Annotated in this window: 32 protein-coding genes and 1 riboswitch; of the genes, 13 read left to right on the top strand and 19 right to left on the bottom strand. The window is 64.1% G+C overall.

The window, feature by feature from the left end; translation table 11 throughout:
* Nucleotides 1-166 (top strand): anhydro-N-acetylmuramic acid kinase (locus tag ACM14_RS30895; RefSeq protein ID WP_175403297.1); only part of this gene is annotated, 166 nt, incomplete at its 5' end.
* A gap of 197 nt (nt 167-363) precedes the next feature.
* On the opposite strand, the gene ACM14_RS23320 is transcribed toward ACM14_RS30895, so the two are convergent.
* From ACM14_RS23320 to rplM, 7 genes are all read right to left on the bottom strand, one after another.
* Nucleotides 364-1,662 (bottom strand): NCS2 family permease, encoded by a 1,299-nt coding sequence (locus ACM14_RS23320; RefSeq protein ID WP_012207705.1) that lies wholly within the window; start codon nt 1,660-1,662, stop codon nt 364-366.
* A gap of 176 nt (nt 1,663-1,838) precedes the next feature.
* Nucleotides 1,839-4,265 (bottom strand): xanthine dehydrogenase molybdopterin binding subunit, encoded by a 2,427-nt coding sequence (gene xdhB / locus ACM14_RS23315; RefSeq protein WP_065347434.1) that lies wholly within the window; start codon nt 4,263-4,265, stop codon nt 1,839-1,841.
* Between the two features lies 1 nt (nt 4,266).
* The gene (gene xdhA / locus ACM14_RS23310) at nt 4,267-5,880 is read right to left on the bottom strand and encodes a xanthine dehydrogenase small subunit (protein WP_065347433.1); all 1,614 of its coding nucleotides are present in this window, start codon (nt 5,878-5,880) and stop codon (nt 4,267-4,269) included.
* Between the two features lie 279 nt (nt 5,881-6,159).
* A complete protein-coding gene (gene mdtD / locus ACM14_RS23305; RefSeq protein ID WP_013800450.1) occupies nt 6,160-7,602 on the bottom strand; it encodes a multidrug transporter subunit MdtD in 1,443 nt (480 codons plus the stop codon).
* A gap of 116 nt (nt 7,603-7,718) precedes the next feature.
* Nucleotides 7,719-8,093 (bottom strand): iron-sulfur cluster insertion protein ErpA, encoded by a 375-nt coding sequence (gene erpA / locus ACM14_RS23300; RefSeq protein WP_013800449.1) that lies wholly within the window; start codon nt 8,091-8,093, stop codon nt 7,719-7,721.
* Nucleotides 8,094-8,307: 214 nt separating this feature from the next.
* Nucleotides 8,308-8,700, bottom strand: a complete 393-nt coding sequence (gene rpsI / locus ACM14_RS23295; RefSeq protein ID WP_012207710.1) for a 30S ribosomal protein S9 — start codon at nt 8,698-8,700, stop codon at nt 8,308-8,310.
* 10 nt (nt 8,701-8,710) lie between these two features.
* A complete protein-coding gene (gene rplM / locus ACM14_RS23290; RefSeq protein WP_012207711.1) occupies nt 8,711-9,139 on the bottom strand; it encodes a 50S ribosomal protein L13 in 429 nt (142 codons plus the stop codon).
* 248 nt (nt 9,140-9,387) lie between these two features.
* On the opposite strand from rplM, the gene ACM14_RS23285 reads away from it, so the two are divergent.
* Nucleotides 9,388-10,260: a 23S rRNA (adenine(2030)-N(6))-methyltransferase RlmJ gene (locus ACM14_RS23285; RefSeq protein ID WP_063328516.1), complete on the top strand. Its 873-nt coding sequence runs from the start codon at nt 9,388-9,390 to the stop codon at nt 10,258-10,260.
* A 7-nt stretch (nt 10,261-10,267) separates the two neighbouring features.
* Here the strand turns inward: ACM14_RS23285 and ACM14_RS23280 are convergent, their stop codons facing one another.
* The 11 genes from ACM14_RS23280 to ACM14_RS23230 all read right to left on the bottom strand — a co-directional run bounded on the left by ACM14_RS23280 (nt 10,268) and on the right by ACM14_RS23230 (nt 24,329).
* Nucleotides 10,268-11,185 (bottom strand): septal ring lytic transglycosylase RlpA family protein, encoded by a 918-nt coding sequence (locus ACM14_RS23280; RefSeq protein WP_065347432.1) that lies wholly within the window; start codon nt 11,183-11,185, stop codon nt 10,268-10,270.
* A gap of 78 nt (nt 11,186-11,263) precedes the next feature.
* Nucleotides 11,264-12,091 (bottom strand): methylenetetrahydrofolate reductase [NAD(P)H], encoded by an 828-nt coding sequence (gene metF, locus ACM14_RS23275; protein ID WP_034397320.1) that lies wholly within the window; start codon nt 12,089-12,091, stop codon nt 11,264-11,266.
* A 22-nt stretch (nt 12,092-12,113) separates the two neighbouring features.
* The gene (locus tag ACM14_RS23270) at nt 12,114-13,301 is read right to left on the bottom strand and encodes a TlyA family RNA methyltransferase (RefSeq protein ID WP_063328518.1); all 1,188 of its coding nucleotides are present in this window, start codon (nt 13,299-13,301) and stop codon (nt 12,114-12,116) included.
* A gap of 157 nt (nt 13,302-13,458) precedes the next feature.
* Nucleotides 13,459-14,889: an adenosylhomocysteinase gene (ahcY, locus tag ACM14_RS23265; protein WP_013800445.1), complete on the bottom strand. Its 1,431-nt coding sequence runs from the start codon at nt 14,887-14,889 to the stop codon at nt 13,459-13,461.
* Between the two features lie 70 nt (nt 14,890-14,959).
* Nucleotides 14,960-15,044, bottom strand: a riboswitch (S-adenosyl-L-homocysteine riboswitch).
* A 7-nt stretch (nt 15,045-15,051) separates the two neighbouring features.
* On the bottom strand, nt 15,052-15,795 hold the full coding sequence (locus ACM14_RS23260) for a response regulator (protein ID WP_065347431.1): 744 nt from the start codon (nt 15,793-15,795) through the stop codon (nt 15,052-15,054).
* A gap of 26 nt (nt 15,796-15,821) precedes the next feature.
* Complete coding sequence (locus tag ACM14_RS23255) at nt 15,822-18,527, bottom strand: sensor histidine kinase KdpD (RefSeq protein ID WP_065347430.1); 2,706 nt, start codon at nt 18,525-18,527, stop codon at nt 15,822-15,824.
* A 34-nt stretch (nt 18,528-18,561) separates the two neighbouring features.
* Nucleotides 18,562-19,425: a TorF family putative porin gene (locus ACM14_RS23250; protein ID WP_065347429.1), complete on the bottom strand. Its 864-nt coding sequence runs from the start codon at nt 19,423-19,425 to the stop codon at nt 18,562-18,564.
* A gap of 83 nt (nt 19,426-19,508) precedes the next feature.
* Nucleotides 19,509-21,593, bottom strand: coding sequence for a potassium-transporting ATPase subunit KdpB (kdpB, locus tag ACM14_RS23245; protein ID WP_065347428.1), 2,085 nt, complete (start codon nt 21,591-21,593; stop codon nt 19,509-19,511).
* 3 nt (nt 21,594-21,596) lie between these two features.
* Entirely contained in the window at nt 21,597-22,331 is a 735-nt protein-coding gene (kdpC, locus tag ACM14_RS23240; RefSeq protein ID WP_065347427.1) for a K(+)-transporting ATPase subunit C, read from the bottom strand.
* Nucleotides 22,332-22,409: 78 nt separating this feature from the next.
* Nucleotides 22,410-24,116, bottom strand: coding sequence for a potassium-transporting ATPase subunit KdpA (kdpA, locus tag ACM14_RS23235; protein ID WP_065347426.1), 1,707 nt, complete (start codon nt 24,114-24,116; stop codon nt 22,410-22,412).
* 114 nt (nt 24,117-24,230) lie between these two features.
* Complete coding sequence (locus tag ACM14_RS23230; RefSeq protein WP_013800438.1) at nt 24,231-24,329, bottom strand: potassium-transporting ATPase subunit F; 99 nt, start codon at nt 24,327-24,329, stop codon at nt 24,231-24,233.
* A 288-nt stretch (nt 24,330-24,617) separates the two neighbouring features.
* Here ACM14_RS23230 and ACM14_RS23225 point away from each other — a divergent pair, with 288 nt between their 5' ends.
* Entirely contained in the window at nt 24,618-26,243 is a 1,626-nt protein-coding gene (locus ACM14_RS23225) for a peptide chain release factor 3 (RefSeq protein ID WP_065347425.1), read from the top strand.
* A gap of 238 nt (nt 26,244-26,481) precedes the next feature.
* Here the strand turns inward: ACM14_RS23225 and ACM14_RS23220 are convergent, their stop codons facing one another.
* The gene (locus ACM14_RS23220) at nt 26,482-29,019 is read right to left on the bottom strand and encodes a hypothetical protein (RefSeq protein ID WP_065347424.1); all 2,538 of its coding nucleotides are present in this window, start codon (nt 29,017-29,019) and stop codon (nt 26,482-26,484) included.
* A gap of 448 nt (nt 29,020-29,467) precedes the next feature.
* On the opposite strand from ACM14_RS23220, the gene ACM14_RS30890 reads away from it, so the two are divergent.
* The 10 genes from ACM14_RS30890 to ACM14_RS23175 form a co-directional block, all read left to right on the top strand.
* The gene (locus ACM14_RS30890; protein ID WP_084027431.1) at nt 29,468-29,821 is read left to right on the top strand and encodes an EamA family transporter; all 354 of its coding nucleotides are present in this window, start codon (nt 29,468-29,470) and stop codon (nt 29,819-29,821) included.
* 13 nt (nt 29,822-29,834) lie between these two features.
* Nucleotides 29,835-30,830, top strand: a complete 996-nt coding sequence (locus tag ACM14_RS30885) for a glycosyltransferase family 2 protein (protein ID WP_084027430.1) — start codon at nt 29,835-29,837, stop codon at nt 30,828-30,830.
* 9 nt (nt 30,831-30,839) lie between these two features.
* The gene (locus ACM14_RS23210) at nt 30,840-31,934 is read left to right on the top strand and encodes an acyltransferase (RefSeq protein ID WP_065347423.1); all 1,095 of its coding nucleotides are present in this window, start codon (nt 30,840-30,842) and stop codon (nt 31,932-31,934) included.
* 243 nt (nt 31,935-32,177) lie between these two features.
* Entirely contained in the window at nt 32,178-33,992 is a 1,815-nt protein-coding gene (locus ACM14_RS23205) for a hypothetical protein (protein WP_065347436.1), read from the top strand.
* 86 nt (nt 33,993-34,078) lie between these two features.
* On the top strand, nt 34,079-34,876 hold the full coding sequence (locus tag ACM14_RS23200) for an HAD-IIB family hydrolase (protein ID WP_043820300.1): 798 nt from the start codon (nt 34,079-34,081) through the stop codon (nt 34,874-34,876).
* 640 nt (nt 34,877-35,516) lie between these two features.
* Nucleotides 35,517-36,104, top strand: coding sequence for a fimbrial protein (locus tag ACM14_RS23195; RefSeq protein ID WP_013800427.1), 588 nt, complete (start codon nt 35,517-35,519; stop codon nt 36,102-36,104).
* Nucleotides 36,105-36,217: 113 nt separating this feature from the next.
* Nucleotides 36,218-36,979 (top strand): molecular chaperone, encoded by a 762-nt coding sequence (locus ACM14_RS23190; protein WP_065347422.1) that lies wholly within the window; start codon nt 36,218-36,220, stop codon nt 36,977-36,979.
* 274 nt (nt 36,980-37,253) lie between these two features.
* A complete protein-coding gene (locus tag ACM14_RS23185; protein WP_065347421.1) occupies nt 37,254-40,346 on the top strand; it encodes a fimbria/pilus outer membrane usher protein in 3,093 nt (1,030 codons plus the stop codon).
* A gap of 660 nt (nt 40,347-41,006) precedes the next feature.
* Nucleotides 41,007-42,029, top strand: a complete 1,023-nt coding sequence (locus tag ACM14_RS23180) for a fimbrial protein (protein WP_084027429.1) — start codon at nt 41,007-41,009, stop codon at nt 42,027-42,029.
* Between the two features lie 197 nt (nt 42,030-42,226).
* On the top strand, nt 42,227-44,315 hold a 2,089-nt coding region (locus ACM14_RS23175), incomplete at its 3' end, for a proline dehydrogenase family protein (RefSeq protein WP_175403298.1).

Below are 44,315 nucleotides of genomic sequence, written 5' to 3'. Positions count from 1 at the left end.
CGTGGCCGTGGACACCACGGCCGCGCGCGGCCTGCCGCCTCAGCAGGTGGAGGCCGCCGCCTTTGCCTGGCTGGCGCGCCAGGCCCTGCTGGGTTTGCCGGGCAACCTGCCCGCCGTGACGGGCGCACGCGGCCCGCGCATCCTGGGCGCCATCCACCCCGCATAAAAAAACCATGCAAGGCATCCGCCAAGCATGGGCCCACCAAACATCTTGCCTGAGCCCAAAGCCTATGAAACTGGCGCGGCCCAAAAGCAGGGACGCCGAGCAAGAGCCGCCTCGCGGCGAGGGCGTCGTCCCCCTCCCGCGAAGCGAGAGAGGGCGCCGTGCATACGGGGGAAGGCGCGTAAGCGCCTCAGGGGGTGCTATCCGCCTATATAGACGAACTTGAAGAGGAAGACGCCGCCGATCAGCCACACCATCCAGTGCACTTCCTTGGCGCGGCCCGTGAACAGCTTGAGCACGGCATAGGTGATGAAGCCGAAGGCCAAGCCATTGGCCACCGAGTAGGTGAAGGGCATGAGCAGGGCCGTGACGGCAGCGGGGATGGCCTCGGTGGTCTCACCCCATTCGATCTCGGTCAGCTCCTTGAGCATCAGGCAGGCCACGAAGAACAGCGCAGGCGCCGTGGCGTAGCCGGGCACCACGCCGGCCAGCGGCGACAGGAACAGGCAGCACAGGAAGAGCACGGCCACGGTCAGCGCCGTCAGGCCCGTGCGGCCGCCCGCCTGCACGCCGGCCGCGCTTTCCACATAGGCCGTGGTGCTGGAGGTGCCCAGCAGCGAGCCCGCGAAGATGGCGCCGCTGTCGGCCAGCAGCGAGCGGTTGAAGCGGCCCATGCGGCTGGGCACCAGCAGGCCGGCGCGCTTGGCCACGCCCATCAGCGTGCCCGTGGCATCGAACAGCTCGACCAGGAAGAACACCAGCACCACGTTGAGGATGCCGCCCGTCAGCGCGGACTTGATGTCCAGCTGCAGGAAGGTGGGCGCAATGGAGGGTGGCGCCGAGAACACGCCGTGGAACTCGTTGCCTGCGAAGAAGAACGAGGCCACGGTGACCGCGACGATGCCGATCAGGATGGCGCCCGGCACCTTCAGGCGGTCCAGCACCACGATGATCAGAAAGCCCAGCGAAGCCAGGATGACTTCGGGCTTGTGCAGATCGCCCAGGGTCACGAAGGTGGCCGGCGATGCCGCGACGATGCCCGCGCTCTTGAGCGCGATCAGCGCCAGGAACAGGCCAATGCCCACGGTGATCGCTATGCGTATGGACTGCGGTATGCCCTTGATGATCAGCTCCCGCAGGCCGAACAGCGTCACCAGCAGGAACAGGCAGCCCGAGACAAAGACCGCGCCCAGCGCGGCCTGCCAGGTGAAGCCCATGTGCAGCACCACCACGTAGGCGAAATAGGCGTTCAAGCCCATGCCCGGCGCCAGCGCGATGGGATAGTTGGCGTACAGCGCCATGATGGTCGTGCCCAGCGCCGCGATCAGGCAGGTGGCCACGAAGACGGCCCCCTTGGGCATCCCCGCATCCCCCAGGATCGAGGGATTGACGAAGATGATGTAGGCCATCGTCAGAAAGGTCGTCAGGCCCGCGACCAGCTCGGTTCTTACATTGGTGCCGTGCTCACTGAGCTTGAACACCCGTTCCATCCAGTTCATCGCATTGTCTCCGTGTTGTTTTCGCATGCGGGGCGCAACGGTTGTGAAAGCGCCCAGGGTTGAGCACCGGCTGTCCAGGCCGGCACAAGGCATGGCACCCTGCCGGGCAGCCATGGACCTGGTGGCGCGCATCGCTGCGCGCAGATTCAGGGAATGAGGGGGCGGCGCCGGTCCGCTCAGCTCCCGGCGGCCTGCACGGCCTCGATGGCGCGCAGGATGGATTCCGGCGTGGCCGGCGATTGCAGCGGCGGGTTGCTGCGGTGCCCGCCCGCGGCCGAGACGGCGTCGCGGATGGCGAAGAACACCGAGAACGGCAGCAGCAGCGGCGGCTCGCCCACGGCCTTGCTGCGGTGGATGGAGTCCTCGAAGTTGTCGCCCTCGAACAGCCGCACGTTGAACACGGGCGGGCAGTCATTGGCCGTCGGGATCTTGTAGGTGCTGGGCGCGTGCGTGGTGAGCTTGCCGCTTTGCGGGTGCCAGACCAGCTCTTCCGTGGTCAGCCAGCCCATGCCCTGGATGAAGGCGCCCTCGACCTGGCCCACGTCCACGGCCGGGTTCAGCGAGCGGCCCACGTCGTGCAGCACGTCGGCGCGCAGCAGCTTGAACTCGCCGGTCAGCGTGTCCACCACCACCTCGCTCACGGCCGCGCCGTAGGCGTAGTAGAAGAAGGGCCGGCCCTGCATGGTGTCCTTGTTCCACGACAGGCCGGGCGTGGCATAGAAGCCGTCGGACCACAGCTGCACGCGCTCGATGTAGGCCTCGCCCACCACGGCCTTGAAATCCAGCACCTTGCCGTTGACGTGGACCTGATCGTTGGCAAAGCGCACGTCCTGCGCGCGGCCGCCATGGCGCTCGGCGGCGCAGGCGGCCAGGCGTTCGCGGATCTGGCGCGCCGCATCCTGCGCGGCCTTGCCGTTGAGGTCGGCCCCCGTCGATGCCGCCGTGGCCGAGGTGTTGGCCACCTTGGTGGTGTCGGTGGCCGTGACGCGCACGCGCCCGAAGCCCACGCCCAGCTCGTGCGCCACGACCTGGGCCACCTTGGTGTTCAGGCCCTGGCCCATCTCGGTGCCGCCGTGGTTCACGAGGATGGAGCCGTCGTTGTAGACATGGACCAGGGCGCCGGCCTGGTTGAAGTGCTTGACGTTGAAGGAGATGCCGAACTTGAGCGGCGTCAGCGACAGGCCGCGCTTGAGCACGGGGCTGGCCGCGTTGAACTCGGCGATGGCATCGCGGCGCGCGCGGTAGTCGCTGCAGGTCTCCAGCTCGGCCACCAGCTCGTGGATCACGTTGTCGGTCACGACCTGGCTATAGGGCGTGACATTGCGCTCGGTCTTGCCATAGAAGTTGACGCGGCGCACATCGAGCGCATCGCGTCCCAGCTCGCGCGCCACCGTCTCCATGATGTTCTCGATGGCGATCGCGCCCTGCGGGCCGCCGAAGCCGCGGAACGCCGTATTGCTCTGGGTATTGGTCTTGCCGGAGTAGCCGTGCATGGACACATCGGGCAGCCAGTACGTGTTGTCGAAGTGGCACAGCGCGCGCGTCATCACGGGGCCGGACAGGTCGGCCGAGTGGCCGGCGCGCGAGACCATGGAGATCTCGGCGCCGAGGATGCGGCCCTCGTCGTCGTAGCCCACCTCGTACTCGTACCAGAAGCAGTGGCGGCGGCCCGTGATCATGAAGTCGTCATCGCGGTCCAGGCGCAGCTTGACGGGGCGGCGCAGCCGCGTCGCGGCCACCGAGGCCACGCAGGCGAACAGGGCCGACTGCGACTCCTTGCCGCCGAAGCCGCCGCCCATGCGGCGGCACTCCACATGCACGGCGTGCGAGGCCACGCCCAGCGCATGCGCCACCAGATGCTGCATCTCGCTGGGGTGCTGGGTGGAGCAGTACAGGTGGACGGCGCCGTCCTCCTTGGGAATGGCGTAGCTGATCTGGCCTTCCAGGTAGAACTGCTCCTGGCCGCCCACGTAGAACGATGACTTCAGGCGGTGCGGCGCCTCGTCCATGGCGCGGCGAGCGCCGCCTTCATTCGTGCTGCGCGCCAGGTGCATGGGCGGCAGCACGTACTGGCCCAGCTCATGCGCCTGCTGGGGCGTGAGCACGGGCGGCTCGGCCGTGATGTCGGCTGCCGCCTTGGCCTGGGCCGCAGCCAGGCGCGCAGCCTCGCGGCTTTCGGCGATCACGGCGAACAGCGGCTGGCCCAGGTAGCGGATCTCGCCGCTGCACAGGATGGGGTCGTCGTGGATGATGGAGCCGCAGTCGTTGACGCCGGGAATGTCCTCGCCCGTGAGCACGGCCACCACGCCGGGCATGGCGCGGATGGCATCCAGCCTGAGCGCATTGAGCCGGCCATTGGCCACGGGCGACAGGCCCAGCGCACAGTGCAGCGTGCCGTCCAGCTCGGGCAGGTCGTCGATGTAGGCGGCCTCGCCGGCCACATGCAGATGGGCCGATTCATGCGGGCGGCTGATGCCCACGCGCTGGCCCTGGGTGTGGGCACCGGCCTCGGCACGCTCGTCCACGCGGAAGGCGGTGTTCTTCAGGTAATGCGCAAAGGCCTCGGACGAGTGCAGCAGGGAGGGATCGATGGGGCGGTTCATTTCAGGCTCCTTGGTGCACTGCGTGGGGCATCACGCTCCAGACGCTGGTGGCCTGCAGCGGCAGCGGTTGCTGCGGACGTGTCTCCAGCCACAGGCGCTGCAGCAGGTTCTGCGCCACCTTGAGCCGGTAGTCGGCGCTGGCGCGCATGTCGGACATGGGCTTGAAGTCCTGGGCCAGCGCGGCCTGGGCGGCCTTCACTGCGGCCTGGTCCCAGGGCTGGCCCACGATGGCCGCCTCCGCCAGGGCCGCACGCTTGACCACGGCGGCCATGCCGCCAAAGGCCAGGCGGGCGGACTTCACCACCTCGCCATCGAGCTCGATGGCCAGCCCCGCGCACAGCGCCGAGATGTCGCAGTCAAAGCGCTTGCTGATCTTGTAGGCCCGGGTCTGGCGCCGTGCAGCGTCCAGCGGCACGGCCAGTGCCTGCACGAACTCGCCCGGCTCCAGCTGGTTCTTCATGTAGTCCAGATAGAAGTCATGCAGCGGCATGCGGCGCACGCGTGCGCCCTTGCGCAGCTCGATCTGCGCGTCCAGCGCCATCAGCACGGGCGGCGAGTCGCCAATGGGCGAGCCATTGGCCACGTTGCCACCCATGGTGCCCGCATGCCGGATGGGCACGGAGGCAAAGCGCAGCCACACGTCGGTCAGCCCCTCGAAGCGCTGCGACAGCGCCGACCAGGCCGATTCCAGCGAGGCACCGGCGCCGATGTACAGCTCGCCGCCTTCCAGGCTGCCCGCGCCGCGGCGTTCCTCGACGCGCTTCATCTCGGCCACGTCGCCCACATAGACGATGTCGCCCAGGTCGCGGAACTGCTTGGTCACCCACAGACCCACATCGGTGGAGCCTGCCAGCAGGCGCGCGCGGGGCTTGGCCTCGCACACGGCGGCCAGCTCGTCCAGCGTGCGCGGAGCGTGGAAGCTGTCCACACGGCCGCCCTGGGCGGCGTTGGGCGCGGTGTAGTCCAAGCCGGCATCCTGCGCGCGCAGGCCCTGCAGTGCCTGCACCACGGGGTCGGTGGCCATGCGCGTGGCGGGCAGGTCGAACATGCGCTGGCCTGCGTCCAGGATGGGACGGTAGCCCGTGCAGCGGCACAGATTGCCCGACAGCTCGTCGGCCAGTTGCTGGCGCGAGGGGCGCGTGCCGGCCTGCTGGTGGTGCTCGTAGGCCGACCACAGCGACATCACGAAGCCCGGCGTGCAAAAGCCGCACTGCGAGCCGTGACAGTCCACCAGCGCCTGCTGCACGGGGTGCAGTTCGGCACCGCCTGCGGGCTTGCCGGTGGCACAGCCCTGCTTGCCGGCGCACTGGCCCTTGACGTCCTCCACCGTGAAGAGCGCCTTGCCGTGCAGCGTGGGCAGGAACTGGATGCAGGCATTGACCGTCTGCAGCTGCAGGCCGCCCACCGCGTCGGGCGCGCCGTCTTCGGCCAGCTCGGCGATGACCACCGTGCAGGCGCCGCAGTCACCTTCGTTGCAGCCCTCCTTGGTGCCGGTGCAGCGCGCGTCGCCGCGCAGCCAGTCGAGCACCGAGCGCGTGGGATGCGGCCCCTGTACCTCGACGATCTGGCCGCGGTGATAGAAGCGGATGGGTTGGGAACTGGGGCTCTGGCTCATGCTCGTGGGGGCAACTGCTGGTGCGTGGACTGTTCGGATCACGACTTACGCAAATTCCGAGGAAGAAAGCCGCTGGCCCTGTGGCGATAGCGTGTTTGCGTTCTTGCTTGCGTAAGTCCTGCGGATGTACCCGAGATTAAGTCCAGCCCCGCCCAAACGCATAAGACGGCCTCGATATTTCCTATGCGGGCTGCCATATATCCTTGTCAAAAACAAGGGTAAACCCGCAACAAAAGTGTGGATTGCAGCGGTTCAGGGTTCAAAAGCTATGCACAGCCCTCACTCGTGCTCGGCCGGCTCCAGAGGCTTGGGCCGCACATCCTCATCGTCGCCGAGCTGCGAGAAGATCATGGTCGAGGCCAGCGTCACCGCGCCCATGCAGACGAAGGTGGCACGGAAGGCATTGAGGGTGTGCTGCGGCGTGTCGCCGCCGAACCATTCGCTGAAACCGGCCAGCACCGCACCTGCGGCGGCCACGCCCATGCCCATGGCCAGCATCTGCACCATGGACAGCAGGCTGTTGCCGCTGCTGGCGTTGCCGGCATCGAGGTCCTTGAGCGTGACGGTGTTCATGGCCGTGAACTGCATGGAGTTGGTGGCGCCGAAGATCAGCAGCTGGACGATGACCACCCACAGCGGCAGCGCCGTGGAGACCGTTCCGAAGCTGGCAATCATCAGCGACAGCACCAGGGTGTTGCCCATGAGCACGCGGCGGTAGCCGATGCGCTGGATCAGCGTGGTGGTCTGGCGCTTCATGGCCATGCTGGCCAGCACCGTGGGCAGCATCATCATGCCGGCCTGCAGCGGAGAGAAACCCAGGCAGACCTGCAGCACCAGCGGGATCAGGAAGGGCATGCAAGAGCTGCCCAGGCGCGAGAACAGGTTGCCCAGCAGGCCCACGCGCAGGCTGCGCACGGCAAACAGCTCGGGGGCGAACAGCGGGTCGGGCCGGCGCAGCGCGTGCAGCCAGTAGGCGGCCAGGCTGGCCAGGCCGAAGATCAGCAGCACGAAGACCATGGCGCCGTGGATGCCCTTGCCCGACATGCTGTCCAGCGCCAGCGACACGGCCACCATGCCGAATGCCAGCAGCGCATAGCCCACGCCGTCGAAGCGCTTGACGGCGAAGCGGTCGCCCACGGGCATGAAGCGCAGCGTGGCGGCCAGGCCGATCAGGCCCACGGGCACGTTGACCAGGAAGATCCAGTGCCAGCTCACGTACTCCACCATCCAGCCGCCCAGCGTGGGGCCGATCAGCGGCCCGACCAGGCCGGGGATGGCCACGAAGCTCATGGCCTTGAGGAACTGCTCGCGCGGAAAGGCGCGCAGCACGGCCAGCCGGCCCACGGGCATGAGCAGCGCCCCGCCCATGCCCTGCAGCACGCGCGCAGCCACCATCAGCTGCAGGTTGGGCGCAATCGCGCACATCACCGAGCCCAGCACGAACAGCGCAATCGCCCACAGGTAGACGCGCCGCGTGCCGAAGCGGTCGGCCATCCAGCCCGAGGCCGGGATCAGCATGGCCATGGTCAGCGAGTAGGCGACGATGACCGACTGCATGCGCAGCGGGCTCTCGCCCAGGGCCTCGGCCATGGTGGGCAGCGCGGTGTTGACGATGGTGCCGTCCAGCGTCTGCATGAAAAAGCCGATGGCCACAAGCCATAGCAGCACCGAACGCGAGGAGGATGTGGTGGAGGCGGAAGCGCTTTTGTCTTCAGGAATCATGGCAAGGCAGGAAGGGCGCAGGCGTTAAAAAACCGCCTGCGCATTGCTGCGCGGCGGTTGGTGGCGTGTTGTGCGGCGGGCTGCTGCGGGCTTCACTGCAGCGCGGCCGACAAGGCTTACACCGAGAAGCTCGATCCGCAGCCGCAGGTGGTGGAGGCGTTGGGGTTCTTGATCACGAACTGCGCGCCCTGCAGGTCTTCCTTGTAGTCGATCTCGGCACCCACCAGGTACTGGTAGCTCATGGCGTCGATCAGCAGCGACACGCCATTCTTGGTCATGGTCGTGTCGTCGTCGTTGGTGATCTCGTCGAAGGTGAAGCCGTACTGGAAGCCCGAGCAGCCGCCACCTTGCACGAACACGCGCAGCTTCAGGTCAGGGTTGCCTTCCTCGGCGATCAGATCGGCCACCTTGGCAGCTGCGCTGTCGGTGAAGACGATCGGGGTGGGCATTTCGGCGGTGGTGGTTTCGGTGATTTCTGCGACGGCGCTCATGGGGATACTCCGAAGTTCTCAATTGGCCCGAATGGTACAGCAAAGGGCTCGGGAATTCCCGGGGCCGCCGGCTTGACGACAGTGCAAGTGGGGGCATTGGCCACCGACGGCGAAGGTGAATGCGAAGGGTTTGCATCGCCCAGAAAAAAACCGCCGGCAAAGGCGGTTTTTTTCTGGGGAAAGCCCCGGGGGACTTTCCTGCAGTGCCAGCGGATTAACGCTTGGAGAACTGCTTGGCGCGGCGTGCGGAGCGCAGGCCGACCTTCTTACGTTCGACTTCACGAGCGTCACGCGTCACGAAGCCGGCTTGGCTCAGGACGGGCTTGAGCGCTGCGTCATAGTCGATCAGGGCGCGGGTGATGCCGTGGCGGGTAGCGCCGGCCTGGCCGGATTCACCACCACCGTGGACGTTCACTTGAATGTCGAAAGCTTCCAGGTTGCTCGTCAGAGCCAGGGGCTGCTTTGCGATCATGATCGAGGTTTCGCGGCCGAAGTATTCCTGAATGTCCTTGCCATTCACGGTAATCTTGCCGGAGCCCTTCTTCAGGAACACGCGTGCGACGCTGGATTTGCGACGGCCGGTGCCATTGTTCCAATCACCAATCATCTAGGTCTCCTTAGATTTCCAGAGCCTTGGGCTGCTGGGCGGTGTGGGGATGCTCAGCACCGCCGTACACCTTGAGCTTCTTGATCATTGCGTAGCCCAGGGGACCCTTGGGCAGCATGCCCTTGACGGCCTTTTCCAGAGCACGGCCGGGGAACTTGGCCTGCATGTCGCGGAAGTTGGTGGCAGTGATGCCGCCGGGGAAACCAGAGTGGCGGTAGTACACCTTGTCCAGGTTCTTGGTGCCGGTGACCTTGAGCTTGGAGGCGTTGATGATGACGATGAAGTCGCCGGTGTCAACGTGAGGTGTGTAAATGGCTTTGTGCTTGCCGCGCAGACGGAGTGCCACTTCGCTGGCGACACGTCCGAGCACCTTATCGGTGGCGTCAATCACAAACCACTCGTGTTGCACCTCAGCGGGCTTTGCGCTGAATGTAGACATGAGTTTTCTCTTTCAAGAAAGGTTTGGCGGGCCCTTTTCCGCGGTCGGCGCTTCTTCAAAAAGGAAGCCTCTTAGGCGGGGATGTAAACTTCGCCGCGGGACCCTAAAATCGCTGCGAAGCCCTCCATTATACAAAAACGGCAGGCCTTCGCCATCCCCCCCTTGCGCCGCACTGGCTTCAGCGCCGGCCCCCATCCTTCAGCCGCCACGGACAACCACCCGGCAGCGCGGCTGGTTACCATACGCCTATGTTCAGTTACCGCCACGCCTTCCATGCAGGCAACCATGCCGATGTGCTCAAGCACACCGTGCTGATCGCCACCCTGCAATACCTCCTCCAGAAGGATGCCGCCCTCACGGTGCTGGACACGCACGCCGGCGCCGGCCTGTACCGACTGGACGGCGACTACGCCAACAAGAGCGGCGAGTCCGCCGACGGCATCATGCGCCTGGCCCAGGCCAAGGAGGCCGAGCTGGCCCCGGTGCTGCAGGCCTACCTGGCCACGGTGCGCTCCTTCAACCAGGGCGCGCAGCTGCGCAACTACCCGGGCTCGCCCTTCATCATCCAGTCCCTGCTGCGCGTGCAGGAGCGCGACAAGCTCAAGGTCTTCGAGCTGCATCCCACCGACATGCGCTCGCTGGCGGGCAACATTGCCCAGCTCGAAGCGGGCCGCCAGGTGGCCGTGCTGCACGAGGACGGCTTCGAAGGCATCAAGAAATTCCTGCCGCCACCGTCGCGCCGCGCCCTGGTGCTGTGCGACCCCAGCTACGAGCTCAAGAGCGACTACGCCAAGGTGCTGGACATGGCGGCCGACAGCCTCAAGCGCTTTGCCACAGGCACGTATGCGGTCTGGTATCCGATCATCCCGCGCCCCGAGGCGCACGATCTGCCGCGCCGCCTGAAGACCATGACCACCAAGGCCGGCAAGAGCTGGCTGCATGTGGAGCTCACGGTCAAGAGCAACAAGACGTCGGAGCGCGGCGGCCTGCCGGCCAGCGGCATGTTCCTGATCAATCCGCCGTTCAATCTCAAGGAACAGCTCAAGCCGGCCATGCCGCAGCTGGTCAAGCTGCTCGGTCAGGACGAGAACGCGGCCTTCACGCTCGAATCGGGCGGCTGAACACGGTTCAGCGCGAGCTCGACGCCGCAGAGGCCACTGCCGTGGCCGAGGCTGCGGCGGGCGCTGCGGCCTTCGCCACCGGCTTGGCGGCAGGGGCGGCACGGCTGGCCACGGCCGTGCGTGCATTGGGCCTGGGTGCGGGCGCCTTGGCCTGCACACGCGGCCGGACCGGGGCCTTTGCCTGAACCTGGGTCCGCGCCTGCGTTTGTGTTTGTGTCTGTGCCCTGGCCTGCTGAGTCTTCTTGAGGGACTCTGCCTTCCTGGCCGTGACCAGGGTTTCGGGGCATTCTTCCTCGCCTTCGTCGAGCTGCCACAGCTCCACGGGCTTGATGCCCAGGCCGACCATGCCCAGCTCCTGCGCAGCAGCCTGGCTCAGGTCGATCACGCGGCCGGGCGCAAACGGCCCCCGGTCATTGATGCGCACCACCACCGTCCTGCCTGTCGCGGCGCTGCGCACGCAGACACGGCTACCGAAGGCGAAGCTGCGGTGCGCAGCCGTCAGCTCTTCCTTGTCGAAACGTTCGCCGCTGGCCGTCAGCCGGCCATGCAGGCCCGGGCCATACCAGGAGGCCAGGCCTTGCTGGTCGCTGTCGCGAGATGGAACGAGGGCGAAATCGGGATTGGAGGGAGTGTCGGCACTCTCTTCGGGCGAAGCCGGTTCGGAGGGCCTGGCATCCGCGGACCTGCTGGCGGGCGGCGTGGCCCGCGAGGCGCGGCTGCTGCGCTTGCCTGCGGAGGGAACGGCCGCAGGCGTCTGGCCTTCAGCCATGGACTCGGCGCCTGCCGAACCGGCAGAACCGGCCATCAGGGCGCCGGACTCGGCATCGGTTTCGGCCACGGGAGCCGGTGCGCAGCCAGCCAGGGTGGCGGTGATGGCACACATGGCCAGCCAGCGCCAATGCAGGCGTCGAAAACTACGATCCATGGGCAAAAACCTCCAGGGAACGCCTGACCGTTCCCAAGTTCTAGAGGGCCGCCCGGGGCCGGCGCAGTGGCTGCGCGCTCAAAGGCCCAATCGATCGCAGATTTCCAGCGTGGCGACGCTCTGGTTCATCGTATAGAAGTGCAGCCCGGGAGCGCCCTGGCTGCGCAACTGCTCGCATAGACGGGACACGACATCGAGGCCGAAGGCGCGAATGGACGCCGTGTCATCTCCGTAAGCCTGCAGACGCAGGCGGATCCAGCGCGGGATCTCGGCGCCGCAGGCGTCCGAGAAGCGCATCAGCTGCGTAGAGCTGGTGATGGGCATGATGCCGGGAACAACCGGTGCATCAAGCCCCATGCCGCGCGCCGCATCAACGAAACGGCAGTAGGCGTCGGCATTGTAGAAATATTGGGTGATCGCGGAATCCGCGCCAGCGCGCACTTTAGCCGCAAACGCTTCCAGATCGGAATGTGGGGATTTCGCCTGCGGGTGGACCTCGGGATAGGCTGCCACCTCGATGTGGAACCAGTCGCCGAACTCGCGGCGGATGAATTCCACGAGGTCGCTGGCGTACTGGAATTCACCGCCCAGGCCGTAGCCGCTGGGCAGGTCGCCGCGCAGCGCGACGATGCGGCGCACGCCCATGGCCTTGAGCTCCTGCAGCTCGGCACGCACCTTGTCGTGCGTGGCGCCCACGCAGGAGAAATGCGATGCCGCACTGACGCCTTCGCTCTGGATGTCACGCACCATGTTGAAGGTGCCGGCCTGCGTAGAGCCGCCCGCGCCATAGGTGACGGAGCAGAACTGGGGCTTGCGCGCATAGAGGTTCTTGCGCACCTGAACATGCTTGGCCGCGCCTTCGGGCGTCTTGGTCGGGAAGAATTCGAAGCTGATCGGAAAGCTCATGTAAGACTCACTGCTCAGTGTTTCATTCGTTGCGTTTGCGCAGCTTGGCGCGGCCCGGTCCGGGCACGCCGAACTCGGTGCTGGTGTCGATCACACGCTCGTTGCGCTGCTCGCGCAGCACGGTGCGGGACACGCGCTTGGGCGCGGCTTTCACGGCCGAACGGGGCTCGTCGTCGTCCTGCGTTTCAGGCTGTGCAGGCTCCTTCACCACGGCCGCCTGCTGGGCATGCACGAAAAATTCGCGGTTGCCGTCACCGCCTTCGATGGCCGACTCCATCCAGCCCTTGACCTCCAGCCCCAGCTCGCCCAGGCAGGTGCGGATGCGCTGCTCCACCTCGGTGAACAGGGCCGCATCGCGCACGATGCCGCCCTTGCCGACCTGGCCCGGCTGCAGTTCGAACTGCGGCTTGACCAGCATCAGCAGCTGGCCATGCGGCTTGAGCAGGCGCGTGACGGCCGGCAGCACCAGGGTCAGCGAGATGAAGGACAGATCGCCCGTGACGAAGTCGAACTGCGGCGTGATGTCCACGTCGGCAAACTCGGCGCGGCGGCGGCGCTGCGTGGCCACCGTGCCTTCTTCCCGGGCCTTGCCCTTGGCCGCGCGCTCGGCCTTGAAAGCCTCGATCTCTTTTTCCTTGGCGTCGTCGCTGTCGTCGTAGTCTTCATCGACCAGACCGCCGTTGCGCATCCAGGCATAGGGCGCCACGGGCTGGGTGTCGTTGTCGTCGGGATCTTCTTCCCAGCGTTCGGACAGCACTTCCTCGCAGGACTCCTGCAGGCCCTCGGCCGTCACCGCGCGGGCGTTGACGCCCTCGACGCAGATCACACGCACATCCGAGCGCAGCCGGTCATGCAACTGGCCGTGGCCCACGTCCACGCCGATGACCTGGGCGGCGCCCGCCTGCAGCAGGCAGTCGGTGAAGCCGCCCGTGCTCTGGCCCACGTCCAGGCAGCGCAGGCCGTCCACCGACAGCTTGGTGGCCGCCAGCGCGCCTTCCAGCTTCAGCCCACCGCGCGAGATGAACCGGGCCTCGGCCCCGTCCAGCAGCTGCAACTCGGCACCCGCAGGAATCTCGTCGCCGTTCTTGGCAACCTTCTTCCAAGGCGTCAGCGGCGTCATGCGCCATTGCACGCCACCCGCAATCAGCCGCTGCGCCTGCGAGCGCGTGGCCGCATGGCCGGCTTCCACCAAAAATACATCTGCGCGCATAGCGTCGCTCCAGGAAATCTCAGTTGACTAATGCCCGAAACCGGCGCGACCCAACTCAGGGACGCCAAGCAAGGGCCGCCCCGCAGCGAGGGCGTCGTCCCCCTCCTCCGCGAAGCGGATAGAGAGGGGGAAGGCGCGTCAGCGCCTCAGGGGGTGCTTAGTAGCGATAAGTTTCGGGCTTGTAGGGGCCCTGCTTGCTCACGCCGATATAGGCAGCCTGGCCGTCCGTCAGTTCGGTCAGCATGGCGCCGACCTTCTTCAGGTGCAGGCGGGCAACCTTCTCGTCCAGGATCTTGGGCAGCACGTAGACCTTGCCGACCTCGTAGGCATCGGGCTTGGTGAACAGCTCGATCTGGGCGATGGTCTGGTTGGCGAACGAGGCGCTCATCACGAAGCTGGGGTGGCCGGTGGCGCAACCCAGGTTCACCAGGCGGCCCTTGGCCAGCAGGATGATCTTCTTGCCGTCAGGGAAGGTGATGTGGTCCACCTGGGGCTTGATTTCTTCCCACTGGTACTGCTCGATGGAGGCGACATCGATTTCGTTGTCGAAGTGGCCGATGTTGCAGACGATGGCTTCGTTCTTCATGGCCACCATGTGCTCGTGGCGGATGATGTCGCGGTTGCCGGTGGTGGTCACGAAGATGTCGGCCTTGTCGGCTGCCCACTCCATGGTCACGACCTTGTAGCCTTCCATGGCGGCCTGCAGGGCGTTGATGGGATCGATCTCGGTGACCCAGACCTGGGCCGACAGCGCGCGCAGCGCCTGGGCGCAGCCCTTGCCCACGTCGCCGTAGCCGGCCACCACGGCAACCTTGCCGGCGATCATCACGTCGGTGGCGCGCTTGATGCCGTCCACCAGCGATTCGCGGCAGCCGTAGAGGTTGTCGAACTTGCTCTTGGTGACGGAGTCGTTGACGTTGATGGCACGGAACTTCAGCGTGCCCTTGGCCGACATCTCGTTGAGGCGGTGCACGCCGGTCGTGGTCTCTTCGGTCACGCCGATGATGTGGGCGCTCTTGCGCGTGTACCAGGTGGGGTCCTGGGCCAGCTTGGCGCGGATGGCGGCGAAGGCGATCTTCTCTTCTTCGGAGGCGGGGTTATCCAGCACGGACAGGTCCTTTTCGGCGCGCATGCCCAGGTGCAGCAGCATGGTGGCGTCGCCGCCGTCGTCCAGGATCATGTTCGGGCCTTCGCCTTCGGTGCCGGCGGCGCCGAATTCAAAGATGCGGTGGGTGTAGTCCCAGTAGTCGGCCAGCGATTCGCCCTTGATGGCGAACACGGGCGTGCCGGTTTCCGCGATGGCGGCAGCAGCGTGGTCCTGCGTCGAGAAGATGTTGCACGACGCCCAGCGCACTTCGGCGCCCAGGGCCTTGAGCGTCTCGATCAGCACGGCCGTCTGGATGGTCATGTGCAGCGAGCCGGTGATGCGCGCGCCCTTGAGGGGCTGGGCAGCGGCGAATTCCTCGCGCGTGGCCATCAGGCCGGGCATTTCGGTTTCGGCGATCAGGATTTCCTTGCGGCCCCAGGCAGCGAGGGAAATGTCAGCGATGGCCGTGTCGGCGGAAACGGGACGAACAGCAGCGTTCATGGTTTTCTCCAAAAGATGAATGAAAAACCACGTTCTGCGGGAGACGAAAAAAAGCTCACCGCACAGAAAGCGTGGGCGAGCGTCGTTGCAGGTATTACTCCGAGCCTCGCGACCACGCCTGATGTGTGGGGGCCGCTGCAACGCTCCTCGGAGAGGCGCCGATTATACCGATCCCGTGGATGCCTCACCGCCCAGCCCCACAAGCCGGTAGCCCACCTGCAGCTCGGTCACCAGGTGGCGCGGCTGGGCCGGCTCGTCCTCGATCTTCTGGCGCAGATTGGCCATGTGCACGCGCAGGTAGTGGGCGCGGCTCAGGTACTCGGGGCCCCAGACCTGCAGCAGCAGCTGGCGGTGGGTCATCACACGGCCCTGGGCGGCGATCAGGGCCGCCAGCAGGCGGAATTCGATGGGCGTGAGGTGCACCGGCTGCCCCGCACGCCGCACCTCATGCGTGGCCAGGTCCACCTGCACCGGGCCGAAGTGCACCTTGCTGGACGCGGCGGTGCCGCCCGCCCCACCGGCGGCGCCCAGCTGCTGGCGGCGGCGCAGCATCACGCGCAGCCGGGCCAGCAGCTCGGGCACGCCGAAGGGCTTGACCAGGTAGTCGTCGGCGCCGGCATCCAATGCGGCCACCTTCTCGTCCTCACGCTCGCGCGCGGAGAGCACGAGCACGGGCACGGAGGACCACCCGCGCAGCTCGGTCAGGACCTGCTTGCCATCGGCGTCCGGCAGGCCCAGGTCGAGGATGACCAGGTCGGGCTGGCGGCTGGCGGCCTCGATCAGGCCGCGGCGCGCGCTGTCGGCCTCGAAGACCTGCCAGCCTTCGTCTTCCAGCACCAGGCGCACGAAGCGGCGGATGCCGGGGTCGTCCTCGATCATCAGGATGCGGTTGGCGGGCGTGCTCATGGGGTGCTTTCGTGCATGGCGGGACTCTAATCCAGCGCAGGCTGCTCGGGCACGGGAAAGCGCAGCGTGAAGATGGTGCCCGGGCCGGGCCGTGCGGCGGCAGCCTCGATGCGCCCGCCATGCGCCTCGACAATGCTGCGCACCAGCGCCAGGCCCAGGCCGATGCCCGAGACGGTGGACTCGGCCGTGCCGCGCGTGAAGGGCTCGAACAGCGTCTCCACCGGCAGGTGGGATGGCAGGCCCGGCCCGCCGTCGCGCACGGACAGCAGCAGTTCGCCATCCTGCACGCGCGCACTGATGGCCAGCGGCGTGCCGGCCGGCGTGTACTTGGCGGCGTTGTCCAGCAGATTGACCAGCACGCGCTCCATGAGCAGGGCATCGAGCTGCAGCAGCGGCAGGCTGGCGGGCACGTCGGTGCTCACGGGATGCTGGCCCAGGCGCGCGCGCATCTGGCGCAGCGCGCTGCCCACCACTTCGTCCAGCGGCAGCCATTCGCGCTGCAGGTGCACGCCGCCTTGCTGCAAGCGCGCCATGTCCAGCAGGTTCTCCACCAGGCGCTGCATGGCCTGCGCCTGGATGCGGACCTGCTCCAGCATGTCGGCCGCGCCGCCCGGCGGCACATGGCGCTGCGCGGCCTCGGCCGCGCCCAGGATGGTGGTCAGCGGGGTGCGCAGGTCGTGCGAGACGGCCGACAGCAGGGTGTTGCGCATGCGCTCGCCCTCCATGGCGATCTGGGTCTGCTGGGCCACGGCCACGAAGTGCTGGCGCTCCAGCGCCAGCGCCACCTGGCTGGCGCAGGCCTCCAGCAAACGCTGCTCCTCGGGCACCTCCAGGCGCTGCGGCGCACGCAGCTGCAGCACCAGCACGCCGCGCATGCGCACGGGTGCGGCCAGCGGCACATAGCGGGCCGGTGCGGCCGGCAGCGTGTCCGTACCCTGGCCGGCCTGCTGGCCATGGTCCATGGCCCAGCGCGCAATGCTGTCGTCCATGGGGCAGGAGCCGCCGCCGGCGGGGCGCAGGCGCTCGTCGGCATCGGGCAGCAGCAGCCCGGCCTGGGCGTCGAACACGCCCGAGACCGTGCGCAGCGCAATCTCCACCACCTGCTCCTGCGTGAGCGCGCCCGACAGGTCGCGCGCCAGCCGGGCCAGGGCGCCCGCGCGCCGCTCGCGCTCGGCCGCCACGCGCGCCTCGTGGCGCAGCCGCGCCATGAGCTGGCCGCAGACCAGGGCCACGCCCAGCATCAGCACGAAGGTGAACAGGTACTGCGTGTCGTTGACATGGAAGGATCCGCGCGGGGGCACGAAGAAAAAGTCGAAGCACAGTACCGACAGCAGCGCCGCCCAGGCGCCCGGGCCACGCCCCCAGCGCAACGAAGACAGCACGACGATGAGCAGGAACAGCATCACCACGTTGGCCGGGTCGAAGATGCGCAGCAGCTGCTCGGCCAGCACCGTGGCGGTCAAGCAGGCCAGGGTCACGCCGGCATAGCCCTTCCAGGGCAGCGGCCTGCGCCGCAGCGGTGCGGCAGGCGCGGCCTCGGTCCGGGCCGCGCTGGAGCCCCCGGAGAGCACCAGCACGTCGATGTCGGGATGCAGCTGGACGATGCGGTCAGGCAGGCTGCGGCCCCACCAGCGCCAGGGCGACCATGCCGGGCGCGGCGGCTGGGCCAGTACCAGGCGGCTGGCGTTGCGCTCGCGCGCGAAGGCAACCAGGGCCTCGGCCACATCGGCGCCCGGCAGCGTGGCCGTCTCGGCCCCCAGGCGCGCGGCCAGGGCCAGGGTCTTGAGCACGGCGGCCTGCACGCTGCGCGGGCGGTGCTGGCGCTGGGGGGCGTCCACGTAGACCACCATCCAGTCCGCATCGAGCCGTCGCGCCATGCGCGCGACCTGGCGCACCAGCGCGTCGTCGCCCGCGTGGCCGGCCACCGCCACCAGCAGGCGCTCGCGCGCAGGCCAGACCGTGCCTATGGAGCGCTCGCGCCGGTAGTCGCGCATGTCCTCGTCCACGCGGTCGGCCGTGCGGCGCAGCGCCAGCTCGCGCAGCGCCAGCAGGTTGCCGCGCCTGAAGAAGTTGCGTGAGGCCCGCTCGGCCTGCTCCAGCATGTAGACCTTGCCGTCCTTCAACCGGCGCAGCAGTTCGTCGGGCGAGATGTCGACGACGATGACCTCGTCGGCATCGTCGAAGATCTGGTCGGGCACGGTCTCGCGCACCGTGATGCCGACGATGCTGCCCACCACGTCGTTCAGGCTTTCCAGGTGCTGCACGTTGATCGTGGTCCAGACATCGATGCCTGCGTCCAGCAACTCCTGCACGTCCTGCCAGCGCTTGGGATGGCGCGAACCCGGCGCATTGCTGTGCGCCAGTTCATCGAGCAGCAGCACGCGCGGCCGCCGCGCGAGCGCCGCATCCAGGTCGAACTCGCGCAGCGTCCGCCCCTGGTGCGGCAGCTCGCGCAGCGGCAGCTGCTCCAGGCCATGCAGTTGCTGCGCCGTTTCCTTGCGGCCATGGGTTTCCACGAGTCCCACCAGAACCTCGCGGCCCCCCTGGCGTTCGCGCTGGGCGGCGGCCAGCATGGCGTAGGTCTTGCCCACGCCTGCGTTCGATCCGAAGTAGATGCGCAGCTTGCCCCATCCCTCCTGCGCCCGCTCATGGCGCAGGCGCGCGACCAGGGCGTCGGGATCGGGGCGCGGCAGACCGGGCGGCGCCGGCTCGGCAGAGGACGAAATGGGCATGGTTCTCAGCCTAGCACCAGAGCGTGCTCCCACACTAGAACGCCGCCGACAGCGACAGAACCCAGCCGCTGCGGCCCAGGCTTTGCATCTGGCCCGCCGCGTTGGCCGCGCGGTAGTAGCGCGTGTCGGCCGAGGTACCGGCCCAGGCCAGCGTGGCCGTCCACGGTCCCCAGCTGCGGGCCAGCGAGACGCGCCAGTCGGCATATGACAGTTCGCTGTAGTTGCGCACCTGCGTGTGGCCGGCATGCAGGCCCAGCACGGCCCAGTCGCCCAACGGGTGCTGGTAGTTCAGGTCCAGATAGCTGCTGCCGCGTGAGCTGCCGCTGCCGGGAAGTGCCTCGGCAAAGGCCGTGGCCGCCGTGCTGTCGCGCAGCCCGAAGTAAGGCGTCAGCGCCAGCGACCATTTGGCGCTGAAGCCGCCGTTGGTGACGCCCAGATAGGCCTCGGTGGTGTCGTAGCGCACGCCGCCGCTGCCATCCCCGCGGGGCACGCGCGCGCCGGGGTAGTTGTAGTGCAGCAGGCCGATGTCGCCCGTCCAGCCCGGCAGCAGCTCGGTACGCCAGCCGCCGTACAGGTCCAGCTCCAGCGCGCGGCCGTCCAGATAGCTGTGGCGCGACACGCTGGAGCCGGACACGCCCAGGTAGGCGCCGCGCGGCAGCGACAGCTCCAGCCCGCCCTGCAGCGCAGGCCCCATCCAGCTTTGCGAGATGCCACGGAAACGGTAGTCGCTGAGCAGCGTCACGCTGCCGGTGAGGGCGTAGGCGGGTGCGGGCGATTCCTGGGCAGCGGCACTGGCAGCGCTGACGGGGGAGGTCTCGGCCTGCGCATGGCAGGATGCGGCCGCCAGCGACAGCAGTGCGGCCAGAGAGAAACGGGGAACGGCACAAGCGGCCGTCATGGAAGAAACGGATTTCATCTTGGTTTTCTTGAAGAGAAGAGCAAAGCGGGGCCTGCCCGGCCGGGCAGGCGGGCCGCACAGAGTCACGCCAGGTTCAGAGCTACCAGCAGCATGTCGATCAGCTTGATGCCGATGAAGGGAACGACCAGGCCACCCAGGCCGTAGATCAGCAGGTTGCGCCGCAACAGGGCCGAGGCGCCGATGGCGCGGTAGGGCACGCCGCGCAAGGCCAGCGGGATCAGCACGATGATGATCAGCGCGTTGAAGATCACGGCACTCAGGATGGCCGAGCCCGGGCTGGCCAGTCCCATGACATTGAGCGCCGACAGCTGCGGATAGGTGCCCACGAAGGCGGCCGGGATGATGGCGAAGTACTTGGCCACGTCGTTGGCCACGCTGAAGGTGGTCAGCGCGCCGCGCGTCATCAGCATCTGCTTGCCGGTCTCCACGACCTCGATGAGCTTGGTCGGGTTGCTGTCCAGGTCCACCATGTTGCCGGCTTCCTTGGCCGCCTGGGTGCCGCTGTTCATGGCCACGGCCACGTCGGCCTGGGCCAGGGCGGGCGCGTCATTGGTGCCGTCGCCGGTCATGGCCACCAAGCGGCCTGCGGCCTGGTGTTCGCGGATCAGGCGCAGCTTGTCCTCGGGCGTGGCTTCGGCCAGGTAGTCGTCCACGCCGGCCTCGGCCGCAATGGCCGCCGCCGTGAGCGGGTTGTCGCCCGTGATCATCACGGTCTTGATGCCCATGCGGCGCAGCTCGGCAAAGCGTTCGCGTATGCCGTGCTTGACCACGTCCTTGAGCTCGATCACGCCCAGCACGCGGGCACCGTCGGCCACGACCAGCGGCGTACTGCCGCGCCGCGACACATCCTCCACCACCTTGAGCATGGCGGGCGGGAACTTGCCGCCCATGGCTTCAACGTGGCGGCGCACGGCGTCGGCCGCGCCCTTGCGCAGGCTACGCGTGCCGCCGTCGGGCTGCGGCATATCCACGCCGCTCATGCGCGTCTGGGCCGTGAAGGGCACGAAGACCGCATGCAGGGTTGCCAGGTCACGCTCGCGCAGGCCATGCATTTCCTTGGCCAGCACGACCACGCTGCGGCCTTCAGGCGTCTCGTCGGCCAGCGAAGCCAGCTGCGCCGCATCCACCAGTTGCGCGGCCGTCACGCCGGGCGCGGGCAGGAACTCGCTGGCCTGGCGGTTGCCCAGCGTGATGGTGCCGGTCTTGTCCAGCAGCAGCACGTCCACGTCGCCGGCCGCCTCCACGGCGCGGCCCGAGGTGGCGATCACGTTGGCCTGCATCATGCGGCTCATGCCCGCCACGCCAATGGCCGACAGCAGGCCGCCGATGGTGGTCGGGATCAGGCACACCAGCAGGGCGATCAGCACCGTCAGTCCCACGACCTGGCCGCTGCCCGTCAGCTCCACCGCAAAGGACGAATAGGGCCGCAGCGTGACGATGACCAGCAGGAACAGCAGCGTCAGCCCGACCAGCAAAATGGTCAGCGCCAGCTCGTTGGGCGTCTTGTGGCGGCGGGCCGACTCCACCATGGAGATCATGCGGTCGAGGAAGGACTCGCCGGGATTGACGGTGATCTGCACCACCAGCCAGTCCGACAGCACGCGCGTGCCGCCGGTGACCGAAGAGAAGTCGCCGCCGGCCTCGCGGATCACGGGGGCCGATTCGCCGGTGATGGCGCTCTCGTCCACCGAGGCCACGCCCTCGATCACGGTGCCGTCCAGCGGCACGGTGTCGCCGGCCTCCACCAGCACCCACATGCCCGAACGCAGTTCTTCGGCACCCACGGGATGCCAGCGGCTCTGGTAGTTGGCCTGCTCCAGCTTCTTGGCGACGGTGCTGCGCTTCATGCTGCGCAGGCTGGCGGCCTGGGCGCGGCTGCGCCCCTCGGCCAGCGCCTCCGCAAAGTTGGCGAACAGCACGGTGAACCACAGCCACAGCGCAATCGCCAGGATGAAACCCGCAGGCGCTTCGCCTTCGCCCGCCAGGGCCTGGGCCCAGAGCAGGCTGGTGAAGATGGCGCCCAGGTAGACCACGAACATCACCGGGTTGCGCCATTGCGCGCTGGGTGCCAGCTTGCGGACGGAGTCACCCAGCGCCTGGCGCACCAGCGAAGGATCGAACAGGGACAAAGCAGTTTTGCGCGACATGGCTTACTCCTTGGCGGCATGGACTGCCGCAGGCTGCAGCGTCGCGGCCGAAAGATCGTCCAGCGCCAGATTCAGCTGCAGCACGTTCACACGCGGCTCGCCCAGCAGGCCCAGCACGCGCGGCTCCACCTGCTGGCGCAACAGTTCCTGGACCTTGGCCACGGGCAGTTGGCGCTCGCGGGCCACGCGCGGCAGTTGCAGCTCGGCATTGGCCACCGAGATGTGCGGGTCCAGGCCGGAGGCCGAGGCCGTCACGGCATCCACAGGCACAGCGGCATCTGCCGCCAGGCCATTGAGTTCGCGGTAGGCCGCCACGCGCGCCGCCACGGACTCCTTGAGCGCCGCATGGGTCGGCCCCTGGTTGGTGGCAGCCGACAGCGCAGCGTTGTAGGGCGCGGCCACCGTGGCATCGGCCTTGTCGGGATCCGGCGCCGTGGTGGCGCTGGGCCGACCCTGGAAATAACGGGGCGAAGCGAACTCCTGCCCGATCAGGGCCGAGCCCACGACCGAGCCCTGGCGCATGACCAGGCTGCCATTGGCGGTCTTGGGAAACGCGGCCTGGGCCACGAGCGTGGTGACCAGCGGATAGGCCAGGCCCGTGACCACGGCGACGAACAGCGCCGACCGCAGGCTGGGACCGAACAGCGAGCGCAGCCCGCCAGGAACGGCCTGCGTTTGAGCCTGCGCATCAGCGCGCGGCACCGGCAAGGGGCCGGAAGTATGTGTTTGAACTTGCATCTCGAAACCTCCGCCGCACGGCCCTGCCAAGGCAGAACCGGCGGCCAAGAAAAAAACGGGCTCAGCTGGCTCAGGGATTCAGGGGTAGACCTGTCCTGACAGCATCTGCAGCTGCTCGACCACGGGCCCCAGGGCCAGCGAAGGCAGGAAGGTCAGCCCGCCGACCACGACCACCACGAAGACCAGCAGCCCCATGAACAGCGGCGTGGCCGTCGGGAAGGTGCCCGGCCCCGCAGGCACGGTGGGCTTGGCCGCCAGGCTGCCGGCCAGGGCCAGCATGGGCAGCAGCGTCAGATATCGGCCCGCCAGCATGGCCAGGCCGATGGTGGTGTTGAAGAACGGCGTGTTCGCATTCAGGCCCGCAAAGGCCGAACCGTTGTTGGCCGTGCCCGAGGCATAGGCATAGAGCACCTCCGAGAAGCCGTGCGGCCCCCGATTGGTCAGACTGGCCATGGTGTCGGGCCAGACCGCAGCCAACGCCGTGAAGCCCAGGATGGAGATCGGGTGCGCCATCACGGCCAGCATCACCAGCTTGATCTCGCGCGCCTCGATCTTCTTGCCCAGGAACTCGGGCGTGCGGCCGATCATCATGCCGGCCAGGAAGACCGTGAGGATGGCGTACTGCAGCAGGTTGATCAGGCCCACACCGTCGCCGCCGAACACACAGTTGAGCATCATCTGCGCCAGCGGCACCAGCCCGCCCAGGGGCGTCAGCGAGTCATGCATGGCATTGACCGATCCCGTGGTCGCGGCCGTGGTCGTGGCCACGAACAGCGCCGTATCGGCGATGCCAAAGCGCAGCTCCTTGCCCTCCATGTTGCCGCCCGGCTGGGTGGCGCTGATCTGCTGGTCGGCACCTGCGGCCGTGAGCAGCGGATTGCCGGCCTGCTCGGCCGTGAACACCAGCGCCAGAAAGCCCACGAACATCACCAGGCAGGCGCCGAACAGCACCCAGCCCTGGCGACGGCGCAGCAGCATGGAGCCAAGCGCATAGGTCAGCGCCGACGGGATCAGCAGCATGCCCAGGATGTGGAATGCGTTGGTCAGCGGCGTGGGGTTCTCGAACGGATGGGCCGCATTCATGCCGAAGAAGCCGCCACCGTTGGTGCCGATGTGCTTGATGCTCTCCAGGCTGGCCACGGGGCCGAGAAGAATCTGCTGGCGAGCGCCCTCCAGCGTCGTCGCCCAGGCCTGGCCATCCAGCGTCTGAGGCACACCCTGCCACACATAGACCAGGGCCACCACAAAGCTCAGCGGCAGCATCACGCGCCAGAGCATGCGCACATAGTCCACCCAGTAGTTGCCCAGGTCCGAGGCACTGGAGCGCGCCAGGCCGCGGATGACACCCGCCGCGGCGACCACGCCCGTGGTCGCGCCAGCGAACATCATGAAGGTGATGGCCACCATCTGCGTGGCGTTGGACAGGCTGCTCTCGCCCGAATACGCCTGCCAGTTGGTATTGGTCACAAAGGACACGGCCGTGTTGAAGGCCAGGTCCGGTGTCTGCGCCGCATTGCCCAGCGCATTGAGCGGCAGCCAGCCCTGCGCGCGCAGCAGCGCATAGCCCAGCAGCAGCATGGCGCCGTTGGACAGCAGCAGCGCCAGCCCGTAGCGCTGCCAGCCCATGCGCTCGGCCGGGTTCACGCCCAGGGCGCGAAAGCTCAGCCGTTCGATCCAGGCATGGTGCTCGCTCGTGAAGCAGCGTGCCAGCCACTGCCCCATGGGCACGGCCAGCGCCGTCATCAACAGCAGCACCAGTGCATATTCCATCCAGGTCAACCACATGGCGGTCTCCTTTCAGGCAGTCAAATCCGGCCCAGCGCTGCCACGAAGGCCAGCAGGCCCCCGAAGCAGCCCAGGCTCAGGGCGATAAAGATCAGGTCTTGCATCTGCGCCACCTCAGAACTGCTCGGGCCGCAGCAATGCGTATCCGAGGTAGACAAACACAGCCAGGGCGCCCAGGGCGCCCAGCCATCCGGTGATTTCGGTCAGGGTCATAGGAATTTCTCCCGCATCGGCACCGCTTGGCGGCACCTGTTGTTGCGATGGGGAAAACTCTAGGGCCGGGGCTGTCAAAAGCGGATTGAGATTGCGGCATGCCGTATCAAGACGGCATCAAGAAACCAGGGGCACGACTTACATCCCTGTTCGCCGATATTTCCAGTGCGAAAGTAGAATGGCGGCCATTTGCAGCCTCGCTTGGCTCCATGCCCAATGGCCGCCCGCGACAGACATTACGTCTCCCTTTCCTAGCAGGCACCGCCCTGCCTTTGCGCTTTCAATACTGTGTCATACGCCTCTGAAACCCGGCGCCGCCGGACTTTTGCCATCATTTCCCACCCCGACGCGGGCAAGACCACGCTGACCGAAAAGCTGCTGCTGTTCTCGGGCGCGATCCAGATCGCGGGCGCCGTCAAGGGCCGCAAGGCCAGCCGCCATGCCACCTCCGACTGGATGGAAATCGAAAAGCAGCGCGGCATCTCGGTGGCCAGCTCGGTCATGCAGATGAGCTACCGCGATCACGTGGTCAACCTGCTCGACACGCCCGGCCACAAGGACTTCTCGGAAGACACCTACCGCGTGCTCACGGCCGTGGACTCGGCGCTGATGGTCATCGACGCCGCCAACGGCGTGGAATCGCAGACCCGCCGCCTGATCGAGGTCTGCCGCCAGCGCGACACGCCCATCATCACCTTCGTCAACAAGATGGACCGCGAAGTGCGCGATCCGCTGGACATCCTCGACGAAGTCGAGCGCGAACTGGGCATGCCCTGCTGCCCCGTCACCTGGCCCGTGGGCCAGGGCCGGCAGTTCGGCGGCATCATCAACCTGCTCACCCAGACCATGACGGTGTTCCAGCCCGGCAGCGAACGCCGCCCGCAGGACTTCGAGGCCATCCCCTTGGCCGAGGCCGACAAGCTGCGCGCGCGCTTCGGCCAGTCCTTCGACGATGCGCTGGAAAGCATGGAACTGGCCCAGGGCGCCTCGGCCCCCTGGGACCACGAGGCCTTCCTGGCAGGCAAGCTCACTCCGGTCTTCTTCGGCTCCGGCGTGAACAACTTCGGTGTCATGGAAGTGCTGGATGCCGTGGTCGACATGTCGCCCCCGCCCGGCCCCCGCAAAAGCTCGCTGCTGGTCAACAAGCAGCCTGTGGAAAAGATCATCCAGCCCGAGGACGAAGGCTTCTCCGGCGTGGTCTTCAAGGTCCAGGCCAACATGGATGCCAACCACCGTGACCGCATCGCCTTCGTGCGCGTGGCCTCGGGCAAGTACACGCCCGGCATGAAGATGAAGGTCCAGCGCACTGCCAAGGAGCTGCGCCCCACATCGGTCGTGACCTTCATGAGCCAGCGCCGCGAAGCCGTGGAAGAAGCCTATGCGGGCGACATCATCGGCTTCACCACGCACGGCGGCGTTCAGCTGGGCGACACCATCACCGACGGCACCAACCTCCAATTCACGGGCCTGCCCTTCTTCGCCCCGGAAATGTTCATGACCGTGGTGCTCAAGAACCCGCTGCGCACCAAGCAGCTGCAGCAGGGCCTGATGCAGCTGGGCGAGGAAGGCGCCATCCAGGTCTTCAAGCCCGAGGCCGGCGGCAACATGCTGCTGGGCGCCGTGGGCCAGCTGCAGTTCGAAGTCGTCCAGCACCGCCTGAACGCCGAATACGACTGCGACATCCGCCTGGAAGGCTGCCAGTACACCGGCGCCCGCTGGATCACGGCCGACGCCCCGGCCGAGCTGCGCGAATTCGAGAACGCCTACCCGCTGCGCATGGCGCGCGATGCGGCCGATACGCTGGCCTATCTGTGCACGTCACCCTATGACGTGCGATTGGCGCAGGAGCGGTTTCCGAAGATTCACTTTCATCCGCTGCGGGAGCATGCGGGGTTGGCGTTGCAGCGTGGCTAAGACAGCAATCCCCATGAACTGCATGGCGGCCTACCAGGCCATCAAGCTCCCCTGAAGGCCAGCCCCCGATTCAGGGGCACGGGCCAGCAGCCGGGCAAAGGCCGAATTCGGTTCGAGCAAAAGTCCCGACCTGCGCCCAGAAATTCACGATCTTTGAAGGCAAGGGAAGGGCTTGGTGCAGCAGGATCTCCTGATGCATCGGACCCAAGAGCCTTGCTCGGCAAATCCGTAAAGATTTCTATCGCCCCTCTTTTTTGATGGCAAACCAGTGCAGGCGTCTGTACTCGCCCATCCATGTCAACGAGGCATTGGAACGCAGATCGTTCGCCTGTGCAGCTTCCACAACCACGCGCTGAGCACCTGTCTTGGAGAAGTCAAACCGTTGTGGATGGATATCGACGCGTACATAGTCGACCGATGCTGCAGACGCACGGTAACCTGAGACATTTTCAACACTAGCGTCCGTGTAGAAACCAAGATGCTGATAGCGATTAACCACGGGCCATTCTTTTTCGGGCAACCCCATTCTGGACCACAGCTCCTTGTGCGGGTAGTACAACACACCATTGGAAATTGGAAATCCTGCTGCAGCGAGCATGTGCGGCCCTATGCCGTCGCCATTGAGCAAAATGGTCCTCAAGTGTCTGCCCTCTGAGTTGATGACATAGGGGATACTCCCTTCTGCTAGGCTCACGCTCTTGGGCGCCCGCAGCACAGGATTGAAAGTCAGTGTTGCAAGCAGATGCACGGCGATCAACATGGCAACGGCGGCGCCCACTTTGCCCCTCAGCATCCACCAGCACATCATCGTTCCGACAATGACCATGGCCGATGTATAGACCCAACTGCCCTCCGGCATGAAAAACAGTGGTGTGCGATAGAGCATCCATGCAATCACCACTGCGCTGCCGAGAGCAGCCAGTGCCGGCACAAGCCAGCTCGTCCACCAACCGGGCGCTGGCTTATCGGCCAGCACACCCTTCTCGGCCGCCAATGTAATCAAAACGACGCTCACCAGCCCCATACCCACATCCATGCGGAACGTGGGCATATTTCCCCAAAGTGTGTATTTGGCCAGCCAGATCGGCACGCCGACAAAGCCGTAGATCCAGTAGCAGGCAATGAAGGCCGTGCATGCTGCGACAGCCCAACGCCGCTCTCGCCGCTGCACCAGATGGCTAACGCAAAGCACAAGCAACATCAAGGGCAACAGGAAATAGGAACTGGCGGAAGACTGGTCGGTATGCGCTCCAGATGCATGTGTCACGATATCCGCGTTGTTGTATCCACGCAGATGCCACAGCCAGTCCAGATCCCCCCCAGGCAGCGCGCCTCGCTTGCCGGGATATTCGGTTGCCCGCATCAATGCAACGGCGTCGTGCGTATCCATCCACCAGCTGCCTAGCAGGGCCGCGGCAACCACCCCCGCCGCCACGGCGCCTAGCACCTGCGGCATGCCCCAATGCAGCCGATCACGATTGTCTAGGCACCAGCCCACACCGACGAACAGCAGCAAACTGCCAACGATGATGAGCCAGGTGGGATACAGCACTAGGAACCAGCACGCCATCAGCCAGCCAAGACCGAGGCCTAGCAATAGCGCATGCCCGCGACGTGTGGTCTGCATCAGCTTGCATGCGAGCACAAAACCCAGTGCCGGGAACATCGTGGCGTACAGGGGCCAGTTGGACCAGGCGGCAGCGTAGGGGGCCACGCAGAAAGCGAACGACAAAGCCAGATTGAGCCCGCGCCTGTCAGGCCGCAGCACGTTGAGCAGCAGCCAGACCGAAAGCAGGCCACCCCAGAACGGGAGCTGCCATTGCCAGCTCATGGCCTGGCGCAACGGCAGCAGGAAATATCCCCAGGTCGCAGGCTTGGCCAAAGCGGCCCAATTAGTGATCGGAACACCCGTCATGCCGATCACACCCATGTTCTGCCCACTCAAACCGATATTGGTATTCACGACCGGAAACTGCGGCTCATGATTGACCTGGGCCAGCACGTTCGGCATAAGCACGCCCCACTCGTCTCCACGAATGTCGCGCAGGTCGAACAGGCGCGCCTGGCTCCCCTTCGCGCTGAGCAGACTCTGCCCTATCGGGCTCTCCAGAAGCAGGTTCATCGAACTGCCGGTAATGCCAGTGGTCACCAGCACGGCGAAGGCACCGACGATCAGCAGGTAACCCGTTCGCTCCTGCGTCCACTGGGACAGACGGCGCGCCAGCCTTGTGCGCTCAAGCCTGCCGAAACGGATGAGCAGCACGACGACCAGCACGATCCCCAGCGCCCACCAATGGCTTTTTTTTATCCTCTTGACGATCAATTCGGGGCTGCCACCCAACGAGCTTTGCAGCAAGAATGTCTGGCCCCCCGGGTAGACGACCTCAAGCCGGATGACATGCACACCGCCAGGAGGCTTCGCAGGTAATGTCACCGTCCAATCGAAGCCCACGCCCACCTGACCACCGGTGTAGGGGCTGTCCGCCGACAGCTCCGGCCTCGCAGTCCACGCCACATCCTTCGCCTGGAATTCCGTCCCCAAAATGGAAAGCTTCATCCCAGGTGGAGCCGTCCCGTCCTGACCTGCCAGCACCCATCCTGTAAGCGACAGCTTGCTGCTGGGCTCATCGAGCGACCAATGCTCCAACGCACCCGATACTCGTGTCTTCTCCGGAGCCTGGGCGTGCCCCCCCACCGACACAAAGAGAAAAATGAGGGCAAAAAGGAAACGAAACATCAGTATTACGGCAATCTGTGAAGTCAGCACAGGCAACATCCCTCGACTGCGGCGAGGCATCGCCAGAAAGATGGCTAATTTACTCGACTGCGGCAAAGTAGCTCGTGGGAAAAGGCCGCAGTCGATGGCACCTAATGCATGAGCCGGCCAACGCAGTACGGCATTTCCACTAGCTGTACCTCGCGGCCGCCGCGGCCGCCACAGGCCATGCACACTGCACGCGCGCGGCCTGCCGTACCTGCATAATCAGCAACGCCTGCCGCACCAGGCGAGCTGGCGGCTGCCCGCTCCATCAATCCTCGCCCTAGTCTGACATCCGCATCAATGGGACCTCACTCGCAGCCGATCCAGATTCCCGCAGCATTTTGCAACCAGCGCCCTAAGTGCAGCCGAGCCGCAAGGAAAGCTCCTCAGCCATCCCGGCCCGTCATGTTTGCCTTGGCAACACCGGGCAGCACGCCTACCAAGACAACACACCTTACAACACATGACACCTTTTCTCACCAGTCTAGCTGTTATTTGCGTCCTCGGCATTTCGCTGGGGCAGCTGCTTTTCAAGAAGGCAGCAGCCGCTATTCCGCTTTCCCCCTCTCTGATGGATATTGCCCTCAATGGCTGGCTGCTTGCGGCTTTCGCGCTTTACGGAGTCACCACGCTGGCCTGGGTGTGGGTTCTGAGAAGTGCACCTCTGTATCTGGCTTATCCGATTATGGGACTGGCCTTTATAATTGTGCCCAGTCTGGCTTGGCTATTTCTGAACGAGCCAATGCACCCTAGAACTATTATCGGAGGCATCTTCATTGCAGCAGGGATAACCATTGCATCCCAAGCACCCAATTAACAAAACAGATCACATGAAAATTTCAGTTGCCATCCCTTGCTACAAAGTCACACAGCATGTCATAGAGGTGATAGAAAAAATACCCGATTGCGTAACTGCAATATATGCCGTAGATGATTGTTGCCCTGATGGCAGTGGAAACTGGATTCTGCAGAATTGCAAGGATCCCCGGGTGAGGGTACTTTTCCACACAAAAAACCAAGGCGTGGGAGGAGCGGTAAGCACGGCTTATGGCCAAGCGATCAAGGATGGAATGGATATCGTAGTCAAAATAGATGGCGATGGACAGATGAATCCTAAGCTACTTCCGCTTTTTGTCACCCCCATCATCCAAGGAAGAGCAGACTATACAAAAGGCAATCGATTTTTCAGGCTTGAATCAGTGCAAAGCATGCCAAAAATCCGCATTTTTGGGAATGCTGCACTTTCCTTCATTACCAAAATCAGCTGCGGATACTGGAACATCATGGACCCGTCCAACGGATATACAGCCATCCACACGAGCGTCTTACGAGAACTACCCATCAGCAAGCTGGAAAAACGCTACTTCTTCGAGACCGACATGCTCTTTCGGCTGAACACCATCCGTGCTGTCGTCAAAGATATACCCATGGACGCAGTCTATGCAGATGAAGAGTCCAATCTCAAGATAAACAAGATCCTCCCGGAATTCCTGAAAAAGCATGCCATCCGCATAGGAAAACGCTATTTCTACAATTATTTTCTGAGAGATTTTAACGCCGGAACCATATATAGCATCTTTGGCGTCCTTTTTTTATCCTTCGGAATAATTTTCGGAGGAATTCATTGGATCAGCAGTTTATTGGACAATCTCCCGGCAAGCAGCGGAACAGTTATGCTCGCTGCCTTGCCTGTCATCATTGGAATCCAGTTCCTCATCGCCTTTCTGCACCACGATATTAGCAGCACCCCTCAGGAGCCGCTTAGCGGACTGCTAATGGACGCATGCACGCTCAAAGACTTTAGAAAAGATAGATCATCCTCTTGAGGAACCCCAATGTTAAAAAACGTGCAAACTTTGCGATTCTTTGCCGCATTCTGGGTGGTACTCCACCACATGAGTCCACCCGTGACGCCATTCACACTGACAATATTGCCAGAAGCGGTCACTCGACTGGGTTTTGCTGGGGTTGATTTATTCTTCGTAATCAGCGGACTGATAATGGCTGAAACCACGAGGAATCTAAAACCCGGATGGCATTCATTCGCACGTTTTTTAACGCAGCGATTTGGCCGAATCTACATTGGCTGGTGGCCATTTTTCTTTGTTTACCTCATCGCTGCATGGCATTTCCAAAATATCAAGCCTCAGACAAGCCTGTTGGGATCTTTCTTCCTGTGGCCTCAGGATTTAATGCTCTACCTTCTTCCCATTACTTGGACGCTGAGTTTTGAGCTGTATTTCTATGTCGTCGTTGCCTTGATTGTCCTCTGGCAAAGACGCCATGCGGCAAAGATCCTAGGGATCTGTGGCCTTGGCATCATCATTTTCAATGTCTGGCTGTACAAGAACGGGATGTACCTCCCTCAAAATGAAGAGAAGGCCAAGGCGAGCCTGCTGATTCCCTTCTACGCATCTCCGCTTGTCGTGGAGTTCATCGCAGGCTTTCTGCTATCGGAATTCGTCCGTCGACGGCCACAGCAATATATCTCTATCTGGGCGACTGCTGCCATTGCCTTTCTAGCTGCCGCATACTTCTATCAAATTCATGGGAATTTGAACGCCAGCGGGATGGCCGGATTTTTCCACGCCGGAGAAAGAGCCGTTCTTTTCGGTGGGTTCTCCTGCTGTCTTGTGGCCTGCGCCATGGAGTTTGAGCGAAAAAACATCACCCCGTGGAAATTGTTGCAATCCCTGGGAGATGCCTCATACAGCATATATCTCAGCCATATCATGGTGCTCGTTGCGATGAGCATCATCTATTTCAAATCACCCGTGCGAATTCCCAATACCATCTGGGCTCTTGCAAGCATATTAGCCACACTGGTATTTTCCTGGCTTTGCTACCGCTTCGTTGAATATCCGCTCTATCAGATATTCAAGAAAAAAGTCTCCACCTGGTTCGGATTCTCCTCACGCAAAGGCGCTTGACAGCAGGAACTTCCTCTTTCATCGAATCTCCAACTCGCGACAGTAGTTCTCCCCAGATACTCCCCTACACGCTGGAAAAATATAATCCAGAAAATCATGAATGAGGCCAGGGGCATCTTTTAAGAGTCCCTGCTTTTTATCATAACTCAAGCCTCTGCAATTCCTGCGTCTTCCCAAATGACCCCAACCCGTATTTCACCAAAATCATTCCATCTTTCCGCGCTGAACTTGGTGGGACTGGTGATGTTTGCCACGGCCAATTTTTCACAGGCAGGAACTGCTGCAAGGCCATCCGATCAGCCCTTGATTATCGCACCCACCGTCGAGGGCGTATATTTGTGCGATGAGGCCGTTGCAGACAAGAAGATCCGGACCCTCAAAGAGGCCTATGCGTTCTGCCGCAAACGCGGCATGGATGGTGCCACGGCCGTCACGCGTCTCCTCGATACACTGGAACCGGGTGGCCCCAAAGGCTCTGTTCAAATTGGCTACACGGCAACCCTGCAACTGCTCGACCTATATCACCGCACGGGAAAGGGCTGGGAAATTGATGACTCCAAGGTTGACAGTTTCCTGAACGTCATCCGAAAGATTCCACGCCCCGTCGTTGTTTATTTTGCGGCCGACCATTTCGATTCATTAGGGCCCATCGTAGAGGACCTGCGCAAGACTCCCGAGAATCTGATGCAGTTGCGTGATGGCAAGCCGTTGCAGTTGGACTACTTCGGCTACAGCATCCTGCCCTATACACTTGCGACAAATCCGGAAATTCCTGTCAACCACTATCGCTTCAAGGCACTTGAGCATGTGGCAAAAAAAATCCAGGAACTGCCTCTGCCCGTGCAAAATCGCATCGTGGCCTATACGTTGGCCGGTGAGCTTCACCATATGTTTCCAGACTTCGAGAATGGAATGGGCACCTATAGTGACATCCGTGTGACGGACTACAGCCCGGAATCGATAGAAGGCTTCCGACAATGGCTCCGCACACACTACCGGGACATTCAACGATTCAAGGCGCAGACCGGCTTGGACTACGCGTCCTTCGATGTCATCCCTGCCCCCTCCAAGGATATTCGGAAAGAGAAACTCGGCTCCTTCGGCGAGCACTACGACGCATATGCCGACGGCACCCTGCCTGTTGCAGGATGGCTCTGGGATCCCGCACAGATCGTGGATAAAATCAACCTTTATGTGGATGGCAAGCTTGTCGGACCCATGGCCCGCAGCCTCAATCGCTTGGATGTCTACCGTGCCGTCGATGAAATCACAAACCCCAACACCGGTTTTCGGCGCGACATTGACTTCAGCAAACTGAAGCCCGGTCCTCATGTGGCCCAAGTAGTGGTCCTATCCAAAGGGCGGCGCTACAAAATGGCTGATGTGGATTTCGTGGTGGTGCCACGGGATCAAAGCAGCCCACCACCCGGATTGGAGCCTCGGCGGCTTGGTTGGATGCCAGCCTTTACGGCGCTGGAGCGCAAGGGCGTTCGCTCATGGCTGGACATGCCTCCCCCATTGCAGGACGTCTACTACAACCCTCTGGCACGTGACTGGAACCACTATCGAGAATCTCAAGTCTTCAATTTTTTGAAGACCTTCCATGAGCGCGCCCTCAAGGCGGGCCTGCCCGCAGCCAAGCTGTACTCCCACCAAATCATTCCCGATGTGAACCCCTCGTGGAATCCGCAGCTGTTCGCCTCCACCCAGACCCTGGATGGCAAGGCACCTTGGAAGCAGGGCCTGAACATGTACGGCGGCGCCACAAACAGCGACTGGCTGCGCGGTTTCATGAAGCAGCACCAGATCGGCAGCGGCTACGGCGCGCCCGAGTTCAATCCGCAGCAATGGAAACTTGACGGAACGCACCTGGCCGCGCTGAAGGCCCACTATGACGCAGGCGCCACCTTCATCAGCCCCTACTACTTCTCGGTGATCAACCAGCGCTTCAAGGGCGCAGCCGAACACGGCGTCAACCGCATGGAGCTGTCCCCAGACAACCCCAAGGACGGCTCCGACAAGTTCTACAAGGCCATCGTCGAATTCGCCAGGCAGTAGGATGGAGCCCTTGCGCGCACGGTCCGTGCGCGCAAACGCTGCCCTTTTACAAGCCGCCCCGGGCGGCTTTTTGCATTTTGACGACCGTGCCTACAACCCTCCAGCCGCTGTCCCTCTGGACACCTCCCGCATCGCCGCTCGGCATTCTCACCGACATCGACGACACCCTGACCACCGAGGGCGTGGTGCCGGACCATGTCGTCGATGCCATCGCCCGGCTCAAGCAGTCCGGCCTGCGCGTGGTGCCGATCACGGGCAGGCCCGTGGGCTGGAGCGAGCCTTTTGCCCAGGCCTGGCCTGTGGATGCCATCGTGGCCGAGAACGGCGCCGTGGCACTGCGGCGCAATGCGCAGGGCGGGCTGGACAAGCTCTACCAGCAGGACGAGGCCACGCGCACCGCCAACTACGCGCGCATGCAGCAGGTGCTGGCCGAGATCGAGGCCACCGTGCCCGGGGCGCTGCGCGCCACCGACTCGGCGGGCCGCGAATGCGACATTGCCGTGGACCACAGCGAATTCACCCAGATGCCCCAGCAGGACATTGACCGCTGCGTGGCCATCATGAAGGCGGCGGGCATGAACGCCACCGTCAGCTCCATCCACATCAACGGCTGGTTTGGCGCGCACAACAAGCTCGAAGGCGCGCGCTGGATCCTGCGCACGCTGTTCGACATCGACCTCGACGCCACGCTGGACCGCTGGATCTACATCGGCGACTCCACCAACGACCAGCTCATGTTCGAGCACATGCCCCACAGCCTGGGCGTGGCCAACATCGCGCGCTTCGTGCCCCAGCTCAAGCACCTGCCTCGCCACGTCACCCAGGCCGAGCGTGGAGACGGCTTTGCCGAAATGGCGCAGTACCTGCTGACCCAGCGCCCCTGATCCACAGGACCGAGGGCCGGTGCAGCCCTTGCAGGCCTGCGCCTTCGCCTTCGACTACCCCATCGGCCCCTCCTGATCTGCGGGACCCGCGCTCCCCCCGCAGACACCATCACCCTCAGCACAGCCAACCGCCCGGCGCAGGCGGGCTGTGCACCCTCTTTTCCCCATTCGACAGAGCAAATCTAGGACTATTCCTAGATCAAGCATCAATTATCAGAATGCGCCCTATTTCATATAGCGGCGGTGCACACCTAGAATCCATCACATACCCAAAGAACAGGTTTTTGTTTCGCCTTTTTCTTTGACAGATTCTCTCCTGCACCCCATCCGCGCCATTGGGCACTGGTGTATTTGAACAATTCAACTTCAAACATGCCAGAGAAACAAACCTCGCCCATCCCTCGCCAACGCTCCCTCATCCGAACAATTTCTCCATGTCAGCGCCACCACCTATTCCAGCATGATCGCACCCCTTGCAAACCCTTGACCATGCTGACAGTTACCAACCATTGGATTGATGAGGTGAACATGGAACACTGATGATTTATTAACCACTCAACCATTCACACACTCTCTTATTCCACCAGCGCATTCATCGCTGCTGGAATTTCATTTATCTCTTCAACTCGAGGGAATACCCATGAAAAAGATCGCATTGCTGACATCGGTTGCCGGCCTGGTCATGATGGCCATGAACACCGCTCAAGCAGCAGACGGCACCATCAACTTCACGGGCGAGGTGGTCACCACCACCTGCAAGGTGGACACCACGGTCGCCGGCGCCGCCAAGGACGGCGTGAAGCTGCCCAACGTGGCGAACAACCAGCTGGCCACTGTGGGTGCCACGGTCGGCCGCCAGGCGTTCTCGCTGGAACTCAGCGGCTGTGAGCTGGCCACCGCCACCTCCACAGCACCCGTCTCCAAGGTAGCCGTGTTCTTCGAAGCCGGCCCCAACGTGGACCTGGTCACCGGCATGCTCAAGCCCGCAGCGGCCAGCGGTACTGGTGCGCCCACCGTGGCCTCCGGTGTCCAGATCGCCATCGTGGATCCCAGCAACAACGAGCGCCTGAAGATCGGTTCCGCCCAATCGCGCTTTGTGGACATCGACAACAAGGTCGGTGGCAATGGCCGGGCCATCATGCGTTTCGCCTCCGAATACGTGGCCACCGGCCCCGTGACCGCAGGCCGTACCGACACCTCGGTGACCTACTCGCTGGTCTATCAGTAATCACTGACTTTCAGGCATATCGGCCGCCTTGCAGTGGTCGATATGCCGTGTCTTCTGCTTTCCCGACATGGGCCTGGCCCCATTCTTTCGCTCAAAACCCAGAGAGTTCTCCGATGCTGACGATCAAACGTTCATATGGGCTTGCTGCCATCCTGTTGTCCCTTCTTCTTGGAACGGCGGCACAGGCCAGCGTGACATTGACGGGCACGCGCATCATATTCCCCAGTGGCGAGAAGGAAGCCACCATCCAGCTCACCAACGAAGGCAGCAAACCTGCCCTGGTGCAGACCTGGCTGGACAAGGGCAACAACCAGGAATCGCCTGAGAACATCGACGTTCCCTTCGTCATCACGCCCACCATCATGCGCATCGAGGCGGGCAAGAGCCAGACGTTGCGCATCATCTATTCGGGCGAAGCACTGCCTGCTGACAAGGAATCCCTGTTCTGGCTCAACGTGCTGGACGTCCCGCCCAAGGCGGAAATGGAAGGCGACTCCAACAATCTCCAGTTCGCCTTTCGCACACGCGTCAAGCTCATGTACCGGCCCGGCAATCTGCCCGGCAATGCCCAGGAGGCTCCTGCCCAGCTTCAATGGTCGGCAGGCGTTGACGCCAAAAACCAGCCTGTGTTGAAAGCACGCAATCCCAGCGCCTTTGTGGTCAATGTGGCTGGCGTTGAATTGCAGCTCAACGGCAAATCCTTCGAGGCAGGCGTCGGACCCGTTCTTCCCGGTCAGGTGGCCGCCTTCCCAATCAAGGAACCTGCGGGTGCCAATATGGCTGGTGCGACCGGTGCCACGGTGATGTTCAGCAGCATCAATGATTGGGGCGCCAGTCTCAACCACGAAGCCAGAATTGGCAATTCCGCCCAATAAACAGGGCAATGCGAGCAAAGCCACGCGAATCCCCCGTTCTCTCCGGCCTGATTATCTAATGCCACTGCATTTTCAGCCCGGCCAGCACACCGATACCCAGCGTTAATACCCGGCGAAACGGCATCGGTCTCTTTACCGGGACTGGCACATCGGCCTTGGCCGTTCGCTTTGCATCGGGCGCACAGCATTAGGAGATAAGCAAATGATCAGGCCAGTCTTTCCAGATTCAGAAAAGGGAATCAAAAGCCGGCATACAAGGCAAGGAAAAGGAACAATGCCGGGGCCAGGCCAAGGCCCTGCCGGATATTTCCAACTGAAGCCCGGCCATGCGCTGCTGCTCTCCGTGCTGGTCTGTTGGCAGTCCGAGGCCCAGCAGGGACAGCAGGTCAAGGAAGTCACGACCTCCACGTCCACCGGCCAGTGGCAGCCCACGCCGGCTGCCGTCGACTTCGACCCCAGCTTTCTGAACACCGGCAAGCAGACCATTGACGTCTCGCGCTACTCGCGCGCCAACGTGGTCACGCCCGGCAACTACAGCCCCGACATCTACATCAACGGCAACTGGGTTGGCCGCAGCGAAGTGCAGTTCAAGGCACTGGCTGGTTCGCAGGACGCGCTGCCCTGCCTGGACAAAGCACTGCTGGAGAAGGTGGGCATCGACCTCTCGCGCCTGCCGCCCGAGGCCGCCTTGAAGCTGGTGGCCGACGGTGGCTGCAACCGTCTGGACCAGATCGTTGCAGGCGCCTTGACCAGTTTCGATTTCGGCAAGCAGCGACTGGACCTGAGCGTGCCCCAGGCCTCGCTGCGCCGCTCGGTGCGCGGCTATGTCAGCCCCGACCAATGGAGCGCCGGCGTGCCTGTCGGCCTGCTCGGCTACCAGTTCAACACCTACCACGGGCGCTCCAGCAACGCAGAAAACACCACGCAGAGCTACCTGGGCCTGAACGGCGGCGTCAACATCGACCGCTGGCATTTCCGGCACAACGGCTCCTTCAGCTGGGCGGACACTGGACGGGGCAACTACCAGAACATCTCCACCTACGCACAGCGCGACATTGCCGACTGGTCTTCCCAGCTCATACTGGGCGACACCTACACGGGTGGCGACCTGATGGACTCCACCTCGTTTCGCGGCATACGCTTGAACAGTGACGACCGCATGCTGCCCGACTCCCAGCGCGGCTACGCGCCCGTGGTGCGCGGCGTGGCCAACACCAATGCCCGAGTCACCATCACGCAGAACGGCATCAAGCTCTACGAAACCACGGTGGCGCCCGGCGCCTTCGTCATCAACGACCTCTACCCCACGGGCTACGGTGGCGACCTGCAAGTCAGCATTACCGAGGCCAATGGCGCCGTGCGCAGCTTTGCCGTGCCCTACGCGGCCGTGCCGCTGTCGCTGCGCGAGGGGCAGGACCGCTACAGCCTCACGGCGGGCGTGGTGCGCCACCTGCCCAATACCTCACCGCTGTTCTCGCAGGCGACCTGGCAGCACGGCTTCACCAACATGCTGACCGGCTACGGCGGTGTGTCCGTGGCAAAGGGCCATATCTCGCCCATGATTGGCGCGGCGCTCACCACGCCCTGGGGTGCCTTTGGTGCAGACATCACGCACGCCTCCACCAGCATTCCCAATGACGGCTCCTTTTCCGGACAGAGCTTGCGTGCCAGCTACGCCAAGTCCTTTGCGCAGACCGGCACCCACGTGGCCATTGCCGCCTATCGCTACTCCACCAACGGATTCTTCGGCCTCAACGACGCCATGCGCGCACGGGATCAGGCCAATCTGCTACGGCCCTCCACGGACCTGTACCGGCCTCGCAACCGCGCCTCTCTGGTCATGGGCCAGCAGTTTGGCCCCGGGGGAGGCAGTCTCAGCCTCACGGCGTCCACTGCCAAGTACTGGAACCGCCAGGGCTCCAACGTCGACTACGCCATTGGCTACAGCAACTCGTTCCGCAACATCTCCTACAACCTCTCTGCGGCGCGCCAGCGTGATGCCTGGGGACAGTCCAACACGTTCCTGCACGTGGGCCTGTCGATTCCGCTCAGCATGGAGCGCGGCATGATGCTCTCCACCAATACCAACCGCGACTCGCGCGGCCGCGTGCAGGCCCAGGCCAACCTGTCCGGGCTGCTGGGCGACGACAACGCCATCTCCTACGGCCTCAGCGCCAACCACAACACCGGTGGCATGAATGGCAGCAGCACCAGTGCCAGCGCCAACGCCACCTACCGCGCATCGCAGACCGAACTCAGCGGCAGCGTCAGCGCCAGCAGCGGCTACCAGCAGTTCTCGGTAGGCGCGCGTGGCGCCATCGTGGCCCACCCGGGCGGCGTGACGCTGTCGCAATCGGTATCTGACACCTTTGCCATCGTGGAGGCCAAGAACGCGGAAGGCGCGCGCATCAACAACGCGCCCGGCGTGAAGGTGGACAGCCGGGGCTATGCCGTCGTCCCGTATCTGACGCCGTTCTCGATGAACGAGGTCTCCATCGATCCCAAGGGCCTGTCGACGGACGTGGAACTCAAGGAAACCAGCCAGCACGTCGCGCCGCTGGCCGGCGCCGTGCCACTGCTGGTGTTCAAGACAGCCTATGGCCGCTCGGCCGTGATCCGCGCGCGGCAGGCAGGCAACATGCCTGTGCCCTTTGGCGCCAGCGTGCTGGACATGGACGGCAAGGAACTAGGCGTGATCGGCCAGGCCGGCAAGCTGCTGGCGCGCGGGCTGTCAGACCAGGGCGAGCTGCAGGTGCAGTGGAAGACGGACACCGGCATGGTGGGCTGCAACCTCTCCTATACCCTGCCTGAAAGAAAGCGCAGCACCACCTACCAGCCGCCGCAAAGCCTGGAACTGCCCTGTGTGGCCAGCAATAAGCTGCTGCCTGCGGCCACCGACGTGGCATCGGCCAAGCCGGGCAAGACCGCGGCAACCTCAACCGCAACCACCAATGCCAAGACAGCCGTGGCAGGCGCCCCGGCCTCCAACGCTGCGTCGGCCGTGGCTCTGGCCGGCATGACCCAGGAACGTACGGCAGCAACGGCACCGGCCACGGTAGTCGCCAGCGCCCCGGCAGTCACTGCGGCGGCAGTGCTGCCCGCTCGTGCCACACAGCCGAGCGACAGCCAGCAGGCACTGAAGCTGGAGCGCAACCTGGACGGCCTGCGCATGAGCGTCAAGATCAGCGCCTTGCCCACCACGGTGCCAGTCACCAGCAACACGGGCAGAACTCCCGTGGCGGCAGGGCACGACGCAGGCACCGGCAAGCACAAGCCGCCGCAGCAAACCCTGCGGGCTGACCGTCCGCTGGCCATCCTGCAGCCCAGCCTGAAGATCAGCGCCTTGAAGGCGGCTGACAAGACCTGAATCTGAGGCGAACCCTCTTCCCAAAAGAGGGTTCGCGCTAGCCCAGGAAACGCCACATGGTGCGGCAACCGACAAGCATTTCGATAGTGCCCTTTTACGCGCCAGCGGCACGCAGCACTGTGCGGCCGTACCGTACACAACGCACTCTTGCAGTCATTGGCTCGTGCTGCCACGCCTGCTTGCCGTTTGACGGCTGCAACCGGCGGCTCGGCTGCGCCGCAGATTGAAAAAATGAGCGGTTCAATATGCAATACCGTGCCGGCAGCAATTCTGGCCAACTCTTGGTCTATTTTCAAATAAGCACACCATTAAGAATTACCCCTCAGGTGCTCACCTGCCGTGTATCCGCCCCCTATCAATCTTCTTTTGGGAAATGTGCATTTTTCGTCTTCCACGCCCGTGAGCACCACTTCGCAGAGCTGTAGGCAATACCAACCAGTGGTTTGCAGGCAGCGCCGTATTCTGGCACGGCAAACTGGATATTCCCTTGAAGGCCCGCCATCTGAACACCGCTCCCCAGGTGACGCCGGGCAAGGCCAATGGTGCGGCCACATTCACGATGAGCTATCAGTAGCACGGTCTGATACTTCTGAGCCTTTGGGGAACCAACGTTCATGCGTGCATTGGGCAGACCTTACCCGATGCTCGAAAGGAAACTCCGTGAAAAATGCACTTCGCATCCTCAAAAGTTCATTTATTCCATTGACTTGGGCCTTGACTACCCCTTCAACATGGGCCTTGTGCAAATTGAACACCAGCGACGGCTTGCCGTACTTTACGGCAGAACTCTCCGGCATGACAGTTCCCGAATTCGCACCTGGTGACTACGACATTGGAAGCACCATCTACAAATACAGCGGCCCGTTGAAACTTACCAATAAAATCCCAGAATCCAAGAATCCACAGTTTGAATGTATTCCTGGAATAGAAGACTACCTCACAGGCATCGGCCCTCATGAAAATGGTCTTTATGCAGCCCCTGGAACCATCAAGAATATCAAGTTAAAATTAAGCGCCTTCACAATTCCGTTCCCTTTTTTGGTCTACTCAACAGTTCCAAAGACAAGTGGCAATTGGAATGAAGCGAGCTTTTATTATGATATCGAATTAATCAAAACGGGCCCCATCTCCAGTGGGGGCACATTATCTGGCTCATTCGCTCAATCCCGTGCCAATGATGCGACCGGACAATTGCTGGTCGATTTTCGTTTCGCGGGCCCGGTCGTCATTCGTCCCCGCGTTCCTACCTGCAAGGTCAGGGTGAAAGAAATAAGGTTCGACATGGGCGCCGTGCTCATAAGGTCGTCCGGTGGCGTGGGAGCCACCAGCGCCAGCAGCGAGGAACAGAACATTCAGCTGGACTGCTCGGGCGGCGATACAGGGACCGCAACGCAGGTGTACGTGACACTGACCGATGTGACCGACCGCAACAACACGTCCTCCAACCTCACGCTGAACAGGACCTCCACGGCACGAGGCATTGCCGCGCAAATCCTCAGCAACGGCAAGCCGGTGCGGTTCGGCGCAGAAGCGGACGACACCAGCCGATGGTTGGCGGGCGACGTTCCCCAAGGGCAGACGGCGTTCTCGATTCCGCTGCAGGGACGCTACGTGCAGACGGAAGACCGGGTTGTACCCGGCAGCGCCAACGCTTCCGCAGAGTTCACCATCCATTACCAGTAAGCGCAGGCGCTGGAGCCATCCGCAGGACGACCCGGGAAGCCGTGAGAGCGGCCCGCCTGGACGGGCTCCATGGGACCCAGCTTGCCTGAGTAAATATAAAGGGTTTACCCCCTATCAAAAAAGGTGCAACCCATGTGAAATCACGCCGAATCCGGTTGCACCCCAGTCATCGAAAAAGCACTTTCCCTTTCCAATCCATTATGTCCACCACCGTAGGCATCAAAGTCGACGACGCCTTGCGCGAGCGCATCCGCGTCGCAGCCCAGCAGATGGGTCGCACACCGCACTGGCTGATCAAACAGGCCGTCGTCCAGTACGTCGATGCGCTGGAGCGCGGCGCAACCACCATCCGGCTTGCAGGCGCAGGCGACAGCCCTGGCGATGTCGCGATCGAAGAGGCGCAACCCAACGCTGGCCAAGAGGTACAACCTTTTCTGGAATTCGCCCAGTCCATCCTCCCGCAGACGCCGTTGCGCGCTGCCATCACGGCCGCCTGGCACCGGCCGGAGCCCGAGTGCCTGCCGGTGCTGCTGCCGCTGGCACGTGCCCAGGATGCCCAGCAGGCCAACAAGGTCCGCGAGCTGGCGACCCGGCTGGTGCAGGGGCTGCGCGATGCGCCGGCCGGCAGCGGCGTGGCGGCGCTGGTGCAGGAGTTCTCGCTGTCCAGCCAGGAAGGCGTGGCGCTGATGTGCCTGGCCGAGGCGCTGCTGCGCATTCCCGACCGTGCCACGCGCGATGCGCTGATCCGCGACAAGATCAGCAAGGGCGACTGGCGCGCCCATGTGGGCCGCTCGCCCTCGCTGTTCGTCAACGCGGCGGCCTGGGGCCTGGTGCTGACGGGCAAGCTCACGTCCACGAGCAGCGAGAAGAACCTGTCGTCGGCGCTGACGCGCGTGATCGGCAAGGGCGGCGAGCCGCTAATCCGCCAGGGCGTGCACCGCGCCATGAAGCTGATGGGCGAGCAGTTCGTGACGGGCCAGGACATTGCCGAGGCGCTGGCCAACAGCCGCGCCTATGAAAAACAGGGCTTTCGCTACAGCTACGACATGCTGGGCGAGGCGGCCGCCACCGATTCCGACGCACAGCGCTACCTGCAGGCCTACGAGCAGGCCATCCACGCGATTGGCGCGGCCTCCAACGGGCGCGGCATCTTCGAGGGGCCGGGCATCTCCATCAAGCTGTCGGCCCTGCACCCGCGCTACAGCCGCGCGCAGTACGAGCGCGTGATGACCGAGCTGCTGCCGCGCGTGCTACAGCTGGCCGAGCTGGCCAAGCAGTACGACATCGGCATGAACATCGACGCCGAAGAGGCCGACCGGCTGGAGCTGTCGCTGGACCTGCTGGAGGCCTTGTGTGCCGCGCCCTCGCTCAAGGGCTGGAACGGCATAGGCTTTGTGGTCCAGGCCTACCAGAAGCGCTGTCCGCAGGTGCTGGACTACCTGGTGGACCTGGCCCGCCGCAGCCGCCGTCGCCTGATGGTGCGCCTGGTCAAGGGCGCCTACTGGGACAGCGAGATCAAGCGCGCCCAGGAAGGCGGCCAGGCCGGCTACCCCGTCTATACGCGCAAGGTCTATACCGATGTGAGCTACCTGGCCTGCGCGCGCAAGCTGCTGGATGCGCCCGATGCCATCTACCCCCAGTTCGCCACGCACAACGCGCAGACCCTGGCCAGCATCTACCACCTGGCCCAGGCCGTGGGCGGCAGCTACTACAGCGGCCAGTACGAGTTCCAGTGCCTGCACGGCATGGGCGAGCCGCTGTACGCACAGGTGACGGGCCCGGCCTCCGAAGGCAAGCTGGCCCGCCCCTGCCGCATCTATGCGCCCGTGGGCAGCCATGAGACGCTGCTGGCCTATCTGGTGCGCCGCCTGCTGGAGAACGGTGCCAATACCTCGTTCGTGAACCGCATCGGCGATGCCTCCGTGCCGGTCTCCGACCTGGTGGCCGACCCGGTGGACGAGGTGATGAAGATCGCGCGCAACGAAGGCCGGCTGGGCGCCCCCCACCCGCGCATTGCGCTGCCGGCCGATCTGTTCGCGCAGCAGGGAGACAAGGCAGGGCAGGCCCGCGCCAATTCCCAGGGCCTGAACCTGGCGCACGAGCAGCAACTGGCCTCGCTGGCCGCCGCGCTGCTGCACAGCACGCGCCAGACCTATCTGGCCGCCCCCGCGGATGCCGACCTGCCGGCCGACCCGGCGCGTACCGAAGGCTGGCAGCCCATGCGCAACCCGGCCGAGCTGTCCGACATCGTGGGCTGGGTGCGCGAAGCCACGGCGGCCGAGGCCG

Origin of the sequence: Delftia sp. JD2, from assembly GCF_001682645.1 — a bacterium.
Classification (GTDB): Bacteria; Pseudomonadota; Gammaproteobacteria; order Burkholderiales; family Burkholderiaceae_C; genus Comamonas; species Comamonas acidovorans.
The sequence above is the reverse complement of the archived record's forward strand: the minus strand, read 5'-3'. Positions and strand labels throughout refer to the sequence as shown.

Bases quoted from the DNA above. Each gene is read 5' to 3' on its own strand.
- ACM14_RS23320 (WP_012207705.1), bottom strand. From the start codon at position 1,662: ATGAACTGGATGGAACGGGTGTTCAAGCTCAGTGAGCACGGCACCAAT.
- xdhB (WP_065347434.1), bottom strand. From the start codon at position 4,265: ATGAACCGCCCCATCGATCCCTCCCTGCTGCACTCGTCCGAGGCCTTT.
- xdhA (WP_065347433.1), bottom strand. From the start codon at position 5,880: ATGAGCCAGAGCCCCAGTTCCCAACCCATCCGCTTCTATCACCGCGGC.
- mdtD (WP_013800450.1), bottom strand. From the start codon at position 7,602: ATGATTCCTGAAGACAAAAGCGCTTCCGCCTCCACCACATCCTCCTCG.
- erpA (WP_013800449.1), bottom strand. From the start codon at position 8,093: ATGAGCGCCGTCGCAGAAATCACCGAAACCACCACCGCCGAAATGCCC.
- rpsI (WP_012207710.1), bottom strand. From the start codon at position 8,700: ATGATTGGTGATTGGAACAATGGCACCGGCCGTCGCAAATCCAGCGTC.
- rplM (WP_012207711.1), bottom strand. From the start codon at position 9,139: ATGTCTACATTCAGCGCAAAGCCCGCTGAGGTGCAACACGAGTGGTTT.
- ACM14_RS23285 (WP_063328516.1), top strand. From the start codon at position 9,388: ATGTTCAGTTACCGCCACGCCTTCCATGCAGGCAACCATGCCGATGTG.
- ACM14_RS23280 (WP_065347432.1), bottom strand. From the start codon at position 11,185: ATGGATCGTAGTTTTCGACGCCTGCATTGGCGCTGGCTGGCCATGTGT.
- metF (WP_034397320.1), bottom strand. From the start codon at position 12,091: ATGAGCTTTCCGATCAGCTTCGAATTCTTCCCGACCAAGACGCCCGAA.
- ACM14_RS23270 (WP_063328518.1), bottom strand. From the start codon at position 13,301: ATGCGCGCAGATGTATTTTTGGTGGAAGCCGGCCATGCGGCCACGCGC.
- ahcY (WP_013800445.1), bottom strand. From the start codon at position 14,889: ATGAACGCTGCTGTTCGTCCCGTTTCCGCCGACACGGCCATCGCTGAC.
- ACM14_RS23260 (WP_065347431.1), bottom strand. From the start codon at position 15,795: ATGAGCACGCCCGCCAACCGCATCCTGATGATCGAGGACGACCCCGGC.
- ACM14_RS23255 (WP_065347430.1), bottom strand. From the start codon at position 18,527: ATGCCCATTTCGTCCTCTGCCGAGCCGGCGCCGCCCGGTCTGCCGCGC.
- ACM14_RS23250 (WP_065347429.1), bottom strand. From the start codon at position 19,425: ATGACGGCCGCTTGTGCCGTTCCCCGTTTCTCTCTGGCCGCACTGCTG.
- kdpB (WP_065347428.1), bottom strand. From the start codon at position 21,593: ATGTCGCGCAAAACTGCTTTGTCCCTGTTCGATCCTTCGCTGGTGCGC.
- kdpC (WP_065347427.1), bottom strand. From the start codon at position 22,331: ATGCAAGTTCAAACACATACTTCCGGCCCCTTGCCGGTGCCGCGCGCT.
- kdpA (WP_065347426.1), bottom strand. From the start codon at position 24,116: ATGTGGTTGACCTGGATGGAATATGCACTGGTGCTGCTGTTGATGACG.
- ACM14_RS23230 (WP_013800438.1), bottom strand. From the start codon at position 24,329: ATGACCCTGACCGAAATCACCGGATGGCTGGGCGCCCTGGGCGCCCTG.
- ACM14_RS23220 (WP_065347424.1), bottom strand. From the start codon at position 29,019: ATGTTGCCTGTGCTGACTTCACAGATTGCCGTAATACTGATGTTTCGT.
- ACM14_RS30890 (WP_084027431.1), top strand. From the start codon at position 29,468: ATGACACCTTTTCTCACCAGTCTAGCTGTTATTTGCGTCCTCGGCATT.
- ACM14_RS30885 (WP_084027430.1), top strand. From the start codon at position 29,835: ATGAAAATTTCAGTTGCCATCCCTTGCTACAAAGTCACACAGCATGTC.
- ACM14_RS23210 (WP_065347423.1), top strand. From the start codon at position 30,840: ATGTTAAAAAACGTGCAAACTTTGCGATTCTTTGCCGCATTCTGGGTG.
- ACM14_RS23205 (WP_065347436.1), top strand. From the start codon at position 32,178: ATGTTTGCCACGGCCAATTTTTCACAGGCAGGAACTGCTGCAAGGCCA.
- ACM14_RS23195 (WP_013800427.1), top strand. From the start codon at position 35,517: ATGAAAAAGATCGCATTGCTGACATCGGTTGCCGGCCTGGTCATGATG.
- ACM14_RS23190 (WP_065347422.1), top strand. From the start codon at position 36,218: ATGCTGACGATCAAACGTTCATATGGGCTTGCTGCCATCCTGTTGTCC.
- ACM14_RS23185 (WP_065347421.1), top strand. From the start codon at position 37,254: ATGCCGGGGCCAGGCCAAGGCCCTGCCGGATATTTCCAACTGAAGCCC.